A 45377-nucleotide genomic window follows, 5' to 3' on the forward strand; every position below is an offset into this window, starting at 1 on the left:
AAAAATCGATTATTTTTGCCATCGGATTTCTAATTATAATCCTTAATTCACAGTGAAGACCTTATATCGCTTTATTATTAAATCATACATTGGCCCATTGGTGATGACTTTTTTCATCGTCATGTTTATTCTATTGATGCAATTCCTTTGGAAATATATTGACGATTTAGTGGGCAAAGGGCTAGAATGGAAGGTTATTGCGGAACTATTGCTTTACGCTTCATCAAACCTAGTTCCCATGGCTTTACCCCTATCTACACTCCTTGCCTCATTGATGACTATGGGGAATTTGGGGGAAAATAATGAACTTCTTGCTATGAAATCGGCAGGCATTTCATTACCAAGAATATTAAGCCCGCTCATTTTTATTACAATACTAATTAGTATTAGTGCTTTTTTCTTTTCTAATAACGTACTCCCCTATACAAATCTTAAAATATCAACACTTTTATATTCTGTAAAACAACAAAAGCCCGAATTAGCGATAAAAGAAGGAATTTTCACCACAATTAATGATGTCTATAGCATAAAGATTGCGGAGAAAAACCAAAAGACGAGTTTAATGCGTCGAATAATGATTTATGATCATAGTAAAAATGAAGGTAATCTCGTAATCACTTCAGCAGATTCAGGCTATATAAAAGTTTCTAATGACGAAAAACGATTAGTTGCAACACTTTATAGCGGCAATACCTATGAGGAAAGGCTCGAAAACGCTACAAGTAAATCAGGGAATCGATCGTTTCCATCAACTAGCCAAAAATTTCAAGAACAAGTTATTGTATTCGAGTTACAAGGAAAAGGATTGCAAAAAACTGACGAAGAACTTTTTAAAAGTAGCGCACAAACCATGAATCTTCATCAACTTGATATAGTAAAGGATTCGTTAAGCAAACAATATAGGTCCAGAGAAAAATCATTTCAGCATAATTTACATTACTCTGTTTTTCAACGAAATAAAAACATAAATAGTAAAGATAGTTTACACAAAAAAATGTTTCTCTTCCCTGGTGATTCGCTCTACAACATATTACCAAATTTAGAAAAACAAAGAATAATTGACGTTGCAATTACAAGTGCACGATCAACAAAAAGTTTTATATCTTCTACTAGTGATGAGTTTTACTCTAAGGGAAAGTACATTGCAAGGCATAAAATAGAATGGAATAGAAAATTTTCGTTATCATTTGCATGTTTCGTATTCTTCTTCATTGGAGCACCCCTTGGAGCCATAATTAGGAAAGGGGGACTGGGTATGCCTGTTGTGATATCAGTTTTCTTTTTTGTACTTTACTATGTTATTACAATCTCTGGTGAGAAGTTTGCACGAGAACTTATATGGCATCCTGCTGCAGGAATGTGGTTGTCATCCTTCATTTTACTGCCACTTGGAGTTTTTCTTTCTTATAAGGCAACGACAGATTCGGTTATTATGAATTCTGATTTTTATACAGAATTCTTTAAAAAAATCATACGTTTTTATAAGAAAATCCATAAGAAAATTATAGGTTCAAAGCCAACCCCCTCCCTAAATAAATAGATGAACATACTGATTTTAGCCAACAAGCCTCCTTTCCCAGCCAAAGATGGAAGTTCCTTAGCTACACTCAACATGGCAAAAGGGCTTGCTAAAGCAGGTAATAAGGTAAGTATTCTTGCAATTTCTACACCTAAGCATAAATGCGAATCGGAGTGGATTCCGAAAGAAATAATCGACTTAATCGACATTAAACTGATATATATTAACACAAGAGTTAACCTTTTTAAGAGTATAGTAAATCTGTTTTTTTCGAGAACTCCCTACAATATTGAACGTTTTATTAACCATAATTATAGCACAGCAATTAAAAAGATTATCAATAGCAATATTTTTGATGTAATTCAACTAGAAGGTCTATACCTTGTACCCTATCTTTTAGAGATTCAAAAATTAACAAAAACCCCCATTGTTTACCGACCTCACAACATCGAACACGAAATTTGGGCTAGAATATTACGAAACGAAAAAAATTGGATAAAAGCTAAATATTTCTCATTGCTTTCGAATCGAATTCTTAGAATGGAACTCTCAATATCGGCTCAAGTAAATGCTTTAGTTGCCATCTCTCAACGCGATGAGCAATGGTTTAAAGCAAATGGCTTTAGTAAACCTACCATTTCTATACCTATGGGCTATACTAAACCTGAATTAATTAATTCTAATGGTTTAGCAAATAGTGACATTTGTTTTATAGGTTCGTTAGATTGGATTCCAAACCAAGAAGGTTTATATTGGTTCTTAAACAATATTTGGCCAATAATACTTAATGAATGTCCCAGCGTATCTTTTCATATTGCCGGTAGAAATACCCCAAAATCAATTGTTGAAAGATTAAAAAAGGAAAAAAGTGTAATCTTTCATGGCGAAGTGGAAAGTGCAACCGAATATCTCAGTAGATTCTCCATTCTAGCAGTTCCAATCCTCTCTGGAAGTGGAATGAGGGTGAAAATTGTTGAAGGTATGATGCTAGGAAATGTAATTGTTACAACCTCTATTGGGTTGGAGGGAATATATGCAACGAATAGAGAACAAGTTATTATTGCTGACGAGCCTAAGGATTTTGCAGAAGCAATTATCGAATTGATTCGTATTCCGATATTAAAGAATAGTATTGCAAAAAAAGCTCGTATTTTTGCAACCGATAATTTTGATACCTCCGCCTTAACAGAAAAGTTGGAGGCTTTTTACAAAAAACTTATTTAAAGGTGGTCAAGTTTATTTTTTGGTTATTCATTGGATTACTCTTATATAGCTATATCGGTTATACAATAATCATTCTGGTTATATCATTTATCAAAAGATTTTTTCTTTCAAATAGAGAAGGCAATAAGGGTATTGAATCAGAATTTCCTGAGGTAACAATAGTTATAGCCGCATACAATGAAGAAAAAAACGTCACCGAAAAAATTAAGAATACCTTTCAACAGGACTACCCTCAAGATAAAATAACACTGGTTTGGGTTAATGATTCCTCATCCGATAAAACTAAAGATAAGGTAGCAGAATACCCGAATGTTACCCTTTTAAATCAAATTGAACGACAAGGAAAAGTTGCTGCAATAAATTTAGCAATGCGGTACGTTAAAACACCTATCGTTATTTTTTCGGATGCAAATGCTATGCTTTCAGCAGAAGCCATCAATAAGATAGTTAAACCCTTCTCCAATCCTAAGGTTGGTTGTGTTGCAGGAGAAAAAAGAATCTTAATGAACCTTATTGAGAACGCAGCAGCCACAGGTGAAGGAATTTACTGGAAATATGAGTCTTTTATCAAGCAGATAGAGTCAACCTGTGGTTCTACACTTAGCGCAACTGGGGAACTTTATGCAATTCGGACTGAATTATTTGATGAGGTTAAAAATGATACTATACTTGATGATTTTATTATTTCAACCCATGTAATTAGAAAAGGATACTTGGTAAAGTATGTGCCTGATGCCTATGCTTGTGAAAAGGCTTCTGCAAATATTAATGAGGAAAAAAAGAGAAAGATTAGAATTGCAGCAGGAAGTTTTCAAGCGCTTTTTAGAAGTATGGAACTATTAAACCCATTTAAGCATCCTCTTTTCTCATTCCAATTCTTCTCACACAAAATTTTAAGATGGTTTGTACTACCAATTTCTCTACTATTGCTACCCTTATTAAATGTATTTATTCTTTTTTCCCACAGTCAATCCCCCATATATCAAGCAACTCTCATTATTCAAATATTCGTTCTATTAATGATTTTTTCGGGTTGGTTATTCAAGGATAAACAAATATCAACAAAATGGGTGTTTCTTCCTTTTTACCTTTTCATGATGAACATTTCAATTGTGCAAGGGTTTATTCGCTATGTTAATGGGAAACAAAATGTGAAATGGGATAAATCCTTAAGACAAACCTGACAAATGTTATGTATAGTTTTCAGTTCAATATACTACTTTTGCATCAATTAAAAACAAAAAAATAGATGAGCATCAAGCAACAAAGCAAAACCGAATTCAAACTTAACACAATATCTGAGGCACTTGAAGAACTTAAAGCAGGTAAAGTTATTATTGTTGTTGATGATGAGGATCGGGAAAACGAAGGTGACTTTATTGTAGCAGCAGAACTTATTACTCCTGAGATAGTTAATTTTATGGCTAAACATGGTCGTGGACTAATTTGTGCTCCAATTCCTGAAAACCGTTGCATTGAACTCGACCTAGGATTAATGGTTGGTAATAATACAGCGCTCCACCAAACTCCTTTCACGGTCTCAGTTGATTTAATTGGTCAAGGTTGTACAACTGGAATATCTGCTTCTGATAGGGCCAAAACTATAAAGGCTCTTGTTGATCCATCGACAAAACCAGAGGATTTGGGTAGGCCAGGGCATATATTTCCGTTAAAGGCAAGAGAAAAAGGGGTACTCAGAAGAGCTGGTCATACCGAGGCGGTTGTAGATCTCACTCGTTTGGCAGGACTAAACCATGGAGGAGCCCTAGTCGAAATCATGAATGATGATGGCTCGATGGCTCGATTACCACAACTTATTCAAATAGCCAAACAATTTAATTTAAAGATAATATCAATAAAGGATTTAATTGCATATCGTTTACAATTCGACAGCATTATTGAAGTAGGATCTAGGATTAAACTTCCAACCGCTTACGGCGATTTTGACCTAATTGCTTTTAGACAAAAATCGAATGGTTTAGAGCATGTTGCTCTTATAAAAGGAACATGGAATAAAGATGAGTCTGTTCTTGTTAGAGTGCATTCATCATGCGTTACTGGGGATATCTTTGGTTCATATCGCTGCGATTGTGGCTCTCAGCTCCATCAAGCAATGCGTATGATTGAAAAGGAGGGCAAAGGTGTTCTTGTTTATATGAATCAGGAAGGAAGAGGAATTGGCTTATTCAATAAAATCCACTCTTATAAATTACAAGAAGAAGGATTAGATACAATAGAAGCAAACATTGAACTAGGTTTCGAACCCGATGAACGAGATTATGGAGTCGGAGCAAGTATCCTTCGAGAGATTGGTATTCATAAAATGAAACTCATCTCTAATAATCCTATTAAAAGAAAAGGTCTTGAGGGCTATGGCTTAAAGGTAACAGAAAATATTTCACTCGAAATTGACTCCAACCCTCATAATGAATTTTATCTCAGAACAAAACGAGATAAAATGGGTCATATTCTATTGCTCAAGTCTCATAATAATCATTAATTTCGTTTAGCCTCGATGATCAAGGATATTAGGATTGTATATATGGGGACTCCCGATTTTGCGGTTGCCCCACTAAAAACCTTAGTTGAGGCTGGTTACAATATCGTTGGTGTAGTTACAGTACCTGATAAACCCGCTGGCAGGGGACAAAAAGTTCAATCATCCCCAGTAAAGATTTACGCTCAAGAGAAAGGTTTAAAAATATTACAACCAGAGAAACTAAAAAATCCCGATTTCATTAATGAGTTTGTCTCATTAAGTCCTGATATAGCCGTAGTTGTTGCATTCAGAATGTTACCCGAATCAATTTGGTCGATACCTAGATTGGGAACATTTAACCTCCACGCTTCTCTCCTACCCCATTACAGAGGTGCTGCTCCAATTAATTGGGCGATTATTAATGGTGAGAAAAAAACTGGCGTTACTACTTTTCTTATAGATAAAGAGATTGATACAGGAAATATTATTTACAGGGAAGAGATAGATATTGATTCGAACCATACTGCTGGGGATATTCATGATAAACTAATGGTTATTGGAGCAAAACTGGTTCTAAAAACGGTTCAATCCCTTACTGAAAAAAAGGTTAACCCAATTGATCAACAACTATTTATTCAGAAAGGCGAACAGGTCAAATCTGCACCTAAGATTTTTAGAGAAACCTGTCGTATCGATTGGACTAAAACAGCATCTGATGTTCATAATTTTATCAGGGGCTTAAGTCCTTACCCTGGAGCTTGGACAGAGTTGATATTTGAAGATGGAGCGATAGTTCAGGTTAAACTATTGAAATCAGTTGAAATCGAAAAAAATCACCAACATACAAACGGATCTGTTTTAATCGAAGGAAAAAATACATTTAATGTTGCCTGTGATAATGGCTTTGTTAGTATTATCGAAATGCAACTGGCTGGCAAGCGTCCTATGAAAATCAATGAATTTTTAAATGGGCTTCGAAACATCGCACCAATTAAAATGATTTGAATTCGAAATATTCCTGACTTAAGTTTTATTTTCGATTTACTTATCCTTAGGCTTACGTTTCCTCAATTGAATTACTTGCCCTACCTCGGGTTGTTCTCCTATTTTCATCCTATTCTTGCGGTATAAACTTTTTAACTTAATCCCATACAATTGAGAAATTGAATACATGGTTTCGTCCTTATCAACTACATGCACTGAGTGGTTTATTTCGGCTCTACACCGTTTCGGTTGAATATAAATCTCCTGTCCCTCCCTTAATGCAGAATCCTTATTTAATTCATTATACTTAAATAACTGCCATGGCAATAATTCAAGTTCTTTGGTTAAACTTGCGTAATCATCACCTTTCCTTACTATAATATACTTAATCCTGTTACGAGTGAATATTTTCCGGTGCTTATTCATGTCAATTACAAAGTGATCGATATCAACCAAATCCCCCATACCCTTGGTTGGTGACTCAACTTCAACGGAAATCCCCTTATCATATATATATAAACTATTATCTTCTATAATTTTTATAAGCATTTCAGCATAATGTGGGTTTGTGGCATAGCCAGCCTTCTTGAGTCCATAAGCCCATCCCTTATAATTGGATGGATCGAGATCAAATAAAAAAGAGTATCTACGTGCACCCCTCAAAAAATCTGAATGATCTTTATATGATGTTTCTGGATTACTATATTTTCTAAAGCACTCATTTCGAGTATCGTCATCCATATATACAGTAGAACCGTTCCATGTCTTATGACATTTTATCCCAAAATGATTATTCGCTTTTATTGCCAACTTGCTATTCCCATTATCGCTCTCCAACAGTCCTTGAGCTAGAATAATACTAGCAGGCACTCCTTTCGTTTTCATTTGATAAATAGCAATATCCTTATAATTATCAATATATTCTTCACGTGTTAACCTCTTTTGAGCGATGGTCAAAACTGGAAAAACTAATAGTAGAATCAATAGGTTAATCAACTTCATAATTTATATTTTACTTTGCAAAAGTATTAAAATGCTGGTCAAATTGTATTATTTTTCTTAATTCATAGAACATGTGGGAAATCAGATGGAATATTCCAAGTATTTAATACATTTGGTGGTGATTATTTGCTTATTAAAAAAACTGACCGATGAAAGCAGTCAAAGAATCAGGATTCAAATTTATTGAATATTCTAATAAAGGCGAACTTAACCCAGAAGATATTCAATTAGTCGACTTAGCTATTGATGCTCAAAAAACAAGTTATTCCCCTTACTCTAAATTTAAAGTTGGAGCAGCCCTTTTATTGGAAAATGGAGAAATAATTCAGGGGAGTAACCAAGAAAACGGTGCATATCCATCAGGGCTTTGCGCTGAAAGAGTTGCAATTTTTTATGCTGGAGCAAAATACCCGGGTATTCCTATAAAAACAATTGCAATCACCGCCAGCTATAATAATCAACTAACTATCGATCCCATACCGCCTTGCGGAGCTTGTCGTCAGGTAATGATTGAATCAAGAAATATTGGAAAAAAACCAATAAAGGTAATAATGGTAGGTAGTCAAAAGACTTACGAAATTGAAGATGTTACTTTTCTACTTCCATTCAATTTTTCTAACGTCAACGATGCTGTGAAGTAGCTTTTTTAGAACAAAACTCTTTTTCTCGAATTGTTGACAGGGATATAGTTTGTAAAATGTTTTGAATGTACCTGTCTTTAGTTGCTATTAATCACCTAGCATCTCTTAATTATAGAAATAACCTTATTCAAAGTTTCTTCTCAAATCAGTAAAACGTCGTTACTAATAATTGCTACAAAGCCAAAAATTCCTTCCAAAGAACATCCTCTGGAGTTTGTGCAACAATTTCAATAAACTCACCACTAACTGGATGGATAAAACTTACCAACCTTGAATGAAGATGAATACCCCCATCAGGGTTTGATCGAGGAAAGCCATACTTTAGATCACCCTTAATTGGGCATCCAATCTTTGCAAGTTGGCTTCTTATCTGGTGATGTCTACCTGTTAAAAGTTCTATTTCAAGTAGAAAGTAATTGCTTGTTTTTCCTAGCACCTTATAAATAAGTTTAGATTCCTTCGAATCTGGTTTAACAGTATCAAATACGTAGGACTTATTTTGCTTGGTGTTTCTTAATAAATAATGGATTAAAGTATCACTCTCTTTAGGCGGAATATTTTTTACAACTGCCCAATAGATTTTTTTTACCTGTCCATCATGAAAAAGTTTATTCATTCTAGGTAAAACCTTACTTGTTTTCGCAAAAAGCACCACCCCGCTAACAGGTCTGTCAATTCGATGAATCACCTCAAGGTAAACACTCCCTGGTTTTTTGTCTCGAAATTTTATAACCGATTTTATCTGCTCAATAAGTGGTTCATCACCAGTTTTATCACTTTGAACAATATCGTGATTAGTCTTATTTACGGCAATAATATGGTTATCCTCATAAAGGATACGATCAGGTGTAAAATTCATAAGAATTATTAAGGCTAATATTGTTCTTTTTCGTTAGGAAAATCGGAATTCTTAACATCATTTATATACGACTGAAAGGCACCTAGCATCTCTGCATAAAGGTTATGATAGCGTCTTAAAAATCTTGGAGAAAATTCTTGAGTAATTCCAAGCATATCATGTGTTACAAGTACCTGGCCATCTACACCATTACCAGCACCAATACCTATTACTGGAATTTTTAAATCACGAGCAACTTTAGCACCTAATTTTGCAGGTATTTTTTCAAGAACAATTGAGAAACAGCCTGTTTCCTGAAGAATTTGAGCATCTTCAACCAGTTTATCCGCCTCATCCTCATCCTTTGCACGAACAACATAAGTTCCAAATTTATGAATTGATTGCGGTGTAAGGCCAAGATGCCCCATAACAGGAATACCTGCGGAAAGTATTCGTGTTACAGACTCTACTATTTCCCTTCCTCCTTCAAGTTTTACAGCATCAGCACCGCTCTCCTTCATTATACGTATTGCTGAGTTTAAGGCTAATTTCGAATTACCCTGATATGATCCAAACGGCATATCAACAACTATTAACGCTCTTTTAATTGCACGCACTACAGAAGATGCATGATATATCATCTGATCAAGGGTAATCGGCAGTGTCGATTCATAACCTGCCATTACATTGGATGCGGAGTCCCCAACTAGAATCACATCAATACCAGCAGCATCAAGTATTCTTGCCATTGAAAAATCATACGCTGTTAGCATTGATATTTTTTCCCCTCTATGCTTCATTTCACCCAACACGTGAGTTGTAACAATTCGAGCTTTGCCTTCTATTGACATATTTAAGAATTTATATAGATTTCACATTAAAAACCTCAAATTTAAGGCAATAATTTAATTTCCTCTCAAATGATCCATGTCTTTATACTATTTATTTGTAGAACCAACAGCATGACGAATTGACAGTAAAAAACATAAAGTAATATAATACAATGGCTTAATTCAATTAATCGATTCAAAAAATATTTAATCAACTGACACAAGTGTCTTTTAAAATCAAATTTATGTCACATTTACTTAAAATTATTTAATACATAAGGTTGGCATAATGATTGAAGTTAATTGCAAACATAATTTAGAAACAACAAAAAACTCAATAGAAATGGGCAAAATAATTGGAATAGATTTAGGAACAACCAATTCATGTGTTTCTGTAATGGAGGGTAACGAACCTGTCGTAATTGCAAATAGCGAAGGTAAAAGAACAACCCCTTCAGTAGTAGGGTTTGTAGAAAACGGAGAACGCAAAGTTGGCGATCCTGCTAAAAGACAAGCGATTACAAATCCTACAAAAACTATTTTTTCGATTAAAAGGTTTATGGGAGAAACTTTTGATAAGGTTACCCTTGAAGTAAAGCGCATACCTTATCAAGTAGTTAAAGGAGACAATAACACTCCAAGAGTAGTTATTGATGATCGTAAATACACTCCTCAGGAAATCTCGGCAATGGTTCTTCAAAAGATGAAAAAAACTGCTGAAGATTATCTTGGTCAAGAAGTTACTGAGGCAGTAATTACTGTACCAGCATACTTTAGCGACTCACAACGCCAAGCGACAAAAGAGGCGGGAGAAATTGCCGGTTTAAAAGTAAGGCGTATAATCAACGAGCCCACAGCAGCAGCTTTAGCTTATGGACTTGACAAAAAGTCTACAGATCTTAAAATTGCTGTGTTTGATTTGGGTGGTGGTACATTCGATATTTCCATACTTGAATTGGGCGAAGGCGTTTTTGAAGTTAAATCAACCAATGGTGATACTCACCTTGGAGGCGATGATTTTGATCATGTTTTAGTTGATTGGCTAGCAGAAGAGTTTAAAAAGGATGAAGGTCTTGATTTGAGAAAAGATCCTATGGCCTTACAAAGATTAAAAGAAGCTGCAGAAAAAGCTAAAATTGAACTTTCAAGCACAACTTCTACTGAAATCAACCTTCCCTATATTATGCCTGTTAATGGCATTCCTAAGCACTTAGTGAGAACTTTAACACGCGCCAACTTCGAAAAACTATGCGATCACTTAATTCAACGAACAGTTGAACCATGTCGTAAAGCCCTTAGTGACGCTGGTTTACAAACATCAGACATTAATGAAGTTATTCTTGTCGGTGGATCCACAAGAATTCCTGCAATCCAACAACTAGTTGATAAATTTTTTGGGAAAACACCTAACAAGAGTGTAAATCCAGATGAAGTTGTTGCAGTTGGAGCAGCAATACAAGGTGGTGTATTAACGGGTGAGGTAAAAGATGTTCTTTTACTTGATGTAACTCCCCTATCACTTGGCATTGAAACCATGGGAAGTGTATTCACCCGCTTGATTGATGCAAACACAACAATTCCTACCCGAAAATCGGAAACATTTACAACAGCTGCAGACAATCAGCCTACAGTAGAAATTCATGTTTTACAAGGTGAAAGGCCATTAGCAAAAGATAATAAAACGATTGGTCGTTTCAACTTAGATGGATTACCTCCTGCACCACGTGGAGTTCCCCAAATTGAAGTAACCTTTGACATTGATGCTAATGGTATACTACATGTTTCGGCAAAAGATAAAGGAACAGGAAAAGAGCAGCGTATTAGAATTGAAGCATCATCAGGGCTTACCGATAGCGAAATAAAACGAATGAGGGATGAAGCCAAAGCAAATGAGGAATCAGATAAAAAGGAGAAAGAGAGAATTGATAAACTCAATGCCGCTGACAGCTTGATATTCCAAACTGAAAAACAACTGAAAGAATTCGGTGATAAAATACCCGCTGATAAAAAGACCCCAATTGAGCAGGCTTTAACAAAACTTAAAGAAGCCCATAAGAGTCAGGATATATCAGCTATTGAAACAGCCTCTGAAGAGTTAACCAAAGTTTGGCAAACTGCCTCAGAAGAACTTTACAAAAACACTCAGGGCCCTAGCCAAGAAGGTAGTCAAACACCACCTTCAGATTCATCATCTTCAAATAATGGAGAAAAGAATAAAGAGGTTACTGATGTTGATTTTGAAGAAGTTAAATAACTCTATCTTGAATCTTTTAAAGCCCCCTCCTTTGGGGGCTTTTCTTTTTGTACACAATAGGTTAACTTTGAACAAAAAAAGTATGAACTTCATTAGACTAGCTATCCTTTTATTCATTCTTTCAATTGCTTCTACATCTCAATCCAGCAATTTCTTTCAGAATGATACAATATTTAATCAGAAAGATAAGAACAACCTCAAGCAAGGATTCTGGAAAAAAGTTTACCCAAACAAAAAAATTGCCTACCAAGGCTTTTTTAAGGATGATAAACCACGTGGTACTTTTAAGCGCTACCATGAAGTTGGTACAATTAAAGCTATACTACTATATAGCAGCGATGGTACATCATCAAAAGCCAAACTATTCTACACAAATGGAAGCCTTGCAGCAGAAGGGTTATTTTTCAATAATCAAAAAGATAGCATCTGGAAATACTATACTCCTGCTCACAGATTGGTTTTTGAAGAATCCTTTAAAAAAGGATTAAAAGATGGTTTTTTTAAAAGTTATTACGAAAATGGATCTGTGTATGAAACCATTAGTTGGAAAGATGGAAAAATACATGGTAATTTAATTCAATATTACCAAGATGGTTCATACAAAACCTATGTAAAATTCATTTCAGGGGTTGAGCAAGGTGCAGTAAAAGTATATTATTTCGATGGTAAAATTAGAGTTGAAGGGAATTATAAGGATGGCTTAAAAAATGGTATATGGAAAATTTACGATCCAGATGGAAAATTAGCAGGAGAAATTAAATATAACAATGGATATGCAGAGAATAATGATAAACTAATTGAAAAGGAAAGCGAATTGTTGCAGCAAATTATTTCAAGAGCAGGAACAATACCAGAGCCAACAATTGAAGATTTCTTAAGGCAGTCTGGAGGATATTAACTTTAAAAATATTATGATCTCCTCCAATAAAACAACCTTATTCGAGCTCAATCAGAAAGTAAAGGATACCTTATCCAAATCCTTTCAAACCAGCTATTGGGTTGTAGCAGAGGTAAGCGAGGTAAAGGAGAATAACTCGGGGCATTGTTACCTTGAACTAGTTCAAAAAGACGAACTTCAGGATTACCCTAAAGCCAAAGCACGCGCAACGATATGGGCTTATACCTATAGAATGCTTAAGCCCTATTTTGAAACAACAACAGGAAGGTCAATATCATCAGGCATTAAAATACTTGTTTTAGCAGAAGTCGTTTTTCATGAGGTTTTTGGGTATTCGCTGAATATAACAGATATTGAACCTAACTACACCATTGGAGATATCGAACAAAAACGTCGAGAGGCAATTGAAAAACTTGTTGCAGAAGGCGTTTTCGATATGAATAAAGGGCTTGAATTACAAGTACCTCCTAAAAGAGTTGCTGTTATTTCATCCTCATCAGCCGCTGGATTACAAGATTTCATAAACCAACTTCACACAAATAATTACGGATATAAAATCGAACACACCTTATTTACTGCTGTAATGCAAGGAAGTTCAGCTGAGGAGTCAATTATTAATGCTCTAAATAAGATAAATGAACAATACCTCAATTTTGATGTAGTAGTTATTATTAGAGGTGGGGGATCACAGGCCGATCTTGCTTGTTTTGATAGCTATTGGCTCGCTGCTCATGTTGCGCAATTCCCATTACCAATAATCACTGGTATTGGGCACGAAAAAGATATTTCGGTTGTTGATTTGGTTGCTCACACCAAACTCAAAACACCAACTGCAGTTGCTGAATTTATTCTTGATAAGTTCATTGAAGCAGAATTAGTTTTGCATGATTTAAAAGATAGGTTAGAATTTATTATTGAAGAAAATATAACTACGGAAAGGCTTCAATTCGAAAAAAGATTGTCATCAATAACACCTCATATATTTCAAGAAATATCAAAAGGAGAAATTAATATCGAACGTTTATATCAAAAATTCTCATACTTATCAAATCAATTTTTATCAAACAAACACACAAAAACAGCAAAAGTGGCTAAATCGTTTGAGTTATTATTGTTAATGAAAACAACTAAATACCATAACAACATTAATCAGTATAAAAATTCTTTAGGGAATTATTCATTACGATACCTAGCTAATCAAAATAATTTTCTAGAAATAACTCAAAAGACAAACACATCATTGGATCCATCCAATATCCTCAATCGGGGGTATTCAATTACCGTTTATAATGGAAAAATCCTTAAAGATTCAAAGCAGGTGAAAAAAGGGGAAACAATAATAACCAAGCTAAACAAAGGGGAGTTGAATAGCACCGTAATTTAAGCATTAAAATACTTTCAACTCTTTCTTAAGTTTTTGCTTTTAATAGATGTTTTTTATACTTTGCCGTTTCAAAAAAAAAGAAACCTTGATTAAAATTAAACTATATATTTTCTTCATTCTCAGTTCAGGCTTGATAAATATATCTGAAGCTCAACAGATTAATTCAAAAAACAGGATTGATAGCCTTTTAAAACTTACCAAGAACGCCACAGAAGAGGATAAAGTAATCATTTACAAGCAAATATCCGATTATTACCAGGGGAGGAGCAACGACACTGTTTTTTATTATGCCAATTTATCTCTTGAATCAGCGAATAGAGATAAGAGCGATAATAGCTTTTACGAAGCCTTCAAAAGTTTAGGAAACGCTTATGCAGATAAGTTTGACTATGCCCATGCACTTGAATACTTTTTAAAATCAAAAGAGTATTGTAAAAAGATTAATAGCAAATCCCATATAATTGATATCCAAATTCTAATTGGTAAAGCATATAAGAATCTTAAAAGATTTAGCGAAGCAATCGATTCTTATAAAGAAGCTTATGACGTTGCAAAAGAAATTGGAGATTTTAATAATGAAGGCACTCTTCTTTTCAAAATTGCAAATGTATACTATGATATAAATGATTTAAACAAATCTCTAGAATATGCCATAAAATCAGTTAATATATTTATTATAAATAACATAGAACTAGAAAAAGCAAAAGTTTACAACTTCATAGGCTATGTGCATATGGTTTTAAAGAATAATGATCTTGCTGAGGAATACTATGAAAAAGCGTATAACTTATACTTGAAGGAAAATGATTTAGCGGGGCTATCCATGACCCTTAATAATCTAGGAGTCATGTATAGTACAAATAAAAATAATCAAAAAGCTATCGAATTTTATTCCAAATCGCTTGTTTACGCAAAGCAGCAATACGATGATGATGCTATATCCACAGCAATGAACAATATTGGGATGATTTACGTTGAAATGGGAGAAATAGAAAAAGGACTTAAATATTATTTCGAATCGCAAGAATACAGCATTAAACTCTTTGACAAAACTGGATATATAAATACTTTCAACAATATTGCTGCTGCCTACTTAGAGGCAGGCAACTTACAAAAGGCTAATGAGTATGTGAACAAATCCCTTCCTTTTGCAAAAAGACTTACAGACCTAACATATGTTCAAGAATGCTACCAAATACTTTCCAAGATTTATTCTATGAAAGGGATGTTTAATAAAGCATTTGAATATAAAAGTTTACAACTAGCCTATAATGATAGCCTTTACACAAATCAGCAAACAAGTAGTATTATTGAAATGCAAACCCGATTTGAAACAGTCGCTAAAGAAAAAGAGATTCAACTATTAAAAAAGGATAAAGAAATTAGCGCTCTTGAAGTTGAACGCCACAAGAGTTTTCAGAAGTATCTAATAATTTCCTCCATTCTACTTTTGCTCCTTGCAACAGTTATAATTTTTAGCCAAAGAGTAAAACGAAAAAGCAACCTACTCCTTTCCCTCAAGAATAGAGAACTTGAACAAATCAACAAAAAATTAATAGAATCAGAGCAAAATCTGATAGAACTTAACGCCACAAAAGACAAATTTTTTTCAATTATTGCTCATGATCTAAAAAATCCTTTCAACGCACTCCTAGGATTCAGTCAGCTACTCGAACGAAATTATGATACTTACACAAAGACCGAGATTAAAGAATATATCAATGTAATTTACGAATCATCTCAAAGCCTTTTCAAATTACTAGATAATTTACTTCAATGGTCAAGAACTCAAACAGGTTCAATTACTTATAACCCAGAAATATTTAATTTGTTGCCAGTTGTCAAACAAGAGATTACCTACCTTCAATTTTATGCCGATAAGAAAAAAATCGCCATTAAAGTTACTGTCGATAGTACTATCTCTGCTTTCGCAGATAAAAATATTATATCAACAGTAATCAGAAACTTGATTAACAATGCCATTAAATTCACAAATTCAAATGGCAAAGTCGAAATTAGAGCTGTTGAAACTTTAAATGAAATTGAAGTATCAATTGCTGATACTGGTGTTGGAATCGATGCGGATGATTTGGAAAAACTCTTTCAGCTAAATAGCTCAATCTCAAATAAAGGAACAGCAAACGAAGAGGGAACTGGTCTAGGATTACTACTTTGTAAAGAATTCATTGAAAGAAATGGTGGAAGAATTTGGGCCAACAGCAATAAAGGTAAAGGAAGTACTTTCTACTTTACATTACCAAAAGAAACAACAATCAATTAGCATCAAAGAGTCTTTGAATTAATTAGCATTTAATTTATCATTGATTTTTGTTAAAATCTAAAGAACTTTTAATGAATTTTCTGAAAATTCTTATATTACCCTTTTTCATTAGTATTTGTTTTGCAGGAAAGGTTTATCCGCAAAGCCAAGTAAGAGTTGACAGCCTCCTTAAACAGGCAAATTTATTTACTACTGAAGATCCTCTAAAAACACAAACAATTTCTAAGGAGGCAATTTTGGCCTCAAAATCTATTAAAAATCAATCATCACTAATTGATTCATACCTTGCATATGCTGAATCATGCATAAATATTACTTCATTTAACGATGCAAAAAAATATATTGACTCTGCGCTTGTACTATCAAAAAAGAAGGATCTTCCAAAACAGAGGATAAACTGCTTAATCTTATTAAGTAAGATAGCAAGTGAAACGAGTGAAATAAATCAATTTCTTAAGGTAATTTCTGAGGCTAAAAAGCTGGCAAAAGAAAAAAAAATAACTAAGGATGAGGTAAGAATTGAGTTGCTAATAGGCGATTTTGATAAATCGGCTGGCGATTTTGATAAATCAATTATTAGCAAAAAAAAAGCATTGGAAATTGCTACAAAGGCTAAAAAGAAAAATCTTATTGCAGATTCTTGGAATAGTCTAGGTAGTACTTATTGGTATTTTAGCCATTTTCAAGAAGCACTTGAATGCTACTATAAATCTTATATAATTAGAGAGGATACTAAAGACACTATCGGATTAATTGCATCGCTAAAAAACTTGGGTTTAGTTTATCGAGAGCTAAGTAATTTTGATAAAGCCGTTAGTCAGTTGAACTTAGCATTAAAATTGTCGGATGAGATTGAGAACAACGAAGAAACCTCAGAAGTTCTAAATCTTTTAGGTAGTCTCCATTTTCGATTTAACCGATACAATGAGGCTATCTTATATTACAAACAAAGTCTAGACATTAAGAACAAAAGTGGTTTTATCATTTCCTCTGCAAATACACTTGAAAACCTTGCAAGAGTCTATTCGCAAAAATCAATGTTTGATGAAGCCTCAGAATCGCTTGAGGAGGCTCTTAAAATAAGGGAAAGACTTCAGGATCAACTCGCAATTGCCTCAACACTCAATGAGATGGGGAATCTCTATAATCAAAGGGAAAATATTGCCGAAGCGCTTAGAAGGTACTTGATGTCACTTAAGATTAGGCAGAAAATCGGGAAAGATCAGGATATAGCTAAATCACTAACAAACATTGGTATAACCTATAGAAAATTAGGCTTAACCAAAAATGCAACCGTATATTTAGAGCAAGCAAGAAGATTAATTTCCGAAGGGAAGAACCCATCAGAAGCAGCATATGTTCTGGTCAACCTAGGAAATCTATATATCGACCAAAAGCAATATGATGTTGCTTTAAAGATTTTCCAAGAAGCCCTCTCAATGAGAAAAAAAACAGGAGATGCTGCAAGTACTGCCAAAGCAATTCGGAATATCGCACAGGTTCAGATGCAAGTTGGGCAAATAGATCGAGCAAAGGACAACCTTACCTTCTCGCTTAGCATCTCCCAAAAAATTAACGATGGTAAAGCCATTGCAGATACCTATAATGACCTAGGAAATCTTGAACGTCAATCTGGTAATTTCCAAGTAGCAATTAAATACTTCGAGAATGCAATTAAGATTTATGATGAATCTGCCAATTTTGATGGTAAAGGGCTATGCCTAAGAAAGATTGGAGAAATTCAAATTAAGCAGGGAACACTTGATGTTGCTGAAAAAAATATTGATAAATCAATTACCATTGGTAAAGAAATTGGCAACATGGTTTTGATCGAATATGGTTACTTGGCTAAGCATGAATTCTATAAAGCGACTAAGAACTATAAATTAGCACTAGATTACTATTCAAAGCATATCAAAATTCGTGATAGTATAGACAACGCCCGAAAGAATGAGAAGAATCTTGAAGCCCAACTCGATCTGGAACTCGACAAAAAGAAAGAAGAGATAAAATCGATGGAGGGAGAAGTTCAATACCTTAGACAAGAAGCACTTCTAAAAGAACTTGAACTCGAGAAAAAGAGGGTATCGCAATATATTCTTATAGCATTTGGTATTCTAATATTAAGTCTTGCAAGTTTAACCTACCTAGGGTATTGGCAAAAGAAAAAGCACAATAAAGTGCTTGAAGAAAAGATTATTACAATTCGCGAAACCAACGACAGGCTCTATCAATCAGAGGAAGCCTTAAAACTAAATGTTCAAACAAAAGATAAACTATTTTCGATTATCGCCCACGATTTGAAAAGCCCCTTTAATGCCCTTGTTGGTTTAACCGAAATACTAAATCAGAAAGCAAGTAGTTTAACCCCAGATGAAATAAAGGATTACAGCCTACATATCAATAAATCCTCGAACAAAGTTCTTACACTCATCGATAATTTACTTAACTGGTCAAGGAGTCAATCTGGCAAAATAAAGCTAACCCCTGAAACCATTAACATAAAGGAAGTTGTCGATTCATGCCTTGAAGTAGTATCATTATCTGCAAAAGGGAAAAATATTGCTATAAAATCGCGATTAAACAATACGGATGTAGCTTTTGCCGATAAGGAAACAATTACAACAGTAATAAGAAATCTCCTATCTAATGCAGTAAAATTTACCACAAAAAATGGGGAGGTAACAATCTGGGCTAATAGTAAAAATGAGGCGATTGAAATTTACGTTACCGATACAGGTGTTGGCATAAGTCGCGAAAATCAAACAAAACTATTTCAGGTAGATAAAAATATTTCAACAAAGGGAACTAATCAAGAATCCGGAACTGGCTTAGGATTAATTATTTGCAAAGAATTTATTGAAAAAAACAAAGGAAGTATAAGGGTTGAGAGTGAACTAAACGTTGGAACATCCTTTATTATTACATTACCAAATCACCCGATTAAAAGTTAATTTGTATGTCGAAAAAACAACTTACTTATAGTGAGGCTATAGCTGAAATTGAGTCAATTATTGGTAAAATAGAGAATCAAGAACTTGACATCGATGAATTATCAGCCAACGTTAAGCGTGTAGCAGAACTTCTGAACTTCTGCAAATTAAAACTAAAAAATACAGAGGAAGAGGTTCAAAAAATTCTCAAAGAATTTGATGATAAATAATTTCATGCTGGGTTAAATTACTCCCACTTGCCTTCGTAAGGATTATAATTACATTTTCTAGGCTTATCAAATATATCATCCACAAATGCTCTGCAATCACTACAAATGTATCTATACTCACAATCCTTACATGTATGTATTTGATCTTTTGTAATTGACCAATACTTAGAAAATTCTTGCATTTTTACTATTTCCCCAATACTACCACCATTATTTACATTCCCATAACTATAATTGAATGCTGGACAGTTCTTTATATTTCCATTGGAATCGATAGATACCTTTTTATTTAAGCATGTATTAAAATGATGTGCTTCAGTAAATGTATCTATATTTAGAGTAAACTTATCAATATCTATTTCTCCACAATCGTTACATGTTTTGATTACTTTCTCTGAATAAACAAGATTACTATTAACTGATTTTTTATTCTTAGGACTTGAATGAATTGAAACTACACCAATGTTTGTAAATTCAGAAAATAATTTGTTTTCGTTTATATCATTCTCAATATTTTTATAATACTTTATAATGATATCAATATTTCTAAATATCTTATTTTTAACATCATGAAGAATATCACATAAATCGCAAATACGTAAAACATCAAATGATCGTATCTCAATAAACTTACATTTTAATTCATCTAATTCATTGAATATTTTGACATAATCATGCTTTGAGTTCTTATCAATATCTACTATTGCATTATTTATCAATTCAGGGCTTTCAAATTTTAGATTTAAATCTGGGAAATTTTTAATTTCATCTATATCGCACCAAAATCCACATTCGTTATTTTCTAGAAATTCAAAGTACTCATCTATAAATTGATGGTTTTCTTTGTTGTAATTACTCTTAATCTCTAAAATTCTCTTGTTTTTATGAACAGTTAGTATTTCATATAAAACTTCAGGAATATTAATGAATTCAGCTCGTTGTAGGTCACAAATTATATAATTTATAAACCCTTTAACAGGTATGCAGCAAGCAAATAATTTAAAAATATCCATTTTCTATCCTTCAAAAAATTTTAGAAATCGGTTTTTGTGGATGCTTACAAACCGAATAATTTGTCTGATAGAAATCGCTCTTAACGGATCTATTAGGATTATCTTTGGGTTTTATTCTTTTTAATAGCGAATGAGTATTAACAGGTAATTCTTTTACCAATAAACTCTTAACATTTTTATCCATTATCCTGAGAAATTAAATATTTAGCTATTTCTTTTTCCAAATAATAGTTACATGGTTCAGAAACCATTCCAAACTGCCCTACTGGATTAATCTCTAAAAAAATATAATTCCCAAATTTATCCTTAATCATGTCTATTGAACCAGTTGTCAAATCAAGGTTTTGCATCAATAAAATTATCTTTTTCTCAATATCCCTAGGTAATTTGTACGGTACAAATCTATTAGGGTTACCCTCATTATAGTTGCGAAAATCAATTTTCGTTCGTTTATCGTTCTGAGAAAATATTGCCATGGAATAGCATTTTTTATTCAAATAAAAAATTCTAATCTCATACCTTTTCTCGACTAATTTTTGAAAAAATGAAGGGGGAAATTCATCCGAAAGACCTAATATCTTCCTCTTAGATATAACATTTGTAATAGAAGTATAATAATTTTGCTCATCAAAAAAGAATAATGGATCATTCAGGTCTTTAGAAATAATTTTTTTATGAGTATTAAAAAAGTTGATCAGCTCCCTCCTAGTGGAACATATTTTAGTTTCAGGTATATTAAATCCAACTCTGCTTGCTTCAACTAACACATGAATTTTATTTAATACTATTTTTGAAGGAGGAGACAACCATTTTTTCTTATCTAAAAATTTAAAGAGTAATTCTCTTAGAGATATTATATTGCTTGATTGATAAAAGATTAACTGATCTATAATAGAATAATCTATATCACTATTGTTATACAGGTCATAAAAATCTCTATCCAACCATCTTCTAAACCAAACAAAACTTACTTTACTAAAAGGAATTTCTATGTCTTTATATTTAATCAATAGATCTGAATTATCCAGAGAGATTTCAACATTGCCTTTTTTGGAAAATTCGTCTCCATTAATTCTAATAAATTTTTTTCCAAAAAAAACAATCCAATCAATTACTTCCTCTGTGGAGAGTTCTGTTTTTTCTTTTGATATTATCAATATCATTTTAGAAACAAGATTCCTTTAAAATTTTAAGAGGCGTGCTCAAAATAATAAGCACGCCTCTTAAAAAGATTTTTTGACATTAAACAAGATTTAAAGAGGTTGGATCTGCTCTTGTGTCACTTCGTTCCCCTCCACACAAAGTGGAAGTTGCGTAAGCTCCACCTTGAATTTTTTTTAATTCTTTTTTCCCAAATTTTTTAGCATCCCTGATGCTTTCAAAATTTTTCTTGCATACAGTTTTTTTCATGCTTTTTGATTTTAAGGGATTTATAACTCAAATATATGTTTTTTAAAAGAATAAAATACATATTTTTAGGTGTTTCTATATATTAACTCTTACACTAGCCAATAATAGACTAATTCTATACAATTTAATCTAACTATAATATTAACCGTAATATGCAGCAAAAAAACATCTGCTATTTCAATTAATACTAATATCTTATATTATTTTTTTTCTAATCCAACTTCATTTTCCTAGGTTTGATCATATTCTCAGGTTCTAATATTTGACCCAATTGTTCTTTTGTAAGAAGTTTTTTCTCAAGCACTAACTCATATACACTTCTATTATTCAATAACGCTTCCTTTGCCAAACGGGTTGAAGTTTCGTACCCTAAGAAAGGATTTAACGCTGTTACCAGCCCAATACTATTGTATACCATCATACGGCAACGTTCCTCATTTGCAGTTATTCTATCAATACAACGATACTTTAAGGTATTCATCCCATTCTTAAGCATTTCAATGGATTCAAATATACTTTGAACAATAACTGGCTCAAAAACATTAAGTTCTAGTTGACCGCCCTCAGCGGCCATTGTTACTGTTAAATCGTTTCCAATTACCTTAAAAGCAATTTGATTAACCACCTCGGGTATTACAGGATTTACCTTTCCAGGCATAATTGATGATCCTGGCTGCATTGGTGGTAAGTTTATTTCATTAATACCTGTTCTTGGCCCAGATGAAAGTAATCGTAAATCATTACAAATCTTCGATAACTTTACAGCTAAACGCTTAACCGCAGAAGAGTACATAATAAATGCACCAGTATCCTGAGTTGCTTCTACTAAGTTAGATGCTAAAACTATATCTAAATTTGTTACTCTTCTTAGATGTTTAATAACTAAATCGGTATAACCAGGTTCAGAGTTAATGCCTGTTCCAATTGCGGTTGCACCCATGTTGACCTCAAGGAACAACCTAGCATTCTGGTTTAAGCGTTCAACCTCCTCCTTCAAAGTCACAGCATAGGCTTCAAATTCTTGCCCCAAAGTCATTGGTACAGCATCCTGTAATTGCGTTCGCCCCATTTTAATAACATGAGAAAACTCTCTTGCTTTATTCCTAAATGATTCAACCAACGTTTCGAGCACTAAAACTAACTTCTTATTTGAATTTATTAACGCTATTTTTACTGATGTAGGATATGCATCATTTGTTGACTGCGATAAATTTACATGATTATTAGGATGGCAATATTCGTATTCGCCCTTTTCATGTCCTAATAACTCAATAGCGCGATTTGCGATAACTTCATTCGCATTCATATTTGTGGAAGTACCAGCACCACCCTGTATCATATCTACAACGAAGTGATTATGATACTTCCCATTCTTAATCTCCTTACACGCCAACACTATAGCATCCTTAATCTTCTCATCAATTAATCCAAGATCGTAATTTGCTTCTACAGCAGCCTCTTTAACCATTGATAGTGCATCAATAAGCGCAGGAAAGAAATTTAATGTAACCCCAGAGATGTTAAAATTTTCAATAGCCCTAAGAGTTTGAATTCCATAGTAGTACTCAAATGGAACATCCCTTTCGCCTAATAGATCGTGTTCTCTTCTTGTTCTTCCCGATTCATATTGTGCTGCAGGATTAACCATCCTGCTATTTACACTACGCATTCTGCGTGATATAACTCTTGCAATATTTGAGAATATTTTAAGGGTTGTATCAGCACTCTTATTGAAAAAATCCCTATTAATTGCCAAAACAGTTGTTGGTTGTAAAGCTCTTGCTGTTGTAGAATGCGGTGAATCATTTGCCCATGAGCCTTCGCCCAGAAAATCTCCCTTTCCAAAAAGAGTTAATCTTGTTTCAACCCCATAAGTATTACTTTTAAAGAGTTCTACCTCTCCATTGTAGATAATAAAAATATCTTCCCTTGACCCATTTTCACGAAAGAGGAGTTCATTAGGAACATACTTCTTTTCCTTTACACTTTTAGCTAATTCTTTAAATTCATTCTCATTTAAATCCCTAAATAGTTCTATTTTTTTCAAGAACAAAAGAATTTCATTTAGTTCCATCTTTTCTCCTCCTTAATCATTAGTTAGAATATTTTCACATCATGCTTATTTTATTTAACAATTATTGAACATGGGATGTTTAAATCAGCAATAAAAAAAGAGAGTATCCAAAAAGAAAAATTAAGTCTCGGAAAATTGAATGTTTTTAAGGTCTTTCAGATACTAATAAAAAAGGGTGTCCGAGACTTTTGGACACCCTTTTTCAAGTATTAAATCTATTCCTAACTTAAATTTAAATCATATTCCTGCTCTATCCTCTCATTGCAAGATTCTATAACTGCATTTTGGTTAAAATACGAAATGATTTGATCAAGCATCACCACCGGAGTTGTGCCAAAAGCTGAGTAACGATATATATTATTGGCAAGTTGTTTAATCTGACTTTGATTTGCAATTAATACTTGAATAGGATCAACATCTCCGTATTTAACAATTCCCTGTATTTTACTTAACTCATCAATATTTGCAGTAATTATGTCAACTAGTTGCTTATATGAGCGTGATACAGGGGTATTTCTCCGAGAAACGATGCCTATAACCTGCATGGTTTCTGGATCAACAATTGGTCCTCCACTATTCCCTAAGCATGATATTCCATCGTATTGAAAAAAACGAATTCCTTCATGATTTGTAAAAAATGAGGAGATTATTCCAGATCGTAACGATAAATTCGAATAACCCAAACTAAAAGCAAGTAAAGCAACTTGTTGCCCTATCGAAAATTTCCTGCGTTCACTAAGCTTAAGGCTTGGAATTTCTTTGAAATCAGGAAAATCGAGATTGAAAATTGAGTACCCAGTATGGTCGTCAAACACACCTATACGAAGATCGTTAATAAACTCTTTATAAGGAATTTTCATCGATGCTACTACACTATTTGCATCATCACCCACAAATGAAATTTCAACTTTCTTTGCTTTTGGAATGTAAAAAGCAAAATCTGTAGTAACCAATGATTCATTTACTTTGAACCCTGAAAGAGTATCAATACTTATACCCCGTTCGTTTTGAAAATTCAAACTACAAACAGATCCATGACACGATTTCCAAACTTGACTAAGCATTTTGTGTGGTTTTAGGTTATGGTTATATTATTAGGTCAAATATTTTTTATGATTGTTAATAAAAACAGCATCGTTATTAAGAAAAAAATGATAAATACACCATAATCAATCTTCACAATGGGTTCAAAATAATCCCTTAGGTAGATTCTTATCCTTTTCATTCGTTCTTTTTTGTTTAATAATACTCGACTATTTTCGGTTGTTTCGAGAATTTTTGCCATTGGACTTTTCAAATAACATAGAAAATCAACTATGATTTCCATTGCGGATTTGGTAAATGAAATCCTCGATTTGTAATTGAACACCATCAAAATCAATCGTTTGAAATGGTTTGATATAATTAAAAACATGCATTTCTTCAGAAAATCTTGATTCTAAATGTTTTTCGTCATTGGTTTCTAGAAATATATCATCTATATTTTGTTTCTCATCCTGATAAGAACCATAGTTAAATGTATGATTTGTGCCATTCAGATATTCTTTCCGAGCATTAAATGTAATAAGGGCAACTTTTGAGCGATAATTTTTAATTGAATAAAGTGAATTATCACAGCAAAAATTTTTGGAAACTATATTTTTTATTCCCCCAATAATCTGCACTCTTCCAACTTGAACAAGTTCTGAATGTTTTTTTTTCTCCGATTCGGTTAAATCTCCAACCAGCATTTAGAATATTTTTCACAAATGTATTTTGTCAAATATCTATAGCAAGTGGTCAAAGTAGTCAATTTTCTTTTTCATGTCTATTAAAAAATAATAATCCTTACTACATTTGTAAATAACAATATTATCAGATGATTATGCTAATATTTAATTTTTGTTCAGTTTAAATGATTGAAAAACTTAAAAACTCTGTAGAAAAGACATTTGGCAAGAAAATAATTTGTCAAAAAGATTGTAAATTACTTTCTAACAATATATTAGAAACAACCAGAGAGTATTTAAGCCCAGCAACTCTTAGAAGAATATTTGGTCTTCTTCTTACGAATTCTAATCCATCACGTGTCACGCTTGATATACTTTCACGTTACATTGGTTTAAGAGATTGGGAGCACTTTATCGATAACAACAGGATATCGAGTAACAGTCATACCAATATGATTGATACTTGGGATAGGGTTTTAGAAAAATCAAAAAAAATAAGTATCAGTACGCTCGATCATATAAAACGTAAGAGCGGTATTAGTTTTAATAAAACCATTCACAGACAATTTGCTGATGAAAGAATGGATTTTTTCATCAAAAGCGAGTATAATTCCACGGCCTTAATTGGCCCGGGTGGATTTGGTAAATCTACATTACTTGCAAATTGGTATGAGAAAAACTCAACAAAGAAAAATTTTTCAACAAATATCATCCTTTTTTTACAGGCTATTTCCCTTTATTCATTTGCAAATTCTGAGGCCTATTTTGAAGACTGGCTATTGCATCAACTAGGTCTTTCACCCGATTATAATTTCTTAAGAGGTATCCTCGGTAGTGGAGTAAACCCACCAGGGAAATTTATCCTTATAATAGATGCACTTGACGAATCAAACCTTCATGGTGCTAAAATGGAAAAAGTTTATTCTTCTTTAGCAGATTTCTCACTTAAATTCTCAACAGCAGGTTGGCTTAAAATTATTATTTCTGCCAGACACTATACATGGACTAAATTTAAGCCATTTATCGACAATAATGAAAAATGGTTTTGCATTCAACCCATCTCCTTTTCAGCGGAAGAGGCAAATATGCCTTTGCTTACCTCTGATGAGATTCAAAAAATTCTCGATAATACTATTAATTCAAAATTTTCAAAAAGAACGCTGGTTGAAGAGTTCTCTTTGGAATTAAAAGAAACCTTATCGTACCCATTTTTCCTACAACTTTTCATTGATGTGTTTCACCCCGAGAATGAATATTTGCTGAGTGATCAAATTGAAATTTATAGAGAATTCCTTAATAAGCAGGTTTATAACGCCCAATATTCAGAAGAAAAAATTGATATACTAAACAAAATTCTTGAACTCTCTGATTATGGACTATTGCCTGATGAGGTAAAGAAAAACGTTTTAAAAGAGATTTATCCAATACATCTAAAACTTGCAGGAAACTATTTTAGAGCATATGAAGATTTGATATCTTTTGGAATTATTATTGAAGAGGATATTGAAAATAAATATGGTGGTTATAGTAAGATAATAAAAATTTCAAATAGAAATCTTTTTGAAATTTTACTCACAAAAGCCTACCTTGAAAAAGAGAATAGTATTTCAATCTCATTATTTAAAAAGGTGGCAAAAAAATATGCTGCTAATGAGATTTTACCTAATCTGATTATACGACTTTATCAATTTGCATATAAGGATCGGGTAGCTGAGCCTTTAAAAAGTTTTTTTGAATTGGACATAAACATTCTAAGCGCAGTTTTAGCATTACCTAATATAGCTATAACCCTTAGAAAAGATGAATATTTACGCAAAATTCTAATACCGATATATACAAAAAATAATATTGCCCGAAAATATTTATTTGAAGACTACCCCGATATAAATAATATTACTGGATCATTTTCTTTCAGTCTAAGTCATTATTCAAAAAATAGTTCAGATCCTGTGGAAATTTTTTATTCAAATATTTATAATGTTTACGCTGGTTTTTTTGCATTAGATGATGGAAGAATTGAAAGATTCTATAGGCAAGTAGAAGGATTCCCTCAAAGTAATAATCTTAACCCAAACATCATAGGCATGTGGTTTGCCTGCAAATGTATGTATCATATTCTTATTAAGAATGAAGATCCTAAACTTGTTCTAGATCAAGCTTTGGAGTATTTAAATGAACTTCATAAAAATAGTAATTACGAATATGGTTCCTTCGAAATTCCCTTTTATAACGCACTTATTATAACAAATCAGCATAGCATTTTAGCAAAACTTACAAAAGCAGACGAACTTGCTGAATCTAAAAAACCCATTCCACTAAGTAAAGAACTAAGAATTTATCGATTATATAGTAAGTTAACCTTAGGTACAAAATTAGATTTAAAAGATTTTATTGAAATCGATTTGATTCTATCCTTACTCAACCCTATGTATAACCACTCATTACAAATCCTCGGCCAACTTCTAAAGGCTTCATACTATTTAAATAGTAATGAAATGACAAAAGCTTATGATTGTTACAGAAATTCTACGGAATTGAGCAATATAGCAGGTTACAGAATCCTAGAAGTTAAGCTAATGAAGAACCTTTCAAAAATTCTATTACAACTTGGAGAAAATTCTAAATCTATAGAATGCAGTAAATTAGCAGAACATCTAACTCGAAAAACTAATTTTCATTTTAGTAATCTTTAATTTTCTTTTTGAATGTGATAGTTAACTAAAGATTCTATAGGATATTGAATTATCCTATTTATCTCAAAACCTTTATCCTGAGCAATTTCATTCAAAAAATCGCTAAATACAAAACCAACTGAACCAACTACCCCAAGTCCGTATGTCTTTAATTCGGGTATCCGTTTTAAGTGAAATTCGTAAAGTTTTTCAAATACATTATAAATCATTTGAGATATATATTCATTGCTAATATTCTCTTTTATAAAAGGAACAAATGAGGCCAGGTAAGTTGATGGTTTCTGTTGACAATATATTCGATCAAGAATATCACTTAAATTTAGGTTATAACGATTATGCAAAGATTCTGATAATTCGGCAGGTAAAAGGCCATAGAAATATGCTTGAATAAGCTGTCGACCTAAATAAGCACCGCTACCCTCATCGCCAAGAATAAAGCCAAGTGATGGCGTGTAATGAGCAACCTTTATTCCATCATAATAGCCTATGTTTGATCCGGTTCCTAATATTGCAATTACCCCTCTCCCTTCCTCAAATAATGATCTTGCGGCAGCAAGTATATCGGAATAAGCATTCGATTCTGCGTTTACAAAGAATTCTCGAAGTGCCTGTTGAGCCAAAGTGCCTTTCTCATCCCCAGCACAACCAGAACCATAAAAAAAAACTTTTGAAACCTCAAGAGGGTTCAAATACGAAGGGAATGCTGATTTTAAGGCATTACTATAATCTTCACTACTACTAAAAAAAGGACTTAATCCCTTGGTTTCAAAAGATACGATCGATTTATTGGAAAGTACAATCCGCCAATCAGTTTTAGTCAAACCGCTATCTGCAACTACTATCATAGTACTATTCTATTTGCTTTCTAACATTTTTAAGAATAAGTAAATTCATTGGATTACATTTCATACCTTCAACATCATTTTGAACAAATCGTATTACCTCATCATAATATAAAGGTATAACAATGGCGTTATCAATAATAATTGAATCCATCTCTCTATATAGTTTCAATCTTTTTTGCTGAGACATCTCTGATAAAGAGTTGGTGTATAAATTATCGTATATCTGACTTTTAAAATGGGTATAATTTGGTCCTGATGGGCTAAAGTTAATACTATTAAAAAGAGCCAAGTAATTTTCAGGATCTGCATAATCAGCAACCCAAGATGCTCTAAAAAATTTAAGTTTTGAATTAGCCAGCATTTCACGATAAGCAGCACCTGGGTAGACATCAACCTTAATATCAAATCCCAAATCGTTTAGCTGATGCTGAATAAATTCACAGATATCCACATAATCATCAGTTGTAGCAAGGGAGAGTGAAGGTAGCGTTTTGGAAGTACTAAACCCTACCTCCTTTAAAAGTTCTTGAGATAATTCTGGGTTATAATGGAATCCTTTTGTTGCATCTTTGAAATCAGGCATGCCATTAGGAACAAAACCATTGAAAGCGGGATATCCAATATTACTGCGCAAATACATCATCATCTTACTTCGATCTATACCATACCCAATTGCTTTTCGTACCTTTTGTAAAAGAAGAGGGTTGGATTTAAATGATTGATTTGTACTATCTACAAGAATTCCTAAGTATTCAGTATTCAGGTAAGGACCAGTTAGCATTTTAATCTTGCCAGTATATCGAGGATTTAAATTACCATTTCTAGTTAATAACTCATCCTTTGATGCTGGGTTGACACCAGAAATAAAATCGATATTCCCTTTAATAAATTCGAGAAACTCCGATTGCTTATCGGCAATAAACGAAATACTTATAGACTCCAAGTAGGGAAGTCTTAAACCTTTATTATCTTTTTCAAAATATCTTGAATTTCGCCTTAAAATTAACTTTTCTCCTTCCTTCCAATATTTAAAGAAAAACGGACCCGTTCCAACTGGGTGATTTCGAAACTCCTTGCCATACAATTCAATTGCTTCATAAGGAATTACATAGCAATATGGCGTTGATAGCATCCCCAGAAAAGCAGGAAAAGGTTTTTTTAGATATACTTGAAATACCGAATCATTAAGTGCTGCGCAACCATTATGAGTACCCACTCGATCCTTTTCTAAAATAGATAGAACCCATGCCCCCGGTGATGCAATCTCGGGATTGAGTATTCGATTAAAGCTATAAACAAAATCTGATGCAATAACCTTTCGACCAATGCCATTAGGAAAAACCTCAGAACAATGAAAGTATACATCCCCTCTTAGTAAGAATGTAAAAATCTTTCCATCGCTTGATACTTCCCATTTTTTAGCAATACATGGTTTTACCTTTAAGGAATCATCGAGTTGAACTAATCCATTATAAAGTTGATGAGCAGGCCAAATGAGGGGTAAATTTCTGGCAAAAGCAGGATCGAGTGTAGAAATACCTTTACTTTCGTTGTAACGGAATACTTGCTGTTTTTTATAACTACTAGTTGAACTATTACAAGTACAAAAGATTGTAACTACCAAAAAAAAATATAATAAAGGTAATCTCATCAAACAGGAAATTTAAACAACAAAAGTATTTAAAATTTGATGAGCTATTATGATTTTTTAAGAGTAATAAAAACGGGATCTTAAGATCCCGTTTTTACACCCTAAAAATTAACCTAAGAAAGCAACAGTAATAGTAACCAACTATTAACCCTAAAACCTAATCTATGAAGTTGCTTTTCATTTACATAAACGCTATATAATTAGATTTGTTTCATACGAGTAATGAAATAAAGATGATTTACAACAGCCTTTAACAACCAACTTAATCTGCTGATTATATGCTTTTTATATAGACGCAAACACTGTAGACATTATTAATCCAATAAAAAAACACCTACTACTCTGGAGAGTGCAACAAGAGAGGAGTTTGACTTAAAAGGGGAGAGTTTTACGATTTTATGCCTAATATAATTTATCTTTTCAACCGAAAAATTTTCATTAGAAAAACCATAATTATAAAAAAATGCAATTGCAGTTTTTAAAGTAGAACTTTTAACTCTTATAGTTTTCTTGGAATATCTACTTGGATGAATATGAATAAAACGATTGTTGATCTGACCAAGCCTAATTGTCCAACTTGATCCATCTGATAAAACTATTTCTTTGTAATCACTATCATTTGACCTTACCCATTCTTTAAAATTACTAATGTTTAAATCAATTTCAGCAGTCATCCTACTAATTATCTGATTGGATATATTATTAGGTTCTAGACTACCATAATAAAAATCAACATTGGTATTGCCTATAAACTCTATGATTTCATTAATTTTTATATGACTGAAATTATATGAGTCATTTGAAATCAGAGTTTCCTTTACATATCCCATATGATGCTTCCAACAATTAAAAGCAATTGGCTCGGGTAGGGTCTGGTTTACTGAGCCTCTCCCTATTAATGATTCATCCATTTGAAATACGATAATTAATCAAGTCAACTATGCTATCTACCTGTTCTGGGTGAAACCAAGTAATCTCTTTATCGCGAGCCCACCATGTTAGCTGTCTTTTAGCGTAACGTCGTGAATTTCGCTTTATTAGCTCTATTGCAGTTTCTAATGATATCCTGCCATCAAGGTAGTCAAAAATCTCTTTATAGCCAACGGTATTTAAGGCGTTTAAATGCTTAAAATCATATAAACCTTTAACCTCTGCAACCAAGCCATTAGTAAGCATATCATCAACTCGATTATTGATACGTTGATAAAGTTCCTCTCGGGGACGATTCAGCCCAATTTTGATTAAAGTAAATGGACGAGGTTTATTAGTATTTGTTAAGAATGAAGAATAGGTTCTTCCGGTTTGCAAACATACTTCAAGAGCCTTCAAAATTCTCTGGGTATTATTTTGATCAACCTGATTATAGTATTCTGGATCGATTTCTTTGAGATGGTTTTTCAAACTGTCAATTCCCTCACTTTGAAGTCTCGCATACAGATCTCGCCTTAATTCGCCATCTGGTGAAGGGAAGTCATCAATTCCAGAACAAACAGCATCAATGTATAAGCCAGAACCACCAACAAGTAGGGCTGAATTATGACTCTTATATAGGTTTTCCAAAAGTTCAAGTACCTCAAGTTCAAATATTCCGCAACTATACCTATCAAGGATTGACTTATTACCCACAAAATGGTGTTGTGCATTATTAAGAATAGTTTGATCGGGTGCCGCTGTTCCAATTCTCATCTCCCTATAAAACTGACGTGAATCTGCTGATAGAATTGGTGCATTGAATTGGTAGGAAAGCGTAATACTGAGATCGGTTTTACCAACTCCTGTTGGGCCAAGTAAAACAATAAGAAATTTTGACTCTGTTGGCATTTCTTTTATTTAAGTTCAGCATCAAAAGCTGATTAATTGCCAATAATTAGCAAAGATATTCGAATGCAAGTAAACTAAATTATATAGCAGTTCTAAGAATCATCACCATCAAATCCCTCTGAACCATAATCAAATTCTTGTGAATCAAACTCATCTATGATATCATTGAAGGAATTATCATCATTCACTGGATTGGTTGATATATTTTCAAATTCTGATTGCAAAGGAGGTTCACCAACCGACACGGTGCAAATAGGATATTTCTTCTTACAATCAGGTGTGTAAATATCCATCAATTCAATAAAAAAAGAGTTTTCAGTTAAGATGTCATAAACGTAAAGTAATCGTTCTTTTTTCTCCTTCATTACCTCTTTGATCTTAATCGAATCCATAGGAATAGCAGCTGGGCCTCCATCATTCTCCATATCGATTAAAGTTAACTCTAACCCTTTATTCCAACTCTCATCGGCAAGGAAGAATGATGCTAATTGAGATGAATCGTATTGAAGGTTATCCTGAATTATTTTATGAAGGTCTAAAAATGTTTGATTTGAATCAACCTCATAATCCCGTAGGAAAACTCTTTCGTCGCCAGAAATCATTCTAAACTTATAGATCATAGATGGAAATATTTGATTGCCTTATTTGAATATTTTACTATTTGTATCATAAAACTGGAATAAAGGGTTAGAGTTTACTCAAGAATTCTATAGTATCAATGCCATCGGCAAACTCATTCAGTTTTGGACTTTGACTTGTTCCAAAAGGAATAGCACTTGGAATTAGTTCACTATCACCAACAACACATTGTAACTCATCAGAATGATTATCAATATAAACCTGTACATCTTCAATTTTTTCATATTCCTGATAATGAACAACACCCACTGTTGAACCAATAGATTCATTCTGTTTCAGAAGCATAAAATCTGTATCGATATGATCTATTAAGTTCATTTGGTTTATCGTCTTCTGAAACTCGTAATTATTCATATACTTGTTATGAGTATCAAGGTTCTGCCATGCCTTAAAAGCCTGTAACATTGAAATAAAAGAATAACCCTTAGGAACCATTAATTTAGAAACATTCCTACAACCCAATCCAAAGTACAGGAAAATATCATCGCTAAGCTTTGTGAGTTCATCATGAGTTTCATTCCCAGTTATAACAGCGATGCTATTTTTATGTTTACGAATTATTGTTGGGTAATTTTTAAAATAGTAATCAAAATAGCGCGATGAATTATCGCTACCAGTAGCAATCACTGCATCAAAACCATGCAAGGTGGATTCAGAGAGTTCAATTAAATCTGAAAACTCAGGGTTTATCTCATATAACATACTTATTATGGCTGCCATTAAATGCCCATCTTTTGACGAAACTTTTCCCAAAAAACGATGCCCAGTAAGTAATACACAAATTAAATCGTGAAGACCTGCAAATGGAATATTTCCAGCCATTATTACGACAACCTTTTTACTCTCTTTGGGCGTAAAATAGGCTCTTGGATATTTTGCTATTAATGTGTTTAGAGCCTCCCGTTTAAGCCACAAATTGGCAATAGAATCAATTGCAAAGTATATGTTTTCAGAAGTAAACCAAGGGTTATGAATACTGGCTTCCTGAATGAATTTTTCAAATCGAGAATTGCTATTCTGAACTGATTCAGAAAGCATTCTTTCGCCAAGTATAACAAAAGCATCTATTCGACTTTCAATATTCATCAATCTTTTTTTACAAAAATACTAGAAAAGTTATAATTTGAAAGATAAAAGTAACTCGTAAAAAGTTAACTGCTACTCCATGTTGTATAACCAAGTATTTATACAAAAAAAATAATTGTATAAAAATAATCTTTTCAGAATGTTACTATCAACTATTTATAGTTTTTTAGCTTACGGGTTACTAAAGATCTATTAACTTTGACTCGTAAGCTCAAAATTAAAACTATGAAATTCGGTGCACTTTTAAAAGAGAATATAAAAATCTCTTTGAACGCTATACGTTCAAATAAATTACGCTCAATATTAACAATTTTCATTATTGCTTTAGGCATAATGGTTTTAGTGGGAGTGCTTACAGCCACTGATTCAATCAATAACAGCATCAGCAGTGAATTCTTAAACATGGGAGCAAATACATTCAGTATTGTAAGTAGAGGATCGCATGTACATGTTGGTGGAAAACGTTATCGTACATTAAACCACCCTTATTTGAGCATGAGGCAAGCACAAGAGTTTAAAGATAGATTCCAATTCCCCTCTGTTATATCAATTTCTGTGAACGCATCAGGCACAAGCACAATTAAACAAAAATCAAAAAAGACCAATCCAAATATTTCTGTTTACGGGATTGATGAGAATTATCTTACAACTGCTGGTTTGGAGATAAATACTGGACGTAATTTTTCATCGCACGAGTTAGAGGCTGGAAGGGCTGTTGCCATTATTGGTTTTGAAGTTGCAAAAAAGATATTTGATAAAAACGAGAATCCACTTGATAAGTTTATAAGTGTTGGTGGAGGAAAATACAGAGTAGTAGGTGTACTGAAAACAAAGGGCACAGGTTTTAATGGTGGACCAGATCGTTCTGTAATGCTTCCATATGGTAATGTTGCAACCTATTTCTCTCGGCCAAATATGGACTATACAATTAGCGTAATGCCCAATGATTCTAAACTTTTGGACTACGCAGTAAGTGAAGCTGAGGGAATATTTAGAATTGTGAGAAATCTTAAAGCCACTGATGAATCGGATTTTAACATTGAGAAAAGTGATAGTTTAGCACAAATAATGTTGGATTTATTTAAATATGTTACTTATGCTGCAACTATTATTGCTTTAATTACACTTATAGGAGCTGCCGTTGGCTTGATGAATATTATGCTTGTTGCCGTAGCAGAACGTACTCGTGAAATTGGTACTAGAAAAGCAATTGGAGCAAAATCAACTACCATTAAGCAACAATTTATATTTGAGGCCATTATGATTTGTATTATTGGTGGTCTACTTGGAGTTATATTAGGAATTATTTTAGGCAATTTAATGTCGTTATTTTTGGGAAGTCCATTCATAGTTCCATGGAATTGGATATTTATTGGGCTTAGCCTCTGTTTCTGTGTTGGATTAGCCTCAGGTTACCTGCCAGCAGTTAAAGCCTCCCGGTTAGATCCTATTGAAGCGTTACGCTACGAATAAAGGATTGAGATCAAATATTACTAATAATTTGAAGGTTTCACTCATTCCTAATCTCAATAATTTTAAAATTTGAAAACAGCGTAATTGTACGCCGAATTTATTTAATTGGTATTTGCTAAGTTTAAAAACAAATAACCGCTAAAATATAGATTTAAACTTTGAATTATCGCAAATTTGAACGATTAATCGTCATTATCAAATACAAAGAAAACTAATTCAAGGTCATATTTTTTTATTACCATTTTATTTTAGTAAATTTCCTATCTTTTATAGTTTTGTATCAATATTTATACAATTATCAATCCTTTAATTTGAATTTTGGGTTAAACTCAATGTATAACAAAATAAGATTATTCAATTTAAATGAACAGATTTAAAAGAATTTCATACGGTTTTCTTTCTGCAAATATAAGGGGTAGTTTAATTTACGAAGATGTTAGAAAGGTTACTCTCATTAACCTATTTTCTATAATTGGTATCTTCTATTTGCTATTTTATAGCTTTAGGATGTTCAAATTACACGATTACAAACTTTCTTACGTTTATATATGCTGCATACTTATTATAGTATCGATGCAACTTTTCTTAAACCTCAGAAAAAAAATTGTTGTTGTTAGTCATGTACTAGTATTCGGTTTGTACTGCCTCGAAGTTCTATTTCTTGTCCGCAATGGCTCAACACTGCTAAATATAAAAAGTCATTATATTTTCCCTGGAATCTACTGGTATTATGTCTTCCCACCTTTTAGCATTTTTCTTTTAGGTCGCAAAATTGGATCGTTATATAATTTACTTTTAATTGGAACATCAATAATCTATTTTTCATTTAGTTGTTTTCAAAATGAGTATTATGATTTTGAGTTTATAGTAAGGTTTCTATCCATCTTTAGCGCAATATTCTTTTTCTCGTTCTTCTTTGAATCAGTTCGTGTCATAACCTCCGATGCTTATAGAACATCCCAAACTAAAAATATCAAACTACTAAAACTTATCTCCGAGAAGAATGGTAATCTAAAGAAAAACAATAGTGAACTATCGCAACTTACCGAAGAGATTAGTACTCAGATGGAATATTTGAAGGTATTAAATGTTGAATTACAAGAGCAAAATGAAAAGATTGCTCAGCAAAATATAAAACTCGAAGTTCAAAGCGATGAGATTCTTCTTCAACGTGATTTATTAATGCAATATAAAAATAATATAGATGACAGTATACTTTATGCCAGCTATATCCAAAATGCTCTTCTACACGGAGATGACTCTTTAAAAGAAAATTTTAACGATTGTTTTATTCTTTATCTGCCCAGAAGTATAATAGGGGGTGATTTTTATTTTGTTCAAAAAATTGGTAATCATATAATAATTGCTGCTGCAGATTGTACTGGGCATGGGATACCAGGAGCATTACTTAGCATGCTGGGAATTGCATTATTATCCGAAATTGTGAACCGCCATGATATCGATAGTACAAGCAGCATATTAAACGATATGCGTAAAGAGGTTATCTCTGCATTAAGTCGAAAGAATAATATATACGATGCTAAGGATGGAATGGATATTGCATTATGTAAAATCAATCTTAAAACCTTAGAGTTACAGTTTTCAGGAGCCTATAATCCTGCATTTATAGTAAGAGAAAATGAACTCATTCGCCTTAAAGGAGATAAAATACTTGTTGGTAAATCAATTAATGAAAATAGAACTTTCACTCAAAAGAACTTCCAACTTCAAAAGAATGATTGTTTATACCTATTTTCCGATGGATTTTCTGATCAATTTGGAGGTTCAACAAAGAAAAAATACCTGATGAGAAATTTTCAAGAACTTTTAATAAAAATAGCACCAGAAGATATGTCTAGCCAAAATGACATCCTGTTAAAGACATTTGAAAATTGGAAAGGTGTTAACGATCAAACTGATGATGTTATGATCCTTGGTGTTAGGATATAGAAAACCCCGGAAAATCCCGGGGTTTTCTGTTATACTAGAATAGTTTGTTTATCAAATCTACAACTCGACAGGAATATCCCCATTCGTTATCGTACCAAGCAAATACTTTAATCATATTACCATTCACCATCGTACTTTGTGCATCAAAAATAGCTGAATGGGTATTGTGTATAACATCAACTGAAACAATAGGATCTTCTGTATATTCAATAATACCTAACATTGCTCCTTCTGCAGCTTTTTTCATAGCCGCATTTATTTCATCCTTAGTAGCTTCTTTCTTAAGGACAGCGGTAAAATCAACCAAAGATCCTGTTGGAGTTGGAACGCGAACAGAAGTGCCATCAATTTTACCCTTAAGTTCAGGAATAATTTTTCCTACAGCCTTTGCAGCACCAGTAGTGGTTGGAATTTGTGATAAAGCGCATGAACGTGCACGACGAAGATCACTATGAGGTGCATCTAATATACGTTGATCGTTTGTGTAAGAGTGAATAGTGTTCATGAATCCACGCTCTACACCAAAAACATCATTTAGAATTTTAACTACAGGAGCCAAGCAGTTAGTTGTACAACTTGCATTGGAAATGCATTTATCATCAGGTCTTAGATCTGCATCATTAACCCCAAGTACAATCATTCTATCAATTTCATCCTTCGAAGGAACTGTTAGAATAACCTTCTTTGCACCATTTTTAATATGATCACCGTATCCACCTTTTTCGCTTTCACGCTTAGTAAAAATCCCTGTTGACTCAATCACAACATCTGGAGTTTCAGTCCACTTGATGTTAATTGGTGCTTTATCAGCATGTACCCGGTATTTAACACCGTTAACGATAAGATTTTCTGCATCAAATTCAACCTTGCCGTTAAAACGTCCTTGAGTTGAATCGTATTTTAAAAGGTGAGCTAAAGTTTTGGTGTCTGTTAGATCGTTAATACCCACTACTACAAGTTCAGGTCTCTCAAGCGCAATCTTGAAAACGTTACGTCCTATGCGACCAAATCCGTTAATAGCTACTTTTATTTTTGCCATAGCTAAAGTTTTAATGATTAATGTAACTGTTTTATATTCTTTACAAAGGTAAATAAAAAAGGTGATCCATAAAATTTAACAATCCAGTTTGCTAACTTTTTTAATGCAATCGATTGATTTAGAAAAAAAATGAAATTTAATGAGGAGTTTAACCAACAAATATTCTGAAATAATCATAAAATGGCTTACAAATTCACAAATGAAATAACAAATCCTTAAAATCATCAAATGAGTTAATGTTTGTAAAACATTTTTTGGTTGTAGGGTTTTCGGGAATTTCGTAGAAATTAGTTTTTGAAATTAAAAATAAATCCGTAACGGGTCGCCCATTGGTCGAACTCACCATTGATTCTATTTGTCCTACTAATGATTTTGAGTACAAAGCAAAAAGAGGTTCTTCATAAGTGCCAATTAATGGAACAAGGATGTCTGGCTGATTTTTAAGAAATTCGTTTGTCATATCAACTGCAATTTCTGAATCCACAAATGGCATATCACAGGAAACAACAAAAATTGCAGGTTCTATTGAGTTTTCTAATGCGCTGTGTATTCCGCCAAGAGGTCCTATTCCCTTGATAATATCAGAGTAAACTACAATATTTTCAATTCCAAAATCGGTTAATTCATTAGAAACCACAATAACATTGTTAAAAACAGGGCTTAATTTTTGGTGAATTCTCTGAATAAAAGTAATTCCATCGATCTCAAGTAGAGCTTTATTCCTACCGCCTATTCTTGAGGACTTCCCTCCAGCAAGTATTGCCAGTGTTATTTGTGGAAAAATGGGCATTTTATTCGTTTACAGATATTATTTTGCCCCTTAAAATTGTCATTAGAATATCAATTCACCCTTACCTTCTCTTACTATTTCAGGCTCATCGGATGTACAGTCGACGACTGTAGATGGGGTGTTATCGCCATAGCCACCATCAATAACAATATCAACCAAATTCTGATATCGTTCATGAATTAACTCAGGATCAGTTGTATACTCTACAACATCATCATCGTCCTTAATTGAAGTGGTTAGAATTGGATTACCTAGCTCTTTTACAATCTCAATCGGTATATTATTACTGGGAATTCTAATGCCTACAGTTTTTCTCTTGCTGATAAAGTAGTCAGGAACTTTGTTTAATCCAGGTAGAATAAACGTAAAAGGCCCTGGGAGATTTTTTTTCATCAATTTAAAGGTAGGGTTATCAACCTTTGCAAAATCAGCAATGTGCCCAAGGTCAGAGCAGATGAAAGAAAAGTGAGCTTCTTTGGTTTTTAAACCCTTTAATCTGATTATCTTTTCAACAGCCTTTTGATTAGTAATATCGCACCCTAAACCATAAACGGTATCGGTAGGGTAAATGATAATTCCCCCATTGCGCAAAACCCCAACCACACGGGATATTTCACGTGGGTTAGGATTTTGTGGGTAGATTTTTATTAGCATTCGTTTTGAAAAATGGTAACACCTGCAAGTTTTGGATTTTAATAACTTGTTGGGTTATTAACCATTTACCTTTTTATAGTCCTCAAGGAATTTTTTTAAACCAATATCAGTAAGTGGGTGGTTGAGTAAACCTAAGATTGCACTCAACGGACAGGTTGATACGTCAGCCCCTGCTTCAAGGCACTGAATAATATGCATTGTATGACGAATTGAAGCTGCAAGCACTTTAGTTTCGTACTCGTAGTAGTTGTAAACATTTACAATCTGACGAATAAGTTCAACTCCATCTGTAGAAACATCGTCCAGACGACCAATAAATGGGGAAACATAGGTTGCACCTGCTTTTGCAGCAAGCAAAGCTTGTCCAACTGAGAAAACTAAAGTACAGTTGGTGCGAATGCCATGATCGCTGAAATATTTAATAGCCTTAATCCCATCCTTTGTAATTGGGACTTTAACAACAATCTGTGGGTGCAAAGCCGCTAACTCTTTACCTTCACGAATCATCCCCTCATAGTCAAGAGCAATTACTTCGGCACTTACATCTCCTTTAACGATATTACAAATATCTACGTAATGCTTTTTAATATTTGCATCTCCTTTAACATTCTCTTTGGCCATTAAAGATGGATTAGTTGTAACACCATCAAGAACTCCTAAATCGTTAGCTTCTCTGATTTGATCAAGGTTTGCTGTGTCAATAAAAAATTTCATGATATATTTGATTTATGATTATTCATTTAGGTTGGGCAAAGTTAACTCAATTTTTAGAACTATACGAACTCGTTTTGGGGGGATTATTAACAATATATAGCATTAATAATTTGTATTTTCGATAAATTTTGTGTTATATTGCAACGTTTTTTTTCTTTTTTAATCTTAAGATTAATCTTTTACATCATGAAAAACCTCAATACAATCATAACTGGAACAGGTTGTTATATACCCGAAGTAAAAGTTTTGAATTTGCATTTCACTAGAACCAAATTCTATGAAAAAGATGAAACATCTATAGGTGGGGGTCGTGAGGTTGTTGAGAAATTCAGAGATATTACTGGGATTAGAGAGCGACGTTGGGTTAAGAAGGATCAAACTGCATCGGATATTGCTACTATTGCTGCAGAAAGAGCTATAGAGGATGCTGGGATAGATCGTGAAACGATTGATCAAATTATTGTTGCTCAAAACTTTGGCGATGTTATAAAAGATACTATTCAGACTGACACACTACCAAGTATCGCATCAAGGGTTAAACACAATTTAGATATAGCAAGTTCATCGTGTATACCATACGATATTATTTTTGGTTGTCCTGGGTGGGTACAAGGAGTAATTCAAGCGGATAGTTACATTAAATCAGGGCTTGCAAAACGATGCCTAGTAATTGGTGCGGATGCACTTTCACGTATGGTAGACAAGTATGATAGGGACTCGATGATTTTCTCTGACGGAGCAGGAGCTGCAATACTAGAAGGAGTTGAATCGGATGAGAAAACCGGATTGCTTTCATCGGCAATGGTTTCACATTCAAAAGAAGAAGCATATTACCTATATCTTGGTAAATCAAATGCTCCTGAAAGTGATCCTAAAATACGATATATTAAAATGCTTGGTCGTAAAATATATGAGTATTCGCTTTTAAATGTTCCTTTAGCAATGAAAGCGGCTTTGGATAAATCAGGAATTCCTATTGAACAAGTTAAAAAGATATTAATTCATCAGGCAAATGAGAAGATGGATGAGGCAATAATCCAACGTTTCTATAAACTATATCAAATTCGAGAAATTCCCGATAAGATAATGCCAATGAATATTCATGAACTAGGAAATAGCTCTGTAGCTACAGTGCCAACGCTTTATGATATGATCCTTAAGGGTCAATTACCTGAACATAAAATTAATAAGGGAGATATTCTAATTTTTGCATCGGTAGGTGCTGGTATGAGTATTAACGCATTTGTTTACAGAGCTTAAGCAACGCCCTTTTAATAAAACCCTGACAAGTTTGCAAGTTCTATTGGGTCATTTGCTTCCGAAATAATTTTTTAACTTGTTGCCTCTTAAAATCTCCTTTGTTAATTTCCAAACTTTAGTAGAAGTACAAATCTTTTCTACTAGAGTCCAACAAGTTTTTGCAGAAGCACTAACTATTTCTCGAAGAATTCTCATTATTTTTCGTAAAACTTTCAGTGTTTTTCCTAAAATTCCTGAAGCGAATCAAAATAATTTCGAGGTTATTTCAATCAATTATTTTGATTGGAATTATCTATATATGCTTTGAGATAATCTCAAAATATCCGACGGCAAAAAAATATATTGACCAAATTGGCTCAACGCTTAAAGGTCTAGGAATTATAGGACTAAGTCAATTAGGCAATCTTTTTCCAATTATTAAACAAAAATCATTAGAAATCATGTTGGCGTTGTTTGGGTATCCCAAAAAACTAATAAAAAATGAATAAAAATTACAAGTGTCCAGAATTGGGTTTTATCAAATATTTTCCCCACGCATAAATTTACTTTCCATAAAAAACCTGCAAAAGGAATATGTTTAAAAATCAATTAACAGCAAACTATTATAGGACTTCACTTAGTTCGCCATGTGTTAGAACATTGTTTATTCCTCATTTGCACTCTTTTCGTTTTTTTCTTAGCAGATGCTGCTGTTTAATAAACAATCTTTGCTAAACCTTGCCTTTAATATTCCATTTATTTTTCAGGTACTCATCCATCTTTTCCCTAAGCTCCTTATAAGGAAGTTTAATATCCTCCTGGGGAAAGCCTGCCTCTATAAAACACTCTATATACTCACATCGTTCAAGATAATCCGTATGCGATTCGCGAACATTAACTGCATAAATAACCCACTCATCGCTATTCAGATCGAGTAGCTGAGGGTAGTACTCAATGAATACGGATTGAAGGGCGTTAATAAAATCAAAAATCCGTTTTCTTTCCCAGTTAAAGGTTTCAAGCGTCTCCTGTCTGTCCTCCTCCTTTATTTTTTCCCACTGCTCATCGGTTAGCCATGGCATCCTTTCCCTAAGAGAATCATCAATAAAATGTGGTTTAGCGGGACGACAATAAAAATCAATCCACTTGTCAATCTCTGGGTACTTCTCACGCACGTTAACTCCTATGGATTGACCTATTTCGAGGTTGAACATTTCAAAAATTACCTCTTCGGCCGTCATCTCTATAATTTCCTCTATTTTCTCAAGCACAAGAGGGCGTTTTTCAGTAGTAATAAGTGGGTATTGCTCCAGCATAACTTGTCGTATTGCTGGTATAAGATGCTTAACTAACAACTGGTAACGATGGTATAGCATTAAAATTAAAACGTCACTATCCTTAACATGCTCTCTTATCTCTGGATGTAATAGTATCTCATAGTCGTTATACCACTGCTCCTGAGCAGATAAGTTATCATCGCTATCATCATCTTCTTTCATAGCCATTTTATTTACATCTTTTAGGTTGATCCCAAAATCAATACCAAAATCATAAAAGATTTTGTTTTACTAAACGTGTTTCCGACCTACTTATTATAACGTCAGATCAACGTAAGCTGTCATCCTGAGTGGAGCGAAGGATCTAAATAAATCTCTCCGTTCAACATAATAAAACAGCAATCTAATGGTGAACCGAAAATTAGTAAATTATACTCATATCAAACTTACATTAATTAAATTCGTTAAAAAGATTGTAATAGATAAACTTTCAACTAAATTTAGTAATACATTTATGTATTATGCAAATAGATAATTTAACTTTAATTTTTATTGAGTGGTTTACGAAACAACCATTTTAATACAGAATTATAACATAATACCAATTATCAATATAAATATTTAATACGAATGAAAACAGAGCTTGCAATTACCAACGAGAGTTTTAGTTTTCTTAAGAACTCTCCCGACTTTCTTAATATTGTCCTCAATAATATCAACTCATGTGTTTTTCTTTTGGATAAGAATATACAGCTAAGAGCATTCAATGATGCGCTAAAAACTATTTTTTCAAACAAAAGGGACGAGGATTTGCTCTATATGAGATGCGGGGAGGCCATTGGCTGCGCACACCAGATTGAAGAGATGAAGGATTGTGGTGATACATCGAAGTGTCATGAGTGCGAACTAAGGATTGCGGCGCTTACATCGTACGTTGAGGGTAAAACAATTTACAAGGATAATATTGTTAGGCCATTCTTTGATTATGATGGCTGTAAGATTGATAAGCGTTTACAATTCTCAACAAGGCTATTCGTATTTAACAGGGAGAAATATATTATCATGATTATTGAGGATATCACCAAGTTTATGCCAACATCCTAATTTTGCTTGCGCGAATGGCGCTAAGATAATATTCGCAGAAGATAAATCAAGAAATACAACAGCATAAAAAATTAATACCGATTGGAAATAGATAATAGCCCAATCGGTATTATGTATATCATTTTTTGCCTACAATTATTTCTTCAACGACCAACCAGTTTTTAAGCCAACCACAAAGTAAACAAGTCCAACGCTTCCTAAAGCGAAGATAGTATCACCTATAACTCTCAACCAACGTAAAGTTATCATCGAAGGTTCTTGCATAAACTCCATTGAACGGGCATACCAGATCCCGTGATCAACAGATGCAATGGTTTGCTTAACACCAACGGGTAAAATGCTTATTGTAACCATTAATATCAAACCTATTTGGAAACACCAGAACGAATACTTTAAGATTTTATCGTTCCACTCCTCTTTTATTGTCATACCTCTTAAAGAGAAAAGCATTAATCCAATACCTAACATTCCATAAACACCAAATAGAGCAGTATGTGCGTGAACAGGTGTTAAATTCAACCCTTGCATGTAATACAAAGCAAGTGGAGGATTAATCAAGAAACCAAATACTCCTGCTCCTACTAAATTCCAAAACGCAACAGCAATAAAACTGTAGATTGCCCATCTGTACTTAACCATCCACGGAGTTGTTTTGGTCAACTTGTAGTTATGCCAAGCCTCAAATCCCATAAGTACAAG

Annotated in this window: 38 protein-coding genes; 17 read left to right on the forward strand and 21 right to left on the reverse strand. The window is 33.3% G+C overall.

Translation table 11 applies throughout. The features are described from left to right. Positions 1-52 precede the first annotated feature (52 nt). The 5 genes from HY951_02975 (at position 53) to HY951_02995 (ending at position 6227) form a co-directional block, all read left to right on the forward strand. Positions 53-1540: an LptF/LptG family permease gene (locus HY951_02975; protein ID MBI5538993.1), complete on the forward strand. Its 1488-nt coding sequence runs from the start codon at positions 53-55 to the stop codon at positions 1538-1540. Next, on the forward strand, positions 1541-2743 hold the full coding sequence (locus tag HY951_02980; protein MBI5538994.1) for a glycosyltransferase family 4 protein: 1203 nt from the start codon (positions 1541-1543) through the stop codon (positions 2741-2743). A 2-nt stretch (positions 2744-2745) separates the two neighbouring features. Then, positions 2746-3927 carry a glycosyltransferase family 2 protein gene (locus tag HY951_02985; GenBank protein MBI5538995.1) on the forward strand — a complete coding sequence of 394 codons (1182 nt, stop codon included), beginning with the start codon at positions 2746-2748 and terminating at the stop codon, positions 3925-3927. Positions 3928-3992: 65 nt separating this feature from the next. Then, entirely contained in the window at positions 3993-5243 is a 1251-nt protein-coding gene (locus HY951_02990) for a bifunctional 3,4-dihydroxy-2-butanone-4-phosphate synthase/GTP cyclohydrolase II (protein MBI5538996.1), read from the forward strand. 15 nt (positions 5244-5258) lie between these two features. Further along, positions 5259-6227 (forward strand): methionyl-tRNA formyltransferase, encoded by a 969-nt coding sequence (locus tag HY951_02995; GenBank protein MBI5538997.1) that lies wholly within the window; start codon positions 5259-5261, stop codon positions 6225-6227. A gap of 36 nt (positions 6228-6263) precedes the next feature. On the opposite strand, the gene HY951_03000 is transcribed toward HY951_02995, so the two are convergent. Next, a complete protein-coding gene (locus tag HY951_03000) occupies positions 6264-7208 on the reverse strand; it encodes a glucosaminidase domain-containing protein (protein ID MBI5538998.1) in 945 nt (314 codons plus the stop codon). Between the two features lie 149 nt (positions 7209-7357). Here HY951_03000 and cdd point away from each other — a divergent pair, with 149 nt between their 5' ends. Then, on the forward strand, positions 7358-7849 hold the full coding sequence (gene cdd, locus HY951_03005; protein MBI5538999.1) for a cytidine deaminase: 492 nt from the start codon (positions 7358-7360) through the stop codon (positions 7847-7849). 172 nt (positions 7850-8021) lie between these two features. Here the strand turns inward: cdd and HY951_03010 are convergent, their stop codons facing one another. Both HY951_03010 and panB read right to left on the reverse strand, forming a co-directional pair. Further along, entirely contained in the window at positions 8022-8708 is a 687-nt protein-coding gene (locus HY951_03010; protein ID MBI5539000.1) for an RNA pseudouridine synthase, read from the reverse strand. A gap of 14 nt (positions 8709-8722) precedes the next feature. Beyond that, entirely contained in the window at positions 8723-9538 is an 816-nt protein-coding gene (panB, locus tag HY951_03015; GenBank protein ID MBI5539001.1) for a 3-methyl-2-oxobutanoate hydroxymethyltransferase, read from the reverse strand. A gap of 322 nt (positions 9539-9860) precedes the next feature. Here panB and dnaK point away from each other — a divergent pair, with 322 nt between their 5' ends. From dnaK to xseB, 6 genes are all read left to right on the forward strand, one after another. Then, positions 9861-11771, forward strand: a complete 1911-nt coding sequence (gene dnaK / locus HY951_03020) for a molecular chaperone DnaK (protein MBI5539002.1) — start codon at positions 9861-9863, stop codon at positions 11769-11771. A gap of 82 nt (positions 11772-11853) precedes the next feature. Beyond that, positions 11854-12669 (forward strand): toxin-antitoxin system YwqK family antitoxin, encoded by an 816-nt coding sequence (locus HY951_03025; protein ID MBI5539003.1) that lies wholly within the window; start codon positions 11854-11856, stop codon positions 12667-12669. 13 nt (positions 12670-12682) lie between these two features. Beyond that, positions 12683-14053: an exodeoxyribonuclease VII large subunit gene (locus tag HY951_03030; protein MBI5539004.1), complete on the forward strand. Its 1371-nt coding sequence runs from the start codon at positions 12683-12685 to the stop codon at positions 14051-14053. Between the two features lie 85 nt (positions 14054-14138). Next, complete coding sequence (locus HY951_03035) at positions 14139-16334, forward strand: tetratricopeptide repeat-containing sensor histidine kinase (GenBank protein ID MBI5539005.1); 2196 nt, start codon at positions 14139-14141, stop codon at positions 16332-16334. A 71-nt stretch (positions 16335-16405) separates the two neighbouring features. Beyond that, on the forward strand, positions 16406-19288 hold the full coding sequence (locus HY951_03040; GenBank protein MBI5539006.1) for a tetratricopeptide repeat protein: 2883 nt from the start codon (positions 16406-16408) through the stop codon (positions 19286-19288). Between the two features lie 5 nt (positions 19289-19293). Beyond that, a complete protein-coding gene (gene xseB / locus HY951_03045; protein MBI5539007.1) occupies positions 19294-19497 on the forward strand; it encodes an exodeoxyribonuclease VII small subunit in 204 nt (67 codons plus the stop codon). 17 nt (positions 19498-19514) lie between these two features. On the opposite strand, the gene gwsS is transcribed toward xseB, so the two are convergent. From gwsS to HY951_03075, 6 genes are all read right to left on the reverse strand, one after another. Continuing rightward, positions 19515-20510 (reverse strand): grasp-with-spasm system SPASM domain peptide maturase, encoded by a 996-nt coding sequence (gene gwsS, locus HY951_03050; GenBank protein ID MBI5539008.1) that lies wholly within the window; start codon positions 20508-20510, stop codon positions 19515-19517. Positions 20511-20686: 176 nt separating this feature from the next. Then, on the reverse strand, positions 20687-21673 hold the full coding sequence (gene gwsG, locus HY951_03055) for a grasp-with-spasm system ATP-grasp peptide maturase (protein MBI5539009.1): 987 nt from the start codon (positions 21671-21673) through the stop codon (positions 20687-20689). A gap of 79 nt (positions 21674-21752) precedes the next feature. After that, positions 21753-21920, reverse strand: a complete 168-nt coding sequence (locus HY951_03060) for a hypothetical protein (protein ID MBI5539010.1) — start codon at positions 21918-21920, stop codon at positions 21753-21755. A gap of 211 nt (positions 21921-22131) precedes the next feature. Next, a complete protein-coding gene (gene aspA, locus HY951_03065) occupies positions 22132-23994 on the reverse strand; it encodes an aspartate ammonia-lyase (GenBank protein MBI5539011.1) in 1863 nt (620 codons plus the stop codon). A gap of 221 nt (positions 23995-24215) precedes the next feature. Further along, complete coding sequence (locus HY951_03070; protein MBI5539012.1) at positions 24216-25058, reverse strand: trypsin-like peptidase domain-containing protein; 843 nt, start codon at positions 25056-25058, stop codon at positions 24216-24218. Between the two features lie 246 nt (positions 25059-25304). Beyond that, entirely contained in the window at positions 25305-25724 is a 420-nt protein-coding gene (locus HY951_03075; GenBank protein MBI5539013.1) for a hypothetical protein, read from the reverse strand. A 164-nt stretch (positions 25725-25888) separates the two neighbouring features. On the opposite strand from HY951_03075, the gene HY951_03080 reads away from it, so the two are divergent. Next, on the forward strand, positions 25889-28396 hold the full coding sequence (locus HY951_03080; protein ID MBI5539014.1) for a hypothetical protein: 2508 nt from the start codon (positions 25889-25891) through the stop codon (positions 28394-28396). Here HY951_03080 and HY951_03085 read toward each other — a convergent pair. The 6 genes from HY951_03085 to HY951_03110 all read right to left on the reverse strand — a co-directional run bounded on the left by HY951_03085 (position 28393) and on the right by HY951_03110 (position 34438). Beyond that, positions 28393-29241 (reverse strand): hypothetical protein, encoded by an 849-nt coding sequence (locus HY951_03085; protein MBI5539015.1) that lies wholly within the window; start codon positions 29239-29241, stop codon positions 28393-28395. The two genes, HY951_03080 and HY951_03085, sit on opposite strands and share 4 nt — an antisense overlap. A 4-nt stretch (positions 29242-29245) precedes the next feature. Further along, positions 29246-30892, reverse strand: coding sequence for an ABC transporter substrate-binding protein (locus tag HY951_03090; protein MBI5539016.1), 1647 nt, complete (start codon positions 30890-30892; stop codon positions 29246-29248). Between the two features lie 314 nt (positions 30893-31206). Beyond that, the gene (locus HY951_03095; protein MBI5539017.1) at positions 31207-31803 is read right to left on the reverse strand and encodes a hypothetical protein; all 597 of its coding nucleotides are present in this window, start codon (positions 31801-31803) and stop codon (positions 31207-31209) included. Continuing rightward, complete coding sequence (gene miaA, locus HY951_03100) at positions 31796-32713, reverse strand: tRNA (adenosine(37)-N6)-dimethylallyltransferase MiaA (GenBank protein ID MBI5539018.1); 918 nt, start codon at positions 32711-32713, stop codon at positions 31796-31798. The genes HY951_03095 and miaA overlap by 8 nt, the downstream gene beginning before the upstream one ends. 92 nt (positions 32714-32805) lie before the next feature. Continuing rightward, positions 32806-33333 (reverse strand): hypothetical protein, encoded by a 528-nt coding sequence (locus HY951_03105; GenBank protein MBI5539019.1) that lies wholly within the window; start codon positions 33331-33333, stop codon positions 32806-32808. 67 nt (positions 33334-33400) lie between these two features. Next, a complete protein-coding gene (locus HY951_03110) occupies positions 33401-34438 on the reverse strand; it encodes an acyl-CoA reductase (GenBank protein ID MBI5539020.1) in 1038 nt (345 codons plus the stop codon). A gap of 225 nt (positions 34439-34663) precedes the next feature. Here HY951_03110 and HY951_03115 point away from each other — a divergent pair, with 225 nt between their 5' ends. Both HY951_03115 and HY951_03120 read left to right on the forward strand, forming a co-directional pair. After that, positions 34664-35911 (forward strand): ABC transporter permease, encoded by a 1248-nt coding sequence (locus tag HY951_03115; GenBank protein MBI5539021.1) that lies wholly within the window; start codon positions 34664-34666, stop codon positions 35909-35911. Between the two features lie 1065 nt (positions 35912-36976). Next, complete coding sequence (locus HY951_03120) at positions 36977-37861, forward strand: SpoIIE family protein phosphatase (GenBank protein MBI5539022.1); 885 nt, start codon at positions 36977-36979, stop codon at positions 37859-37861. A gap of 34 nt (positions 37862-37895) precedes the next feature. Here HY951_03120 and gap read toward each other — a convergent pair whose 3' ends face one another. The 4 genes from gap to fsa form a co-directional block, all read right to left on the reverse strand. After that, positions 37896-38900 (reverse strand): type I glyceraldehyde-3-phosphate dehydrogenase, encoded by a 1005-nt coding sequence (gap, locus tag HY951_03125; GenBank protein ID MBI5539023.1) that lies wholly within the window; start codon positions 38898-38900, stop codon positions 37896-37898. A gap of 193 nt (positions 38901-39093) precedes the next feature. Next, the gene (locus HY951_03130; protein MBI5539024.1) at positions 39094-39690 is read right to left on the reverse strand and encodes a molybdenum cofactor guanylyltransferase; all 597 of its coding nucleotides are present in this window, start codon (positions 39688-39690) and stop codon (positions 39094-39096) included. 42 nt (positions 39691-39732) lie between these two features. Further along, positions 39733-40344, reverse strand: a complete 612-nt coding sequence (locus tag HY951_03135) for a threonylcarbamoyl-AMP synthase (GenBank protein ID MBI5539025.1) — start codon at positions 40342-40344, stop codon at positions 39733-39735. Positions 40345-40401: 57 nt separating this feature from the next. Next, positions 40402-41058 (reverse strand): fructose-6-phosphate aldolase, encoded by a 657-nt coding sequence (gene fsa / locus HY951_03140; protein MBI5539026.1) that lies wholly within the window; start codon positions 41056-41058, stop codon positions 40402-40404. A 186-nt stretch (positions 41059-41244) separates the two neighbouring features. Here fsa and HY951_03145 point away from each other — a divergent pair, with 186 nt between their 5' ends. Next, the gene (locus HY951_03145; GenBank protein MBI5539027.1) at positions 41245-42318 is read left to right on the forward strand and encodes a ketoacyl-ACP synthase III; all 1074 of its coding nucleotides are present in this window, start codon (positions 41245-41247) and stop codon (positions 42316-42318) included. A gap of 710 nt (positions 42319-43028) precedes the next feature. Here HY951_03145 and HY951_03150 read toward each other — a convergent pair. Beyond that, entirely contained in the window at positions 43029-43796 is a 768-nt protein-coding gene (locus HY951_03150; protein ID MBI5539028.1) for a hypothetical protein, read from the reverse strand. Positions 43797-44204: 408 nt separating this feature from the next. On the opposite strand from HY951_03150, the gene HY951_03155 reads away from it, so the two are divergent. Then, the gene (locus HY951_03155) at positions 44205-44678 is read left to right on the forward strand and encodes a hypothetical protein (GenBank protein MBI5539029.1); all 474 of its coding nucleotides are present in this window, start codon (positions 44205-44207) and stop codon (positions 44676-44678) included. A 135-nt stretch (positions 44679-44813) separates the two neighbouring features. Here the strand turns inward: HY951_03155 and HY951_03160 are convergent. Beyond that, on the reverse strand, positions 44814-45377 hold a 564-nt coding region (locus HY951_03160; protein MBI5539030.1), incomplete at its 5' end, for a cbb3-type cytochrome c oxidase subunit I.

Source organism: Bacteroidia bacterium (assembly GCA_016218155.1).
In the GTDB taxonomy this organism is placed as follows: Bacteria; Bacteroidota; Bacteroidia; order Bacteroidales; family GWA2-32-17; genus GWA2-32-17.

Coding starts and splice junctions, on each gene's coding strand:
- HY951_02980 (MBI5538994.1), top strand. CDS start 1,541: ATGAACATACTGATTTTAGCCAACAAGCCTCCTTTCCCAGCCAAAGAT.
- HY951_02990 (MBI5538996.1), top strand. CDS start 3,993: ATGAGCATCAAGCAACAAAGCAAAACCGAATTCAAACTTAACACAATA.
- HY951_02995 (MBI5538997.1), top strand. CDS start 5,259: ATGATCAAGGATATTAGGATTGTATATATGGGGACTCCCGATTTTGCG.
- HY951_03000 (MBI5538998.1), bottom strand. CDS start 7,208: ATGAAGTTGATTAACCTATTGATTCTACTATTAGTTTTTCCAGTTTTG.
- cdd (MBI5538999.1), top strand. CDS start 7,358: ATGAAAGCAGTCAAAGAATCAGGATTCAAATTTATTGAATATTCTAAT.
- HY951_03010 (MBI5539000.1), bottom strand. CDS start 8,708: ATGAATTTTACACCTGATCGTATCCTTTATGAGGATAACCATATTATT.
- panB (MBI5539001.1), bottom strand. CDS start 9,538: ATGTCAATAGAAGGCAAAGCTCGAATTGTTACAACTCACGTGTTGGGT.
- dnaK (MBI5539002.1), top strand. CDS start 9,861: ATGGGCAAAATAATTGGAATAGATTTAGGAACAACCAATTCATGTGTT.
- HY951_03025 (MBI5539003.1), top strand. CDS start 11,854: ATGAACTTCATTAGACTAGCTATCCTTTTATTCATTCTTTCAATTGCT.
- HY951_03030 (MBI5539004.1), top strand. CDS start 12,683: ATGATCTCCTCCAATAAAACAACCTTATTCGAGCTCAATCAGAAAGTA.
- HY951_03040 (MBI5539006.1), top strand. CDS start 16,406: ATGAATTTTCTGAAAATTCTTATATTACCCTTTTTCATTAGTATTTGT.
- xseB (MBI5539007.1), top strand. CDS start 19,294: ATGTCGAAAAAACAACTTACTTATAGTGAGGCTATAGCTGAAATTGAG.
- gwsS (MBI5539008.1), bottom strand. CDS start 20,510: ATGGATATTTTTAAATTATTTGCTTGCTGCATACCTGTTAAAGGGTTT.
- gwsG (MBI5539009.1), bottom strand. CDS start 21,673: ATGATATTGATAATATCAAAAGAAAAAACAGAACTCTCCACAGAGGAA.
- HY951_03060 (MBI5539010.1), bottom strand. CDS start 21,920: ATGAAAAAAACTGTATGCAAGAAAAATTTTGAAAGCATCAGGGATGCT.
- aspA (MBI5539011.1), bottom strand. CDS start 23,994: ATGGAACTAAATGAAATTCTTTTGTTCTTGAAAAAAATAGAACTATTT.
- HY951_03070 (MBI5539012.1), bottom strand. CDS start 25,058: ATGCTTAGTCAAGTTTGGAAATCGTGTCATGGATCTGTTTGTAGTTTG.
- HY951_03075 (MBI5539013.1), bottom strand. CDS start 25,724: ATGCTGGTTGGAGATTTAACCGAATCGGAGAAAAAAAAACATTCAGAA.
- HY951_03080 (MBI5539014.1), top strand. CDS start 25,889: ATGATTGAAAAACTTAAAAACTCTGTAGAAAAGACATTTGGCAAGAAA.
- HY951_03085 (MBI5539015.1), bottom strand. CDS start 29,241: ATGATAGTAGTTGCAGATAGCGGTTTGACTAAAACTGATTGGCGGATT.
- HY951_03090 (MBI5539016.1), bottom strand. CDS start 30,892: ATGAGATTACCTTTATTATATTTTTTTTTGGTAGTTACAATCTTTTGT.
- HY951_03095 (MBI5539017.1), bottom strand. CDS start 31,803: ATGGATGAATCATTAATAGGGAGAGGCTCAGTAAACCAGACCCTACCC.
- miaA (MBI5539018.1), bottom strand. CDS start 32,713: ATGCCAACAGAGTCAAAATTTCTTATTGTTTTACTTGGCCCAACAGGA.
- HY951_03105 (MBI5539019.1), bottom strand. CDS start 33,333: ATGATCTATAAGTTTAGAATGATTTCTGGCGACGAAAGAGTTTTCCTA.
- HY951_03110 (MBI5539020.1), bottom strand. CDS start 34,438: ATGAATATTGAAAGTCGAATAGATGCTTTTGTTATACTTGGCGAAAGA.
- HY951_03115 (MBI5539021.1), top strand. CDS start 34,664: ATGAAATTCGGTGCACTTTTAAAAGAGAATATAAAAATCTCTTTGAAC.
- HY951_03120 (MBI5539022.1), top strand. CDS start 36,977: ATGGAATATTTGAAGGTATTAAATGTTGAATTACAAGAGCAAAATGAA.
- gap (MBI5539023.1), bottom strand. CDS start 38,900: ATGGCAAAAATAAAAGTAGCTATTAACGGATTTGGTCGCATAGGACGT.
- HY951_03130 (MBI5539024.1), bottom strand. CDS start 39,690: ATGCCCATTTTTCCACAAATAACACTGGCAATACTTGCTGGAGGGAAG.
- HY951_03135 (MBI5539025.1), bottom strand. CDS start 40,344: ATGCTAATAAAAATCTACCCACAAAATCCTAACCCACGTGAAATATCC.
- fsa (MBI5539026.1), bottom strand. CDS start 41,058: ATGAAATTTTTTATTGACACAGCAAACCTTGATCAAATCAGAGAAGCT.
- HY951_03145 (MBI5539027.1), top strand. CDS start 41,245: ATGAAAAACCTCAATACAATCATAACTGGAACAGGTTGTTATATACCC.
- HY951_03150 (MBI5539028.1), bottom strand. CDS start 43,796: ATGAAAGAAGATGATGATAGCGATGATAACTTATCTGCTCAGGAGCAG.
- HY951_03155 (MBI5539029.1), top strand. CDS start 44,205: ATGAAAACAGAGCTTGCAATTACCAACGAGAGTTTTAGTTTTCTTAAG.